We start from the raw sequence: 55,506 nt of genomic DNA on the forward strand, positions 1-55,506 counted from the left end.
ACGAGGGGTGACGGGTCGAACAGGACGCGGACGGACGAGGGCACCGTACCGAGCCAGCCGGCGATGGCCGCGCCGTTGACCGCGTGCGCCAGGCCGTAGCCGGAGACGAAGACGACGTCGTCAGCGCGGAGTGCGACGCGGTCGAGGTCGTCGCGCGTGAGCTGCCCTTCCGCGCCGACGCTCGTGACGAAGGTGCGCTCGGTGGTGGCGTCGACGAGGGCCACGCAGTAGCCGCTGTCGACGTCGAGGAGCCCGGGCTGCACGACGGTGACACCGGAGTCGGTCAGGGCACGGCGGACGACGTCACCGAAGGGCCCGGTGCCGTACTGCCCGGCGAAGACGACGTCCATGCCGTCGCGGCGGGCGGCGACCATCGTGTTGAGGCCACCGCCGGCCGTGATCTCGGAGCCGTCGGCGATCACGTCACCACCGGGCTCGGGCAGTTCGCCGATGCGCATCACGATGTCGACGATGACGTTGCCGACCGAGACGAGGCGGCTCATCGGACGGTGTGCTCGGTGCGTGGGAGCGGCGCGGACTGGTCGGGCTGCTCGTGCAGGGTCCCGCGCGGGCCGCCGGTGAGCAGGTAGACCGCCGCGGCGACGATGAAGGTGACGACCCAGCCGAGACCGTTCGCACCGATCCACGTGTCCGAGAACGCGCCGACGAAGACCGGGTCGGCGTCGCCCACCTGGACGCTGGTGAACAGGAAGCCGACGACGATCGCGACGCCCCAGGCGGTCACGGCGCGCCAGGCGATGCCGCCCGCGTACCAGTAGCGGCCACCGCGGCGCAGGTCGAGCAGCGCCGCCGGGTCGTACCAGGTGCGGCGGACCATGTCGGCGATGAAGACACCGAGCCAGGCGGTGATCGGGACGGCGAGCACCGAGATGAACGTGATGAAGGGGGCGTAGAAGCCGTCAGCGACCAGCATGAAGTACATGGCACCGAGCGTGGTGATGACGACGTCGACCGCGACGGCCCACACCCGCGGGACCTTGACGCCGAGGGTCAGCGTGGTGAGGCTCGCCGAGTACACCGACAGGTGGTTCGACAGCAGCAGCCCACCGAACGCGGCGATCAGGTAGGGCACGGCCATCCAGCTGGGCAGCATGTCGCGGATCGCGGCGACCGGGTCACCGGCCTGGGCGAGCGTCGGGTCGCCGGCGGACACCAGGGAGCCGAGCCCGACCAGGACGACGAGGGGGATGCCGGCACCCGCGGCGCTGGCGGCGACGAGCTTGCCGGCGCGGACGCTGGTACGCGTGTAGCGGGCGATGTCGGCGCCGGCGGTGGCCCAGCCGATGCCCGTCCCGGCGGCGATGGTGCCGACGCCGATCACCATGGCGGCGATGGGTCCGGCGGGCTGCGCACCGACGACGTCCCAGTCGATGCGCGCGACCAGGAACACCGCGACGAAGACGTTGAGGGCGCCGAAGACCCACGTCGCCCACTTCTGCACGGCGACGATGAACGCGTGGCCGAGGCCGGAGATGAGCACCGTCGCGGCGACGAACAGCAGGATCGCGACGACGGTGACGACCGGGTGGGCCTTCGAGCCGCCGTCGGTCCCGAACAGGATCGTGAACAACGAGAGCAGGACGAACGCAGCCGTGGTGGTGTTCACGGTCTCCCATCCCAGGCGACTGAGGAGCGAGACCGCGGTCGGTCCGACGTTGCCGCGGACGCCGAAGACGGCGCGGCTCAGGGTCAGGCCGGGTGCCCCGCCCCGACGGCCGGCGATCGAGATGACCCCGACGACCGCGAACGACCCGGCGGCTCCGATGACGGCGACGAGCAGCGCCTGCCAGACGGTCAGGCCCTGGAACGCGACGAGGGTGGCGCCGAGGGGCAGCCCGAGGATCGAGATGTTCGCGGCGAACCAGACCCAGAACAGCGCACCGGGTGTGCCGGTGCGTTCGGCGACCGGGACGGGCTCGATGCCGCGCTGCTCGATCGTGGTCAGCGTGCCGGACTTGGTGCCGGAGTCCGTGGGGGTCGTGGTCATCAGGTCCTCTTACGTCGTCGGAAGGGTGCGAGGGGTGGGGCCGGGCGGCGGTGAAGGGGGGGAACACCACCGCCCGGCGGTCTGGAGGGCGCTACCGGGGGGCGGCGGCGCGGAGGGCGAGGAGCTGCTCGGTGAGCTCGTCGAGGTGCAGGTCGTTGACGGTCTCGACACGGTGCACGGCGTCGTCGGACCACGACGCTGCTCCGTGCACGGCGCCGAGGACGGCTCCGGCCATGGCGGCGATGGTGTCCGTGTCGCCGCCGATGCTCGCCGCCGTGCAGACGGTCTGCCAGGGGTCGAGGTTGAGGGCGACGAGGGCGAGCGCTGCGACGACGGACTCCTGCGACGCCACACTCGTGCCGATGAGCCCGGAGACGACGTCGATCCGCTGGTCTGCCGGCACGGTGGCGAGGTGCCCGCGGGCCCACTCGGTGCGCTCGGCGATCGATGCTCCGGCGACCCAGTGTCCCCGCATCGCACCGATCCGGGCCGCGGCGATCGCCACGTCGAGTGCCTCGGACCGAGTGGCACCGTCGATGCCGGCGGAGACCGCCGCGGCGATCGCGCTGGCACCGGCGATGCCGAGTCCGGTGTCGTGGGTGACCCGCGAGGCGTCCTGGACAGCGTCGACGAGAGCCGTGACACCGTCCGTGCCGGTTTCCCCACGGCCGGAGAGCGGTGTGGCGATGCCGACCGGGGTGATCCGCATGGCCGCCCCGTTCGTGGTGCCGGTCGAGCCGGCTTCGGAAGCGGGGACCCCGTCGAGGATCCGCTGCACGGCCGTCTTGGTGCTCGGTCCGAGGAGGTCGAGCGAGCCCTTCGCCGCCATCGTCCGCTCCCAGGCGATGAGGGCCTCGGCGAAGTCGACCGGGTCGAGTCGTCCGCCCCCCTGCACGAGCAGCTGCGCCACGAGGACGGCCTGCTCGGTGTCGTCGGTGATGCTCGCCGCGGGCATGCCGTGTGCGATCCGCTGGTGGGGACCGGCGTCGACGAACCCGTCGATCACCCCGTGGTCGGCGCGGATCTGGTCGAGGGACATCGACTGCGTGGGCATGCCGAGGGCGTCCCCGATCGCCAGCCCACGGAAGGCCGCGAGCGCGTGCTCGTACTCGGCGGTGGTGGTGGTCGTCATGACGCGCTCCCGAACTTCATGTGCAGGCGGAACCGGCTCGGGTCGAGCAGGCTGTCGACAGCCTCCACGAACCTGCCGTCGGCCGTGCGGGAGACCCGTCGGCTGTGGAGGAACGGCTCCCCGACCGCCCTGTGGAGGGAAGCCGCTTCCTCCGCGGTGAGCGGCTGCACGTCGACCCACTGCTCGGCGAGCGCGGGCACCAGCCCGGCGCTCGCGATGGTGGCGGTGAGCGAGTCGTCGACGAGACCGTCGTCGACGGCGCTGGCGAGCCTCCCGAACGGCGGGACCAGGCTGCGCTCGAGCGACACATCCGGTCCACCGACCACGTGGCGGACGCGGTCGACCGCGATGAAGTCGGGTTCGTCGAGCCCGAGCTCGGCGGCCTGCCCGGGGCGGCTGACGCGCTCGATGCGCAGGACGCGGACGGCGATCTCGGTGCCGGTGGCAGCGAGCGAACGGGCCCAGCCGCTGCGGGGGTCGAGCGCGGCGCCGTCGAAGGTGACGATCGAGCCGATGCCGCCGTGGATGGCGATGTACTCCTCGTCGGCCAGGTCGGCGAGCGCTGCCCGCACGGTCCCGCGGCTGACGGCGAAGCGTTCGGCCAGGTCGTGTTCGCCCGGCAGGCGTTGGCCCGGCGCGTACCGGCCCGTCGCGATCGCGTCGCGGAGAGCGTCGGCGACGAGGCGTCGCTTCGGTGAGACGGGCATGAACAGCAGACTACATGTACAAGACCTGTTCAGTTCGACGCAGGGTCCCACGCTCCGTTCAAGCGGAGCGTGAACAGCAGCGGATCGTCGTTCGGCCGGAACGACGTGCTGGGGCCGAAGTCCAGCCCGCCCGTCTTCGGCACGCCGGCTTCGACGCCGACCCGCTGCGACGCATCCACCGGGTCGACCGAGTCGGCCGATGCGATCTCCTCCTCGAGCTCGGCGACGGAGGTGTCCGGCAGGTCGAGCTGCCGGAGGACGTCACGGTACCCGTCGACACCGGCCTTCGCGCCCGCCACCGGCACGGTGTTGACACGGAGGTGGAACAGCCGTCCCTTCGGCAGGATCACCTCGCCCGACGCGTCCTGCATCTCCTGCGCGTTGTCGAGGGCGTCGAAGACCACCTGGGTCGCCTGTACCCGGACCTGCTTGCCGCCGGGGAGCAGGAACCGGACCGGACGTCCCCCGGCTGCCTCCGAGCCGTACGCACCGACCCCGGTCCGCGCCCCCTCCGGCACGTCCGTGTCGATCCCGAACGCCTCGACCGAGGGCGGCACAGTCAGGTCCCAGGTCTCGACGCCGTCCTCGTAGGAACGGGCAGTGGGTTCGGGGCCTCGGTGGCTCACGCCGTGCTCGCTTCCCCCGGAGGAGGGCGAGCCGTCGGCACATCCGGTGAGCAGCACGACCACGGCGGCGGCCAGCGCAGTTCCGAGAACCTGACGGCGACGCGGTCCGCCGCGGCTGACCCGGACTGCGCCGGCGATCCCGCGGTCGGCCGCGATCACAGCACGACCACCGTCGTACCCGCCGACGTCGCCGGCCGGTCCATCGCGGCGAGCGCCGCCGGCGCCTCGTCGAGGGAGATGGTCCGGCCGACCAACCCTGACGGGTCGAGCCGCCCGTCGGCGATCTCGGCGAGCATCGCCGGGTACTCGTGGGCGGACATGCCGTGACTGCCGAGCAGTTCGAGCTCGAGCGCGATGACCCGGCCGAGGTCGACCTGCGGGGTGGCGTCCTGGCCCGCGAGGAGACCGACCTGCACGTGCCGACCGCCGGGGCGGAGCGCGGCGATGCCCTGGCGGACGAGGGACGCGCGGCCGAGGGCCTCGACGACGACGTGCGCACCGCCGTCCGTGGCGACGCGGATCTGTTCGTCGACGTCGTCGGTCCGCGCGTCGACCGTGGTGGCGGCACCGAGGGAACGAGCGAGGGCGAGCGCCTCGGCGGAGACGTCGACCGCGACGACCCGGGCACGTCGCGAGACCGCCACGACGATCGCCGAGAGTCCGACTCCCCCGCAGCCGAACACGACCACGTGTTCGCCGGGTGCCGTGCGGCCGCGAGTCACCACGGCTCGGTAGGCGGTGGCGAACCGGCAGCCGAGTCCCGCGGCCGTGGGGTCGTCGATGACGTCCGGCACGGCGACCAGGTTCGTGTCTGCGTGGTGCACGACGACCTGTTCCGCGAATGAGCCGGGTCGGTCGAAGCCGGGCTGGCTCTGGTTCGGGCAGATGCTGTGACGACCGGCGACGCAGGTGGGGCAGGTGCCGCACGCGTTGACGAACGGTGCGGTCACACGCGTGCCGGGCTGCCACTGCCGGACCTGGTGGCCGACGCGGTCGACGACGCCGACGAACTCGTGGCCGGGGACGTGCGGCAGCGCGACGGTGGCGTCGTGGCCGTGCCAGGCGTGCCAGTCGCTGCGGCAGACGCCGGTGGCGACGACGCGGACGACGACAGCGTGCGGTGGGCACGCGGGTTCCGGGACGTCGGTGACGACGGGCGTCGCGGAGAAGGAGTCGAAGGTGACGGCGCGCATGAGCCCGATCCTGCCACCCGGGCAGTCAGCGCCGGGCGATCAGGGCCGGCCGGCGAGGGGCAGTGCGGCGAGGACCTCGTCGATCACGGCGGACATCGGTCGGGCAGCAGCAGCGTCGTCCTCGGCCCAGGTCTCGAGCGCGACCTGGAACACGAGCACGCCGACCTCGGCCAGGACGGTGGCCTGCAGCGGGGTCTCCCCCCGTTCGACGAATGCGCCCCGGGCAGCGCGGACCAGGTCGGATCGCTTGCGGGCGTCCCGGTCGCGGAGTTCGTCGTTCCCCTCGACGATCCGGCGCCAGGCGGCGGTCTGCTCGTGGTTGCCGTCGAACCGTGCGGCGGCGACCTGGTGCAGCACACTGCGGATGACCTGCATGGGCTCGAGGTCGGTGGGGGCGTCGGCGATGAGTCGTGCGGCGTTCGTGGGGATCTCGTCGCCGGCGAAGACGACCTCCCGCTTGTCGGCGAAGTGTCGGAAGAACGTCCGGGTGGTCAGGCCGGCGCGTGCCGTGATCTGCGGCACGGTCGTCGCAGCGAAGCCCTGCTCGGCGAAGAGCTCGAAGGCGGCGCGCTCGAGTCGACCTCGTGCATCCGGAGCCCATCGCATCGGTCGATCGTACCTGATGACACGTCGTGCCATGAAGGGATACCATGACATTACGTGTCATCACCGCTGGCGCCCGAGAGCGAGGAGCTCGCATGTCCACCCCCGACCCCACCAACACCCCGACGAACGAAGCCCTCTGGCTCCTCAGCCCGCGCGGACTCTTCGAGGTGCGCCCGACCCCGATGCCCACCCCCGGTACCGGTGAGGTCGTCATCCGGGTCCGTGCGATCGCGGTGAACCCCGTCGACGCCATCACCGGGCCGCTCCGCCGACTCGTCTCGCCGTGGGTCCGGTTCCCGACCGTCCTGGGCAGCGACGTCGCCGGCGAGGTCGTCGCGGTCGGCCCGGACGTCACGGACCTCCAGCGCGGGGACCGGGTGACCGCCTTCGCCGCCGGGCAGGAGAAAGCGCGGAACCGCGCGTCCGAAGGCGGGTTCCAGCGGTACGTGACAGTCCTCGAGCGCGTCACCACGCGCCTCCCGGCCGACGTGGCCTTCGAACGTGCCGCGGTCCTGCCGCTGGCGCTCGCGACGGCCGCCGCCGGCCTGTACGAGACGGACCAGCTCGGCCTGCCGCTCCCCACGGTCGGGGCGTCCCGTGCCGACGGGGTCGTCCTGGTCTGGGGCGCGTCGACCAGTGTCGGGATGAACGCCGTCCAACTCGCCCGGGCGAGCGGCTACACGGTGGTCGCGACGGCCGGACGGGCGAACCACGACCTGGTCCGCTCCCTGGGTGCCGAGACCGTCGTCGACTACCGCGACGCCGACGTAGACCGGCAGGTCGTCGCAGCCCTCGGCGGGCGGCGCCTCGTCGGCACCGTCGCGATCGGGAAGGGCTCGCTCGGACACGCCCTGCGCATCGCTCGCCCCGTCCCGGGCACGAAGCGGATCGCGTCCGCCTACCCCGACCCGGCGACCGCGGTGCGCTCGCGCATCGAGCGGATCCGCGGCATGCACGTCACCGCGATCTGGGGTGGCACCCCCGTCGTCTCGCCGGTCGGGCCGGCGGTGTTCCGCGACTTCCTGCCTGCGGCTCTCGCCGACGGACGGTTCCGTCCGGCACCCGAGCCGACGGTCGTCGGCCGCGGACTGGAGGCCCTCCCCACCGCTCTGCAGACCCTCCGGGACGGCGTCTCGGCGACCAAGATCGTCGTCGGGATGGACGCCTGATGGAGTCGCAGCGCACGATCCTGGTGTTCGGCGGGACCGGACAGACCGGCCGCCACCTCACCGACCTCGCCCTCGCGGCCGGACACCGCGTCCGCGTCCTCGCCCGAACGCCCGCCAAGGCCGGTCCACCGCGTGCCGGACTCGACGTGCGGCAGGGGTCGGTGACCGACGACCTGGACCTCGACGGACTGCTCGACGGTGTCGACGCGGTGGTCTCGCTGCTCGGTGACGTGCAGGCGCAGCGGACCGCGATGGTGAACACGGCGTTCGTCCGACGCCTGGTGCCCGCGATGCGCCGGACCGGGGTCCGCCGGTTCCTGTACCAGGCGGGTGCGCTCAGTGCGCCGCCGCACGGCCGGTTGACGCCCGCGCTCTGGGCGATCCGGAACACCGTCGCCCGCAGCTACGACGGCCAGCACCGGGACAACGAGGCGGTGATGCGGTACCTGGCCGACGAGGCGACGGACCTCGAGTGGATGGTGCACCGCGCCGGCATCGGGTCGGACGGCCCCTCGAAGGGCGTGCTCGAACGAACCGAGGGGACGCCGGGCATCGGGACGTTCGGGGACTGCGCGGCCTACGACCTGCGGCTGCTCGACGACCCGACGGCGGTGCACACGACGAGCCTCAGCGCGTACCGGAAGACGGCGGGTCGGAAGACGGCGGGTCGGGAGCGCGCAGACCGGTGGACCGCCGGCCGGTAGGACGCCGTCGCAGCAGGGCGACCCCCACCCAGCCGATGACCGCCGCGAGGACGACCGCCACCAGTCCGCGTCCGAGCACATCGCCGAAGAGGCCCGACCCGAACGCGACGAGCTCGAGGGGGTACGGGGCCAACACCCGCATCCCCGCCGCACCGTCGACGGCGGTGAGCAGTGCCGGCCCGACGAGCAGCACGACGAGCGCGACGAGCACCCCGACCACCTGGCCGGCGGAACGGACACCGGTCACCGCGATGCCGAGCCCGACCACGACCGGCGCGACCCACCACGCCCACCCGGCGATCGTGCTCTGCAGTCCGGTCGAGAGGGTCGCCGGCGGCAGCACGAATCCCCGCAGCCACTCGGCGAGCGCCACCGCAACGACGGCGAGCGCGACCACCGCGACGCCGTCCGGTGCGAGCGCGAGGAGCAGCACGAGCCCGGCCCCGAGCAGGACGGTGAGGGCGGAGCCGACCACGAGGGCGACGACGTAGATCTCGGAGGCGCTGATCGCGCCTCCCGTCCCGACGGTGCGGTCCATGCCGAGGCCGGCCGTCGTGACGACCGTGGTCTGCACCACCGCGACCACCTGCACGAGCAGCAGTCCACCGAAGGCCGCGAACACCCCGGGGCGTCCCAGACGCCCGTGGAGCCGACGGGCCGTGACGCCGACGATGCCGGCCCCGGTCAGCAGCAGAGCGGCCAGGAAGGTCAGGAAGTACTGGTTGAAGGGCAGGAACGCGATCGGCATGTCCCGTTCGTCGGCGACCGACGTCTCCCACAGGTTCTGCAACGGCAGGTGCATGCCGGTGACGATCCACGGCAGCAGGCCGAGGACCGCCCCGACGATGCCGACGGCGGCGCCGAGGCCGAGCGTGGCTCCGGCCCCCGAGCCCGTGTGTGGCGTGTACCCGGCTCGCGTCGACGCGGACGTGTGGTCGTGCTGTTCCCCCGTGGACATGCGGACCACGGTACCGGCCGCGGTTCCCAGGACCGGCTCAGTGCCACCGGCGTCCGCGGTGCTGACAGGTCTCCTCGCGCGGGAACCGGCGGCACCGCTAGGGTCGCGCCATGGACGCAGCGTCGCCTTCCGTGGCCGCCTTCTGGGCCGCCCGCCGCCAGGAGTCCCCGGACCTGCCCGAGGAAGTGCCCCTGGCATGGGCGTTCGGCGCGACGCCCGAGCACGCCGACGACCTGCTCGCGCTGGTCCTCGCCGGCGTCAAGGACGGCACGGCGTCATCACTCTGGGACTACGAAGCGACCGCGGAACCACTGCCCGAGGCCGGCGAACACAGCGTCATCCTCGACGGCGCCGACCAGCCGAGCGCGGTCATCGTGACGACGGACGTCCGGACCGTCCCGTTCGACGAGGTCGACGCCGAGCACGCCCGAGCCGAGGGTGAGGGCGACCGGACCCTGGCGTACTGGCGGGCGTCACACGAACGGTACTGGCGCCAGCACTCCGAGGACCCGCGGGGCTGGGCGCCGGACATGCCCGTCGTGTGCGAACGCTTCCGGCTGCTCTGGCCGACCCGGGCCGAGTCGTGACGAGGGTCCGGCTCGGCACCCTCGTCGCAGCGGCGTTGCTCGCCGCCGGCCTCGTGACGGTCACCGGCTGCTCGTCCGGGTCCAGCGGCTCCCGAGCGCGGATGTACGACTCCGTCAGCAGCATGGCCGACCACAGTTCCCTCGTCGTGACCGGCACCGTCCGACAGCAACGCGTCGCGAACGACGTCGCGAACGCCAGCCCCACCACACTGTCCACGGTCCGGATCGTGGCGACCGCCAAGACCGACCCCGACCATCCGGCCGGGTCCACGGTCGTCGTCCGCCAGCACGGCACCACCCGCTCGCCGGGTCCGGGGATGCTCCTCGAAGACGGGGGCACCTACCTGCTCTACCTCACGCCGTCGGCGCTCGACGGCGACCTGGCCGACCAGTACTTCATCACGGGCGGTGCAGCCGGTGTGTACGTCGGCGAGGACGGTCGCACCGACTTCCGCCGGGGCATGGACGAGGGCGACGAACTCCCCACTCACCTCACCCTCGCCGACGCCCTGCACGGCTGACCCGGCCGGTAGCGTCGAGCCATGCCGTACCCGAGGACCGAACCCAGTGCCTCCGGCCTGCTCGACGTCGGTGACGGAACGTCCCTCTACTGGGAGGAGTCCGGCTCCCCCGACGGCGTCCCCGCCCTCTGGCTGCACGGCGGCCCCGGCGGCTCGCTCGGCAGCGGCTGGTACGGAACGCACTTCGACCCCGCCCGCTACCGCCTGATCGGCGTCGACCAGCGTGGCAGCGGCCGGAGCCGCCCCCTCGTCACGGAGTCCCGCGACCGGCTCGCCGCCCACACCACCCAGCGGCTGATCGCCGACATCGAGGCTCTCCGGCAGCACCTGGGCGTCGAGGACTGGGTCGTCGCCGGGATCTCGTGGGGCACCACCCTCGCCCTCGCGTACGCGCAGCAGCACCCGTCACGTGTCCGCGCGCTGGCCCTGATGGCCGTCACGACGACCAGCCGCGACGAGGTCGACTGGATCACGGAGGGTGTGGGACGCGTGTTCCCGGTGGAGTGGGAGGCGTTCGAGCGAGCCAGCCAGCGCCTCCCGGGCGAGCGCGTCGTCGACGCATACGCACGTCGCCTGGCCGGTGCCGACCGGGAGGCCCGTGCGGACGCCGCGCAGGCTTGGGACCGGTGGGAGAACGTCCACGTCTCCCTCGACGACCCCGGGCTTCGTGAGCGCGGTCACCTGGGTCCGGAGCTGCGCGAGGGCTTTGCCGCTCTCGTCACGCACTACTGGGCGAACGACGGGTTCCTGCCGGGCGATCAGGCCGTGCTGGCGCGTCTGCACCGGATCGCGCACGTCCCGACGGCGCTCATCCACGGGCGGCGGGACATCAGCGGGCCGGCCGTCACGGCCTGGCGTGTGCACCGGGAACTCCCGCAGAGCACGCTCACCATCGTCGAGGACGAGGGGCACGGCGGGCCGGGTGGGAGCGCGGCGCTGACGGCGGCGCTCGACGGGTTCTGCTGAGCAGCCGGCACGCGCGGGGTCCCGCGTCACCGATCGGGACGTCCGACCGGCAGATCACACTGCAGCATCTCGCCAGCCGCGTTGCGCACGCCACCCACCCGCTCCGCGCCGGTCGAGCCGTATCCTGACTCCCTGGTCGCCGCCGCCGCTGAGGACCCCGAGTCCGGGCAACCGCCACCGCAGCAGGGCCGGCCGGCCACGGAGGGAACTGTCATGAGCATGGAAGGCGTGGCCTGGAGCTCGCTCTACAAGATCTCGACCGCCCGGGACGGCAAGCACGGCATCTCCCGCGAGTCCGTGCGGCGGATCATGACGTTCGCCGTGCCGTACCGGTCCAAGCTGGTGGTCTTCATCGTCCTCTCCGTCGTGGGGGCGTTCCTGGCGGTCGCGACGCCGGTGCTCGCCGGCCAGGTGGTCGACGTCATCGCGGCCCGGGGCGCGGTCGGCACCATCGTCTGGCTCGCCGTCGTCATCGCCCTGGTGGCCGTCGCCGACGCCGCCGCGTCCCTGGTGACCCGCTGGTACTCGGCGCGGATCGGCGAGGGCGTGATCCTGGACCTCCGCACCGCCGTGTTCAACCACGTGCAGAAGATGCCGATCGCCTTCTTCACCCGCACCCGGACGGGCGCGCTCGTGAGCCGTCTGAACAACGACGTGATCGGCGCGCAGCAGGCCTTCAGCGGCACGCTGTCCGGCGTCGTCACGAACGTCGTGGCGCTGGTCCTCACCCTGGCCGTGATGCTCAGCACGTCCTGGCTCGTGACGGTGCTCGCGGTGGTCATGCTCCCGGTCTTCCTCATCCCCGCACGCCGGATGGGCAGCCGCCTCGCTGCACTGCGCCGCGAGGCCGCCGACCACAACTCCGCGATGAGCACGCAGATGACCGAGCGGTTCTCGGCGCCCGGTGCCACCCTCGTCAAGCTGTTCGGCCGTCCCGACGAGGAAGCCGAGGAGTTCCGCGTCCGCGCCGCCCGCGTCCGCGACATCGGGGTCCGGAGTGCGCTGCTGCAGTTCGTCTTCGTCACCGCGCTCACCCTGGTCTCCGCCCTCGCACTCGCGCTCGTCTACGGGGTCGGTGGTTCCCTCGCACTCGGCGGGCAGCTGAACACCGGCGACGTGGTGACCCTGGCCCTCCTGCTCACCCGCCTCTACGCGCCGCTGACCAGCCTGGCGAACGCACGGGTCGAGATCATGAGCGCCGTGGTCAGCTTCGAGCGTGTCTTCGAGGTCCTCGACCTGAAGCCGCTCATCCAGGAGAAGCCCGATGCCGTCACGATCCCCGACGGCCCGGTCGCGGTCGAGTTCGACGACGTCCGCTTCGCCTACCCGTCTGCGGACAAGGTGTCCCTGGCCTCGCTCGAGGAAGTGTCCACGCTGGACACCCGCGGCGGGGACGAGGTCCTGCACGGGGTCTCGTTCCGGATCGAGCCGGGGCAGACCGTCGCCCTCGTCGGCACGTCCGGCGCGGGCAAGTCGACGGTCGCGCAGCTGCTCTCGCGCCTGTACGACGTGGACAGCGGTGCCGTCCGCCTCGGCGGGACCGACGTCCGCGACGTCACGTTCAGCTCCATGCGGCACACGATGGGCATGGTGACGCAGGACGGCCACCTGTTCCACGAGACCATCCGCTCGAACCTGCGGCTGGCCCGGCCCGAGGCCACCGACGACGAGGTGTGGAACGCGGTCCGCCGCGCCCGGCTCGAGCCGCTCATCCGGTCCCTGCCGGACCAGCTCGACACCATGGTCGGCGAGCGTGGCTACCGGCTGTCCGGTGGTGAGCGTCAGCGGATGACCATCGCGCGCCTCCTGCTCGCGCAGCCGCGCGTCGTCATCCTCGACGAGGCGACGGCCGCTCTGGACTCGACGTCCGAGGCCGCCGTGCAGGCCGCGCTGAGCGAGGCACTCGAGGGCCGGACGGCGATGGTGATCGCCCACCGCCTCTCCACCATCCGCAGCGCGGACCTGATCCTCGTCGTCGAGGACGGCTCGATCGTGGAGCGCGGGACGCACGAGGAACTGCTGGCCGCTGGCGGACGGTACGAGGAGCTGCACCGGACCCAGTTCGCGGTGCAGAAGGAGGTCGCGGCGGACGAAGCAGCGGTCAGCGCGACCTAGTCCTCGCGATCCGGCCGCCGGTCGCACACGCTGTTCCTCGCCGACACGGTCGGGCCCGCCCTCAGCACCACGGCGGGGCGGGGCGGGGCGGTCAATCATGGAGCGGGCTCGAACGTCGGCGGAGATCCCGCCGTCCGACGAAGAACCAGACGAGCGACCCCAGCACCGGGAGCACGATCACCCCGAAGACCCACACGACCGTCGCGAGCAGAGTCATCCGCGCGGTGTTCCGGACGACGGAAACGACGGCCGCGACCATCAGTGCCAGGACCGCGACGAGCACGATCGTCCATGACGTGTCGTACTGCTGCGGGATGACGGCGTTGTGCATGGCAGGACCTCCGGCTCCCGTGCGACCCTTCCGCAGGAACACGAGCCGATCAAGCCCTGAGACACAACGGTGACGTTCTCGATCGGCATGGTCGAGCCATGGAGTTGGTCTTCTGTCCGTCGGGACATCGTTGAGCCGTCCGACCGTGACGAACTCATCGGTCTCCTGACGCGGGACCGAACCGGTCGGGCTGCGCGGTGACGAAATGCATCACGCAGGTCGCCCCCTGGGAGAACTGGGCCAGACCCCAGTCGTGCCGGTCGGTGGTGACAGGCAGGTGCATCCCGAGCCACCGCGGCACACTGAGCACACCATGCGTTGAGTAGCGCGACCAGAACGCCCCGCTCGTCAGTACAAGAAATCGTCGGGAGGGCCGACGGACGCGTCAGCACCGTCCGACAAGCGAGCTTCGGAGGGACACACGATCAGCCCCACGCGGATGGAACGTCCTGACGCTGCCTAAAGGACCGGACGAGGCCGGCACGAGTTCGGCCTAGGCAGGTACGCTGCCGACGAGAACAGAGGACACATCTGGGGGATGAGTCATGGACAAGATCGATTTCAACGACGGTACCGCGGATCGTCTGGTCAAGGCGGCGACTTCTGCCGCCGAAGTACTACGGTCTCAGGGGGCCGTCCGAAGGTCCGCGGCCGAGGACGCCGCCGAGGACTTCGATGGGGCGTACGCGAACCGCTTCACCGAGTCCGCGCAGGTCGGGTCAGAGGACCGCTTGAAACTCGCCTCGGTCCTGGATGAACTCGCCGACCAAGTCACGAAGGTGAAGGCAGAAGCGGCGAAGGAACGGAAGCGCCTGAGCGAAGTCGCGGCATGGGAGGCCCGCCAGGAGGAACGCCGGCGAGCGGTAGCTGCCTCCCCCGTGGGTGGAATCGACCTAACAGCGCAGAATCCGTTCGACTTCAAGCCGTCCGAGCCGGAGGTGCGACCAACTCCCATCGCTGGCGTCTTCGCCCCTCGCGGACGAACGCGGACGGGGCAAGGTACCGGAAGTGGGAGGAGTTCGGCTGACCCGGCGAAACTGCGCTCCTTTTCGTCCGTGGCTCGCGCCAATGACACCGCCGCCTCGTCTCAAGCGACTGCACTGAAGAACGCCTGGTCGGCATTCACTGGTGCATGTAGTTGGGCAACGGTGAATACGTCATCGTTTGTTCTGGGATTCGACCGTTGGCTTCAGGAAAACGGCTCCGACTCAGCGTGGATAGAACGCATCGCCGATGCTTTCGACCGCGCTGGCGGGCACGGATCGTTGTCCAACGTATCGCTCGATGCCGCTGACGCGTCCGGAGTACCGAAGGACCTCGAGAAATTGTTCGCGCCAGGTCTCACGGCTGCTCAGGTGGCGGCACTCTGGGGGGGAACTCGGCTACAGCAATGCCGACTCCCGAGACCTTGCTGCACTGCCCCCTGAAGCGTTGAGTGAACTCGGCAACCTCGAAGGAGTGCCGTATTGGGCCCGGAGCACCGTCAACATCGCCGCACTGGATCAACGGATCGCGGACGCCAAGGACTTCCTTCACAATCTCAACCAACCATCCTACCAGAATCAGGCCGAGCGCGCGAAGAACGCCCGAGGTCTCCTCGGTCTCGAGAACATCAAGATCGCGCTGCAGCAGGGCTCCCGGGCTGGCACCCGCTCCTTGATCTCGTTGAGCGACGACGCTCCCCCTCTGGCCGCGATCTCGATCGGCGATCTCGACACCGCAACGAATGTCACCTGGGCGGTGCCGGGGATGGGGTCGAGCAGCCGGGACATGGTCGGCTGGACTAACGCCTCGCAGAACGTCTACGACGTGCAAGCAGCGGTTCAAGGTCCTGAGGACCGAGCTGTGATCTCGTGGATGGGGTACGACGCACCGGCGATCCCTGGAACAGCACCAGACGTTGGGGTTCTGTTCGGTGAACGAGCTGCGGACGGCGGGCAAGAGCTCGCCGACTCGATCAGGGGACTCGGCGCAACGCGATCGTCGGACATGCCGATGACCAACATCGTGGGTCACTCTTACGGAACGACAGCAGGTGCGTACGGGATCACCGAACGTGGGGTGCACGTCAACACGTTCACGGCTGTTGCGTCTGCGGGAATTCCCGATTCGATTCCTGATGCAGACGCGCTCCACGCTGATCACGTCTACGCAGGGCAGGCCCGCAACGTGATCCCACTCATCGAATCCGGAGACGGTTGGGCAGCCACCGGTCGCGAACATAGCTGGGACCATCACCAGGATCCGACTGCGGACGACTTCGGAGCGACTACGTTCGGAGCTGATGGCTCCGGAACCCTCGAAGGCGTCACGAACCACGGGGTGCACACGTCGGACGGTACTGGCTACCTCGATAAGAACACAGAATCACTGTGGAACGTCGGTTTGGCCACCACGGGGCAGGGAGAGAAGATGACCGCTTACCATCCGAAGGGGCAGACCCCGCTCGAGGCGGGCCTGGGGATCATCGTCGGGTCTGGGTTCTGAATCATGTTCCCGACGAGGAAACAAATTGGCTCGATGATCGCCACCGTCAGTGCAATGACGGCGATCATCACCTTGACAGGTTGTAGTGGAGGAAACCCGATGGGGTCAGAAGTCAGCAAGACCATCAGCACTACTGAGGCTCGACAGTCCGTCCAGGAAATCGTCGACCAGTCGACGATTTCACTCGACGGTGAATGGCAGGTTTACAGCGGACCATCTGTAGAACAGTGCACCAAGGGGAACGGAGGCGACGGTGCGGCCTACAGCTACATCAAGTCGCTGGATGGACCGAGCGGAGACCCCGCCCAGGACATTGCCACCGTCAAGAGGCTCTGGGAAGGCGCGGGGATCACGACGGCGCCGTACAAGAGCGGGGGCTCGGACCCGATTCTCGGTTTGCGGGGTGTCGGGGGTCCGACCACCTCGATCAGCTTCCTTGCGGGCGCCCAGCGTTACACGATCACCGCGGTGTCGGAGTGCGCCGACGGAGACGCGGTGGAAATGCAGGGCAACGGCGAGTGACGGTGGGGTCCAGGGCGTGACGCGCTGAAAGAGCCCTTCACGACTCCTTCGGAGCAGCCCGTAACCCGGTCCCGCAGCACGCTCGCCTCGTCCGGTCGCGAGCCCCAGCGTGGCGTCTCGGTCTGTTGCTCCCGGGGGACGGATTACCGGACGATGCTCGGCCGTCAGGACGTGACTCGCTGAGTCGTGGGAGATCCCCGCTCATCCGAGCGGGGTCATCTCCAGGCGATCGCGGTAGCGGATCATCCCATCGTGCGGATCACGAACGCATCCCCCGACCCAGGGCATGTCCTCGTTCAGGAACATGCTGCCGTCAGCACGGTCGTGGACTGCGTCGCGAGTCCGCGGCCAATCACTTCCGGCTCATGGGCGCCTCACCGGAAACCCGCCGTCAGGACGCCACTGGCGTCATCGGCGCATAGAAGTCCTTCGCCGTGATCTGCGTGCCGCCGTTCGACGCGGCGGCGTTGCGCTGGTACTCCAGGTCGAGCACGTCGGACGGGTCGGCCACCGAGTAGGCGCACCAGCCCTCCCCGGACTGCCCCTGGTCCACCTTCGTCAGCGCCGGGTAGCCGGCGGCCTTCATCGCGTCCTCGACGACCGACGTCGTGCCCTGGGACGTGTACGACTCCGTGCTGCCGTGGGCCTGCACGCGGATCGCCAGGCAGTCCACCGTCGAGTAGTACTTCTCCCCCGCGGTCACGGCGACGTGGACCAGGACCTGCTCGTTGTCGTCACGGTCCGCGAGCCCCGACTGCGCCGACGTCCACGGGAAGTTCCGCACGACCTTGTCGGCCTGCACGGTGTGGCCCATCTGGTCGTCGGTGATCTTGTCCGACGTGACGTCGACCTCACCGGACGCAGCGGGCTTGCTGCTCGGCGTCGGGCTCGGCGTCTGCTGTTCCGCAGCCTGGCTCTGCGACGGCTCCGCCGATGCCGTGATCGGAGCGGACTTCCCCGACTGCGACGAGCATCCGGCGAGCGCGACGGTCACGACCGTGATCCCGACGACGGTGGTGATGACGTGCTTGAACGACATGGTGTCCCCTCAGGTACTGCGCCGAGAGAACAGCTCCGCTCCCCCAGCGGTCGCCCCGGCTTCTGGTGAAGGCAGCCGGGACCACTCCTGACCGCACGCCCCACCGTGCACCCCGGTCGCCGTCGCGGGTCGGTCACGAACCGGGGTGGATCGAGCGTATCCGACCGCCGTCAGGCTCGACGCGGCTCCCGTGGCGCGCGAGCCACCGGCCGCCGTCGCCTCACCAGGCGACCGGCCCGTTCACGTCGGTGAAGGTCCCGGTCGGTCCGTCGGAGGGGATGGTCGCCATGGTCACGGCGGACCGGGCTCCTTCCGCCACCGTGAGCAGACCGCGATGACCGTTCAGGTCCGTCGCCACGAAGCCCGGGCAGACGGCGTTGACGAGGATGTTCTCCGACGCCAGGTCGCGTGCGTACATCATCGTCACGGCCGTGAGCGCGGTCTTCGACGGCACGTACCCGAGGGCGATCGGATCGGTGTTGGAGAAGTCCGAGATGGCGGCGAGCGACCCCGCGCTGCTCGAGACGTTGACGATCCGAGGTGACGCCGAGCGACGCAACAGCGGCAGGAACGCGCTCGTGACGGTGATGACGCCGAAGACGTTCGTCTCGAACACGGCCCGGACGTGGTCGACGTCGGCCGACCGCGGCAGCTGCCCGGCGGGGTCGGCGCCGGGCTGGTGGCTGATCCCCGCGTTGTTGACCAGCGCGTCGAGCCGGCCGTACGCATCGGCGACGTGCTCTGCGGCCGCGGCGACCGAGGCAGCGTCGGTCACGTCGAGCGCGACAGCGGTGACGGTGCCACCGTCTGCCCGGAGTTCCGCCGCAGTCTCCTCCCCGCGCTCCAGGCTCCGAGCGCCGATGACGACGGTGTGGCCGAGGCGTGCGAGCTGAGCGGCGATCTCGCGGCCGATGCCCTTGTTGCCTCCGGTGACCAGGGCGATCAGGGGTGCAGTCATGATGTGGTCCTTCCGTGCCGCCCAGTGGCGGTGTGACGACGTGACCAGGGGAACCTGGTCCGGAGACCAGCCTGGGGGCCTTGCGGTCGTATCCGGAATCATGCTCCGTCGCCTTTTCATGTCCTAGAGTCCAGGTATGCCTGTCGATCGGTTGTCCGAGGTGCTCGACCTCATCGAGGTCCGCGGGGTCGTGTCCGGCAGCTCGGCCCTCCGTGGCCGATGGCACACCCGGAGCGTCATCGACGACGACCTCAAGTTCATCGCCGTCGTCCGCGGGTGGGCGACGCTGGAGACCGAGGGGGCCTCGGCGCCGGTCCGCCTTGACGCCGGCGACGTTGCCGTCCTGAACGGGAGGTCGTGGCTGACACTCGACGGCGGTGACGGCCCGGAAGACCCCGTGGTCGTCGAGCCGCCGACGGCGGGATCGCGGATCTCGGACGCCGACGCTGCGGCGAGCGACGTGGACATCGTCATCGGTGGCCGCATCGACCTGAACGCCACCGGCCGAGAGCTGCTCCTCCGCGTCCTGCCACCCCTGATGCACGTCGGCGCGGACAGCACGGTCGGGGCGCAGGCCCGAGGCCACGTGCAACGACTGTTCAGCGAGATCACCGGAGGCCGGATGGGATCGGACTTCGCGATGCGGCAGTACGCGCAGCTGCTGGTCCTCGATGTCGTCCGCGGGTTCGCCGACGACGCCGAACTGCCGGCCGGGTGGCTCAAGGTCCTGGCCGACGAGCAGCTCCGCCCAGCGCTGGACCTGATCCACGACGGGCCCGCCAGGAACTGGAGCCTGGAGGACCTGGCCCGTGCCTCGTCCATGTCCCGCAGCACGTTCGCGGCACGCTTCCGCGCGGCTGCCGGGACTCCCCCGCTGGCCTACCTGATCGCCTGGCGGATGGTGCTGGCCCAGCGTGCGCTGCGCTCGAGCGACACCCGCGTCGGGGCGTTGGCCTTCACGCTCGGGTACAGCTCGGAGAGTGCGTTCAGTACGGCGTTCAAGCGGCACGTCGGGGAGTCGCCGGCGGCGTTCCGAGGGCGGGTCGCAGGCACTTCGTGATCGCCCCCCACCCACGATGACGAGCGAGCAGTCGCGCGGTCAGCGCAGTTCCCACACGCCAGCGGTGAGACCGATCGGCACCTGAGCTGCGCCGAGCGTCGTCGGAACAGGTGCTGGGAATGGCACCCTCCCCTGGGTGGGGATCGTCCGAACCACACCCTGGGGCGGTGTCGGCAGGTTTGCCCGACCACGATTCTCGGAGCATGACAACCACCCTCTGGATCATCGACATCACCCTCATCGCGCTCGTACTGCTGCAGGTCCGCCGGAGGCGCCTCACCATGGTGCAGATCCTTCTTCCGATCGCGCTCGTGCTCTGGGCTGGCATCGCGTTCGTGCACTCCGTCCCGCTCGGCGGTCACAACGCATCGGTGATCGGTGTTCTCATCCTGGCTGGCGCGCTCCTCGGGACAGCGATCGGTTTCACGACGCAGATGTCGACAACGGACGGGAGGGTCACAACTCGGGCCGGAGTCGTTGCAGCAGCGCTCTGGATCGCCGGCATGGGAGCGCGGCTGGTGTTCCAGCTGTGGGCCACCGGAGATGGCCGCCTGGACCTCGGGCGCTTCGACTTCGAGCATGCGATCAACAACGACGTCTGGCCGGCGGCCCTGGTGCTGATGGCTGGGGCGACGGTGTTGCTCCGTGTCAGCGTCATCTTGGCGCGGGCGCGTCGACTTCGTGCAGACCGTCAGCCGTCGGTTGTGACGGATGACGTCAGAGCGTGAGGGGAAGCTCCGTGCGACGTCGTACCGAGCACGAGCGCGATGGTCTGCGCACGATCCCTGGCTGCCAGCTTCGCGAACAACGAATTGACGTATCCCTTCACCGTCGCGACCGTGATGGACAAGGTGACCGCGATTTCGTCGTTCGATCGGCCTCTGCAGATCAGAGCGAGCACTTCCGCTTCCCGCGGGGTGAGCCCCAGGAACCGCGTGCGCAGCGCCGTCGGCAGCAACAACCGATCGACGGACACCTGCATGCGCGCCAAGTCCGCGGCGTACTGACGGTCGAGGCCAGCGAACCTGCTCTCGACTTCGAGTGCGTTCCTGCGTCTGGCGCGACCAGCAAGCGTCGCGATCGCGATGGTCAATGCAGTGATCCCCACAGACACCGGCTCGTGGGCACCCACGACGAAACCGATGACGGCGGACGATGCAGCCAGGACGGGCCACGCCCAGGCCCGCCAGCGCCCGTGTGCGGTCTTGCCGAGGACGATGACGAGGCCACCCGCCACCGGGTACAAGCTGATGCCGTACGTGGGTCCGGCAGCAAGTGCCGAACCGATGACCATCACCATCAGAAGACCGACATCGCCTACCGAACGATCCCTCGCGCGGACCAACACGCGAACCATCCAGGCCACGGCTGCCGAACCCGCGCAGACCACTGCCCAAAGGGGAGCACCCAGTGTGTACCCACCGACCGTCATGGAGACAGCGAGGCTGGCAACCGCAAGCGCGAGTTGCATCGAGACCCCGGGTTGCTTCATGGGTACCAGTGTGCCGCGTTGACGACGATCCGCCCGCTCGGGCGGAGACAACCACCTCGTCGAGCGTGTCCCGCCGCGCTCTTCGAGGTCAGTCACCGGAATTGCTCGACGACGGCCTCGCCCTGGATGATCGCTGCGACGGGACCGGTGGCTGGTCATGGTCCTCTGGACGAGAATCCGCACGTCGTGGTTGCGACTCCGCGCCGCTTCAGGTCACGAGAGGGAAGACGAGATGTTCGGAGCGGTACCGGTGCTGCCGGTGGTCATCCCGCTGAGCACCGCGCTCTTCGTGGTGCTGATCGCGGTCCTGCGGGCACGACGTTGGTTGACGCTGCCGCGCGCGGCGGTCGCGGCAGCGCTGTCGGTCTACGCCGGCGGCATCTTGGCCAACACCGTGTTCCCGATCTATCTCGACAGGCCCCCGAGTGAAGGGCCGTGGATCCCACCGGTCAACTTCATACCGGTCGTCGGTTACGAGTGGCAGGACGCGGTGGTGAACATGCTGGTGTTCCTGCCGCTCGGGATACTGGTGCCGTTGCTGGTCTCCCGGCCGACGTGGTGGCGGGTCGTGGCGGTGATCGCGGGCATCAGCGTCGCGGTCGAGCTGGCCCAGTTCATCACCGCAGGTCTCGCCGCGGGCGGCCACATCGCAGACGTCAATGACTGGTTGTGCAACACCGCGGGCGGCGCGGTCGGATTCGGACTGCTCACCGTGCTCACCAGGCTCACCGTCGCCACGTCGCTCATCGACCGTTTCCGCTGGCACGAGCCGTACCGCTCAGAACCGCACCCCGACGACTGAGGCAGCACATCGTCGCCGCCTCAGCATCTCCCGCGCCAGCTCCAGCCGGAACGCCTCGGGCGCGTCAGTGGGGCCAAGGAGCCGTTCCTCCGTCGACGCCGAGCGTCATCCCGCTGACGTAGCTGGACCGATCGCTCAAGAGCCACGCAGCAGCCTCCGCGATCTCTGTGGGTTGCCCGACACGACCGAGTGCGGCGAGTGAACCGAGATGTTCGATGATTCCCGGGACACGCTGTTCCCAGGTCGTCATCATGTCGGTCATCGTCGCGCCGGGTGCGATGGCGTTCACGCGGACGCCCTCGCGCCCGTACTCAGCGGCAGCCGCCCGGCTCATTGCGATGACCGCTGCTTTCGTGGCGCCGTACACACTCTGTTCCGGGGCACCGAATGTGCCGCCGATGCTGCTGACGTTCACGATCGATCCCCCGTTCGCGCCCGGAGCGGTCATCGCTCGGAGTTCCGCACGCATCGCGGCCCAGACTCCCTTGAAGTTCACGTCGACGACGGCATCGAACACGTCCTCGTGAACCTCTGCCAGCCGGGCGCCGCCCTGGCTCCGGCCCGCGTTGTTGAGAGCACCGTCGATCCCGCCCCATCGGGAGACTGCGGCATCGATCGCGCGCTGCACATCGTCAGGAACAGTGGTGTCAGCCTGCGCGACGATCACGTCGCCGCCGTCCTCCCTGATGGTGTTCGCGACCCGTTCCAGTTCGGGGAGACGTCGAGCGGTGAGGAGCAGGCGGGCTCCTTCCCGTGCGAAGAGCCGCGCGGAGTGTTCCCCGATGCCAGCAGAAGCACCTGTGATGAGGATCGTCTTGTCGACGAGGAGATCAGTCATGAGTCGTGCCTTCCTTCGGGCCGTTGTCGATGAGTCGAGCGATCACGGCGTCGCGGACCGTCGCGGACACCTTCTGGTTGTCGGGGTCTTCTGGCACAGCCGCAACCATGTGCGCCACGCCGCGGAGAGCCGCCCGCAGGGCCGCGTCGGCAAGGCGGGCTGAGATGCCATCCGCGAGTACCCCGTCGCGTTGGAGCCGGTCGAAGCTGCCACGGAGCAGCGCTGCGCTCCGTTCGAGGTTCGGGGACTGCGGTCCCACGACGGGGTACATCGCCGGATACAACCCCGGATGACTCCGTGCGAACTCGACGTGTGCGTCCCACCCCGCAGCGATCGCCGCGGCCGGCTCCGACTCGTCCAGAGCGCCCGCGTCCTTCTGCGCGAAGTACTCGTCGAACGCACGGTCGACGACTGCGCTGATGAGCCCGGCACGGTCGCCGTAGTGGTGGTACAGGGTCGGAGCCTGCACGCCGACGGCAGCGCACACGGCCCTCGTCGACACCGCCTCGACCCCGTCGGCGACCGCGATCGCGAGTGCTGCCTGGAGCAGTTGTTCGCGGATGGTTCCCTTGTTCTGTAGCATCGCTACATAGCGTAGCACTGGTACACGCCGATCGTTCTTCGGCTTTGCTGTCTCCTACGAGGTCATCCGGTCGTCCGAGACGGTGGACCGCTGGCGGGCGGTGGCCGTCAGCATCGGAACGGCGATGGCGATGCTGACGATGACCGGGACGAGCGAGGCTTCGAGGCCGAAGGTGCCGCCGGTGAGAACTCCACTGCCGTGGACGGTGGTGATGAAGAGTCCAGGGTTGCGATGCCCGGAGACGGGGATGCCGAGCAGCCCCTCGATGACGTTCCAGGCGAAGTGGATGCCGATGACGAACCAGAGGCTCCGTCGCCAGAGGAACGCGGCACCGAGGAGCACGCCAGCTTCGACTGCGATGGCGAATGAGGTCCACAGCGTCGCACCGGGGTTCATGATGTGCAACGCACCGAAGAGCGTCGCCGTCACGGTGAGGGCGATCCATCGACCATGCTTCGGACCGCCGAGTCGTTCAATCCCCTGGAACAGCAGCCCGCGGAAGGTGAGTTCTTCGATGACGGCAGCGCTGGCGTTCACGGCGATGGCGAGCATGAGGGTCTTGCCGACGTCGCGGGGGGCCCAGTCGATGCTGTACCCGCCGGCGACGAGGACGATGCCGTAGGAGGCCATGACGAAGGCGGCGCCGATCCCGAGGCCGGCGAGCGCCTCGCGCGGAGCCGCCCGGCGGGCGAGCTCGGGGATGCGTCGCCGGGCGATCACGCGCATCGTCAGCACGTAGAACGCGGAACCGGCTGCCATGCCGGTCAGCGCCATGAGCGCCATGCCACTCGGGCCCGACTCAGCACCGATTGCCGTGGAGACGGCGGAGGTGAGGAACACGAGGACGGTCCCGACGACCATCCACGTGACCGGGAACGTCCGGAGTCGGTTGATCACTCCCCGACGATGCGGAGCAGCCGGCGCGGAGGTGTTCGTCATGGTCGTCCTCTTTCTCGGGGTGCAGCGAAAACTGCCTGGACACGACGCTAGGAACCGGCGAGGTGTCCCCGAGTCCCCCGAAGGTCGACAGTGTTCACTGCACGAGACCGGGCGACGCTAGCGTCGCTCTCATGCGCTTCGGCAGCACGACCTCGCGATGGAGTGAACAACCAGTCATGGTGCGCGACGCCATCGGCGCGATCGCACTCCTCGCGGCTGCGCTGCTGCCACTCGGCATCCCCGGAGTGGAGCTCGGGGAATTGCACCGCAGCCCGCCAGAGTGGGCCGGACCGGTGCTCGCCGTGGCGCAGACGCTGCCCTTGACCTTCCGACGTGTCCGTCCGGCGTTCGTACTGCTCGTGGTCGGCGCCGCGTTCACGACCGCGCAACTGTCCGGTGTCGACTCCGGTCCAGCCGGGCTCGGCGTGCTCGTCGCCCTGTACTCGACGGGCGCGTACCAGGAGCTCCGTCGTGCGATCGTCGCCGTGGCCACCGTCGCTGCGTACGTCCTCCTCGCGCTCGCTCTCGAGGGATCGGGTTCGCCAGAACGCCTGGTGGACTGGGTCACCTTCAGCCTGGTCCTCACGGTGCCGTGGACCGCTGGGCTGCTCGTCCGGCACCGGCTCACCGAGCAGGACGCCCGTGAGGCCGCGGCTTCTCGGGAAGCTGTTCGTCGGGCGAAGGACGCTCTCGCCCGTGACCTCCACGACGTCGTCACGCACCACATCACTGCCATGGTCGTGCAGTCCGAGTCGGCCGCCTACCTCGGACGGGACGACCTCGCTGGCCGTGACGGGACCCTCGAGGTCGTGGGCCGGACGGGCCGGCAGGCGCTGCAGGAACTCCGTTCACTCCTCGGTGCCCTCGAACAGACCACGACGACCACACCCGGAACCTTGCCGGTCACGCCGGTGGGCGGCGACGTGCGCACCGTCGTCGAGCAGCTGGCTGCCACGGGGTACCCCGTGCGGTTCACAGAGCTCGGCGAACCCTTCGAGCCGTCGGCCCCCGTTGCCACCACGTTGCACCGTGTCAGCCAAGAGGCCCTCACGAACGCGATGAAACACGCGCCCGGCGAGCAGGTCACGGTCGCCATGACGCACACCGCGGACGCGATCGAACTGCTCGTCGAGAACAGGATCCGCGGCGGAACGGCCGACATCCCGGGTCGGGGCCTGAGCGGGATGGCGGAACGGGTGGCGCTCGTCGGCGGCACCCTCCGGACAGGGCCGGTCGATGGACTCTTCCGAGTGGCCGCCGTGTTCCCCCGCGGAGCATCACGGTGACCTCGGCGGGCATCGTACGGGTCGCACTCGTCGACGACCAGCTCCTGGTGCGGGACGGCTTCGCCCGGATCATCCGAGCGCAGGCAGACATGGAGGTCGTCGGGCTGGGAGTGAACGGCCGTGACGCAGTGGACCTCGTGCGCTCGATCCACCCGGACGTCCTGGTGATCGACATCCGGATGCCAGTGCTGGACGGGATCTCCGCCATCCGGGAGATCATCTCCTTCGTCGAGGCCGACGCTCTCCAGCCGAGAATCCTCGTCGTCACGACCTTCAACCTCGACGAGTACGTCTTCGAGGCACTCCGTGCAGGAGCGAGCGGGTTCCTCCTCAAGGACTCGACGCCCCGCCGGTTGCTCGACGCGATCCGGACGCTCGCATCCGGCGAAGCCATCGTCGACCCGACCGTCACGCGAGACCTCATCGGAGCATTTGCGGGTCGGATCAGACCAGTACCGACCGAGCCACCCGGCCGGGAACTCCTCACTCCCCGCGAACAGGAAGTGCTGCGGTTGCTGGCGCAGGGCATGTCGAACGCCGAGATAGCGGCAGCGATGTTCGTCACACGGGAGACGGCGAAGACCTACGTGTCCCGCATGCTGCTGAAGCTCGGAGTCCGCGACCGTGTACAGGCGGTCGTGTACGCCTACCGGCACGGGCTCGCCCAGTGAGCACTTCGTGCGTGGCGTGGGGCGGCGGAACTCGTCAGATCGTTCGGACGTTCAACACGGCGTTGCCGCTGCGGCTGATCGTGAGCGCAGTCTGCCAGTCCTCAAGAGGGAACGCTGCGGCGACCGGCACTCGGAAGCGTCCCTCGGCCGCGAGTGTGGCGAACTCCGGCAACGCCTTCGCGGTGCCCTGCGACGGGGTTTCTCGTCTGGCTACTTCACCTACGGTCGTTGACCGCGCACCGCTCGAGCAGCGGGTCTGCTGATGTCGCGCTCAGCAGGGCGGTTCGGGATCCTGACCGTTCAGCTCTGGTGCGGAGCCTTTCTCGACGAACGCACGATCTGCTTCCACTGCGAGGTAGGCGGTGATGTCGATGGGCTGAGTCGGGGGGAGGTGGATGTCTTCGGGGCGGACCGGGTGCTGCATCAGCTGGTCACTTTCGTTCGACGAGCGGAGGACGAAGGGCCCCGGTGTGTTCACCGGGGCCCTTCGAGTTGTCAGCCGACGAGGACTCGTGGCTGGTCCTGCGCGGCAGGTGCCGCGGCGTCGTGCTCGTCGAGGGCGTGGCCTTCGACGTCGACGTCGGGGAGGACCTTGTCGAGCCACTTGGGGATCCACCAGGCGGAGCGTCCGAGGAGGGACAGCGCGGCTGGCATGAGGACCATGCGGACGATGAACGCGTCCGCGGCGACGCCGACGAGGAGCCCGAACGCGATGGAGGCGCCGATCGCGAACTCCCCGGTGGCGAACCCGCCGAAGACGACGATCATGATGCTCGCCGCAGCGACCAGGACCGGTCCGGATCGGGAGAAGCCCTCGCGGATGGCCTGCTTGGGATCGAGGCCCTTGCGGTACATCTCCTGGATGCGGGAGACGAGGAACACCTGGTAGTCCATCGCGAGTCCGAAGAGCACTCCGACGAGCAGCAGCGGCAGGATGCTCAGCATCGGGTCGCCCTGCGGTGCGGGCAGGAAGTCCAGCCAGCCCCACTGGAACACCGCGACGCTCGCGCCGAAGGATGCGCCGACCGAGAGCAGGTAGCCGAGCGTGGCGATCACGGGGATGAGGAGCGATCGGAACAGGACGATGAGCAGGATGATCGAGATGACGACGATGACGACGACGTACTTCACCAGCGCCTGAGCGAGCTGGTCGTCGGAGTCGATGCCGATCGCGGTCTCACCGGTGACCTCGAGGTGCGCTCCGCTGATGCTGTCAGCGTCGTCACGGATCTGGTGCACCAGGTCCTTGGTGGAGTCGTCGATCGGCCCTTCGGTGGGGATGACCGTGATCCGTGCGTAGTCGCCGTCGGAGCTGACCTGAGCCGGGACGACCTGCTGCACGCCGTCGAGAGCGGTGAGTTCCTTCTCGATCACGGCGGTCTTCGAGGTGATGTCGTCGCCCTCGGCCAGGACGATCAGGGGGCTCTGGATGCCGCCGAACTCGTCGACGATGAGGTTGTAGGCGGTGCGTTCGGTGGACTCCGGGTCGGACCCGCCAGGGACGTTCGAGGCGGTCTTCATGCTGAGCATGGGGAGCGCGACGACGACGAGGACGAGCACCCCGCCCAGGAGAGAAACGATCGGGCGCTTCACGACGAAGCTGCCCCACGAGCGGAGGACGCCGCGCTTCTGCGGGCCGTCTTCGGTGAAGAGTTCCCCGCGCTGCAGCGCCGCACGGTGCTTCTTCGACAGGGCCTTGACGCCCATGAACCGCATCAGTGCCGGCAGCAGGGTGAGCGAGAGCAGGACGGCGACGGCGACGGCGAAGGCGGCGGCGACACCCATCTCGGTGATGTAGCTGAGGTTCGCGACCAGGAGCGCGACGAGGGCGACGACGACGGTCATGCCGGCGAAGACCACGGCGGTGCCGGCGGTACCGGTGGCCCGGGCGATCGCGTCGTCGACCCTCCGTCCGGAGCGGAGTTCGGTCTTGAAGCGGGACAGGATGAACAGGCTGTAGTCGATGCCGACGGCGAGGCCGAGCATGGTGGCGAGGATGATCGCGTTGTCACCGATCGGGGTGAGCGCGCCGTAGGCGAGGACACCGATCAGGCCGACGCCGACGCCGTAGACGGCGACGAGGAGGTTGATGCCCGCAGCCAGCAGCGAGCCGAACGTGATCGCGAGGATGATGAACGCGATGATGACGCCGGCGCCTTCACCCGGGCCGGTGGCCGGGGCGCCGAGGGGAACCAGGTTCCCGCCGAGCTCGACGCCGAGCGCCGGAGGAGCGTTCTCCTGCAGGTCGAGGGCCGCGTCGTAGAACTTCGTCTGCTGGGCCTTCGTCAGGTCGCCGTAGGTCAACGTGGCGACGGCGACCGTGCGGTCCTTGGAGATGTAGGGCTGTTCCGCATTCAGCGGGTCGCTGACGGACTTGACTCCGTCGACCTTGTCGGCCTTCGCGAGGAACGACTCGATCTGCTTCGCAGTCGTCGCGTCCGTGACGTCGCCGGACTTCGGTTGGAACACCAGCTGCAGGGACGCGGTGTCCGCGCCGGTCGTGGAGGGGAACTCCTTGTTCATCCGCTCCAACGCCTGCGATGCCTTGGTGTCGGGGATGCTCGTGGTCGCGGCGTCCTTCTCGATGCCGCTGCCGACGACGAAGATGCCGATCAGCACGGCCATGATCAGGAGCCACGCTCCGATCACCAGCCATCGGAACCGGGCACTGAAGCGCCCGAGGTGGGACAGGAACGTGGACATGCGGTTTCCTTCGTCGTCGTGGTCCGCGAGGTGCGAACAACGTCAACGATCCCGTCCGGGACGCTTCGGCACGGCCTCCTTTTGCAGCGTTCGAACTACTCCATCTGCAGTAGATCCCGCCCCTCCGTGCGTACCGTCAAGACAGGCGACAACGCTCGGGCACCCACCGCTGGCTGAGCGGTGGGTGCCCGAGAAGACCAGGTGGTCGAGTCAGGCGATGAGCCCGGCTTGGTAGGCGTACGCGACCAGTTGGGCCCGGTCGCGGGCGCCGACCTTGGCCATCGCACGGCTCGCGTGGGTCTTCACGGTGAACGGTGAGACGAACAACTCCGCTGCGATGGTGTCGTTGTCATGGCCCTCAGCGATGCTGAGGACGACGTCCCGTTCGCGGGCTGTGAGGGCAGTGAACCGGTCGGCGAGGTCGGCGTCGACGACGCGGACCGGGCTGTCGGTGACGTGCCCGATGAGCGCGGCAGAGGCAGCTGCGGACAGGGCACCTCCCCCGGCGATGACTTCCTGCAGGCTCGCGATCAGCTCAGCTGGTCCGACGCCCTTGCCGAGGAACCCGTTCGCACCAGCCCGGAGTGCCGCGAGGACGGTGTCGTCGTGCTCGAAGGTGGTCAGCACGACGATGCGGGTCTGTTCGGACGGGATACCCTCCCGGATGCGTCGCGTCGTCTCGACGCCGTCGATCCCGGGCATACGGACGTCCATGAGGATGAGGTCGACATCGTGGTCCCGGAGGAAGGCGAGCGCGGCGAACCCGTCCCCTGCTTCACCGACCACGGCGAAGTCGGGGTGCACGTCGATGATGGTCCGCAGTCCGAGCCGGATCATCTCTTGGTCATCGACCAGCAGCACGCGTGTCACGGGGTTGCTCCTTCGCTCCATGGGATCCGCGCCGTGACGGTGAAGACGTCGTCGTCGGTGCCGAGCTGCAGGGTGCCGCCAGCGGACTCGACGCGTTCGCGCATGCCGACGAGTCCGTACCCGCTGCCGTGGGCGGTCGTCGGCGTGGACGCGATCGGGTTCGTGACGCTGATGATCAGGTCAGCCTCGTCCGTCAGCACCGTCAGCGCGGCCTCACCGGTGCCGTACCGGTGCGCGTTGGTCAGCGCTTCTTGCGCCACGCGGAACACCGTCACTCCGCCGGCCTCGTGCACTCGGCGAGCTTGGTCGGTGATCTGCGCGTCGATCGACAGGCCAGCGTCCTGGAACGAGGCGACCAGCTCGTCGATCGTCGACAGGCCGGGTGTCGGGCGGCCCGCGTGATCGTCGTCGGCGGCGTCGCTGCGGAGCATGGCCAGCGTCCGTTGCGTGTCGCTGAGGATCGACTGTACTGCGGTGCGCGCCGCGACCAACGACCGCTGCGTCGCGGCGTCGTCACGGCCGGCGGTGACCTCGACCGCGCCGAGGTGCATGCTCACGACGGCGACCTGGTGGCCGACGATGTCGTGCAGGTCACGGGCGATGCGGACCCGCTCCTCCGCCACTCGCCGCTCAGCTTCTGCCTCCCGCGTGGCGATCGCGTCGCGGGTGCGCTGCTCGAGCGACTCCCAGTACTGGCGCTGCAGCCGCAGCGCTGCGCCCACGGCACCACCGGCGACGACGGCGACGATGACCGCGACGGCGTCGAGACCGACCGCGCGGCCGGCAGACAGGAAACTCGCGAGGCCGAAGACGACGGCCATCGCGAGGGTCGTGACACCGATGCTGCGCGTCGGCGGCAAGCCGCGCAAGGTGAGTGCGAACAGGACGAACACCACGACGGTGCATTCGCCGATCGGCTCCCGCCCTCCGACGATCACCACGACGACGCCAGCCATCGTCGACGTGAGACCGACCTGCGGTAGACGGGCGGCGACGAGCGCGCCGGTGAGGGTCACGAGTGCGCCGATGCCGGCGAGCAGACCGTCGCCGTTGGTGGCGATGACGACCAGTTCCACGATCATCGCGGTGACGCTCACCCACAGCGGGAGGCGCTCGAGCACGGGTTGCGCGCGCAGCCACAGCGGGCGCGGCGTCGCGGGCCCGCCGGGCGTCGGAACGGTCATCCCTCGATTGTGGAGGACGCCGCTGCTCTGCGCGTACTCCATCTGCATCAGGTTCGTCGGTCCCGGAGCACGACGGGCTCGGGTGCTCCCTCGGCGATGCTGGTGATCACAGTCGCACCGATCAAGGGACACGTCATGACCACGCTCATCGCCACCTCACCTTCCATCCCGCCGATGTTCGTCTCGACGCCGGCGGAGCTCGACGACGGGTACGGCCAGCAGGTGCGCCGAACTCCTGCCGGGACGATCGCGCGCGTGCCGTTGCTGCCGCTCTGGGCAGCGGTCGCCACCACGAGCGCGGTGTTGCGGTTCGCCGGCTTCATGGTGCTGGCCACGTCGATGCTCCTCGAGAGCGCAGCGCGGGGCATCATCTCCCGCTGACGAACCCGCCCGCGCTGCAACGCCCTGGAGCGCGTGGGTCAGCGGAGGTGTTCGAGGAGGTGCGCGGTGAACGTGGCCATCAGCGTGTCGAGCGTCACCTTCGGGGTGGAGCCTGCGTAGTAGAAGTCGTGGTCGACCCCGTCGAACCGTCGGGTCTCGACCGGCGCACCGACCTCCACAGCACGCGCGGTGAACTCCTCGATCGAGGGACGCAGCGTGTCGTACTCCGCCGTGACGACCAGGGTCGGTGGCAGTGCGCGGAGCTCGGGCTCGGAGAGGAAAGCGGGCGAGACGAGCGGGTTCTTGCGGTCTGTGCTTTGCAACGGGTAGGCCGCGTCGACCATCTCGAGCATCCCGGCGTTGACGAACGGCTTCTCGATCAGCAAGGTCGCTCCGGCGGGCGGGATCGACAGGTCCACAGCGGGCACGATGAGGGCGGCAGCGCGAACAGCAGGACCGTGCTCGCGTGTCGACTGCGTGAGCGTGCCGAGGGCGAGGTTCCCACCTGCGCTGCTGCCGGTCACCGCGATCCGGGTACCGTCCCATCCCATGGTCTCCCCGGAGCGGGCGACCCACGTGAGCACGTCGAAGCACTCCTCCAACGCCTGCGGGAACCGGGCTCTCGGTGATGTGCTGTAGTCCACGTTCACGACGACGCTGCCGACTTCGCCCGCGATCCCTCGAGCGAGGTGGTTGTCCTGCAGCGGGTTCCCGATCACGAACCCACCACCGTGGGTGTTGATGACCACCGGCGGCGTGACACCGTTCCCGGCGAGCGGGGCGTCAGCGGGAGGCCGCGTGATGTAGCAGCGGATCGAACCGTGACGCGTGGGGACGTGCACGATCTCGTTGTCGGGAACGGCACGGGAAGTGAGTTCCACCTTCGGTGCCCGGATGATGCGCGTGACGAGGGTCGACATCGCCCAGGTCCGGACGCGCATGCCGAGGGGTGCGGCCATGATGTGCTCTCTCATTCGGTCGGGGCTGCTGATGGGATCTGCGGGTCGAGCGTCCTCGCTGGTGCGTGCGACGGACGCAGTGAGGGGGCGCCTCGCAGCGCCCTCCTCACTGCGTCCCGGCTACTCGTCGCGCGGCGCGCCGGATCGGACGGAGTCCGGAACGGAGGGGGCTGCCGTTGCGACTGGGTGGCCACCGGCGGCGGCGTCCTGTCGCGCCTTCTCGAGTTCGTCGGCTTCTGCGCCGCCGATGGCTTCGCCCCGAGCGACCATGCCGGCCGTGTCGGAGAGCTTGATCTGCGGCAGGAACAGGGCGAGCAGGAACGCCACGGCGATGAAGGGCAGCAGGTACCAGAACACCGGCGCGAGGGAGTCGGCGTACGCGTTGACGATGCCGTCCTGTACCGCCTCCGGCAACTTCGCCACGGTCGCCGGGTCGATGCTGCCCGCCGAGGACGCGGCATCGGTCGCGGAACCGCCGGCGCCGCGGAACACGTCGGTCAGCGACGTGGTCAACCGTGCGGTGAACAGTGCACCGAACACGGCGGTGCCGAGAGATGCACCGACCTCACGGAAGTAGTTGTTCGTCGAGGTGGCGGTCCCGACCTGCGATGCGGGCACGGCGTTCTGCGCGACGAGGACCACGACCTGCATGATCAGGCCGAGGCCAGCGCCGAAGACGAACAGGTACACGCAGATCAGCCAGATCGGGGTGTCCGCAGCGAGCTGCGTGAGGCAGAGCATCGCAGCCGCGACGAGGATCGTGCCGACGATCGGGAACACGCGGTAGCGGCCGGTCTTCGAGATCAGGTTGCCGGACGCGATGGAGGTCCCGATGAGGCCGACCATCATCGGCAACATCAGCAGGCCCGAGACCGCGGCCGAGGTGCCGGATGCCATCTGCAGGAACGTCGGGACGAAGCCGATCGCGGCGAACATGCCGATGCCGAGCACGAGACCGATGCCGGTCGCGAGCAGGAAGGTGCGGTTGCGGAAGAAGGACATCGGGAGCACCGGGTCCTCGACGCGGGTCTCGACGAGCACGAGCAACGAAGCGGCAACGACGAGGCCCGCGAACCAGGCCCACGTCTCGAGCGCGTCCCAGCCGTGGTCCTTGTTGCCGCCGAACTCCGAGAAGAACACCAGGCACGTCGTGGCAGCGGACATCAGGAGCACGCCGAGGACGTCGATCCTCTTCTCGGCCTTCTTGGTCGGCAGGGTGAGTGCGAACCAGGCGATGCAGAACGCGGCGATCCCGACGGGGATGTTGATGTAGAACGCCCAGTTCCAGGTGAGGTGGTCGACGAAGAAGCCACCGAGGAGCGGGCCACCGATGGCGGAGAGGCCGAAGATCGCACCGAGCGGGCCGAGGTACTTGCCGCGCTGCGAGGCGGGGACGATGTCCGCGATGATCGCCTGCGACAGGATCATCAGACCACCTCCACCGAGGCCCTGCACCGCACGCCACACGATCAGCTGTGTGAAGTCGCCGGCGAACGCGCAGCCGGCTGATGCGATGGTGAACAGCGCGATGGCGATGAGGAACAGGTTCCGCCGCCCGAGCACGTCACCGAACTTGCCGTAGATCGGCATCACGATGGTGGAGGCGAGCAGGTACCCGGTGGTCAGCCACGCCTGGTGCGCGACACCGCCGAGCTCGCCGACGATGGTCGGCATCGCGGTGGAGACGATCGTCTGGTCGAGGCTGGAGAGCAGCATGCCCGCGATGAGCGCCGAGAAGATGGTCCAGATGCGGCGCTGGGTGAGCAGGAGTGGCCCGTCGGACCGTCCTGCCCGTTTCGCGCTCTTGGTCGAGCTCATGGGGTGTTCTCCAGTTCGTTGATCGAGTGTGCCGCTGTGAGCGGCGTACTGCTGGCCGGGACAGCCGGGCTGTCCGAGTTCGCCATCGCTGTGACGAGGCGGAAGTTGGTGCGGAGGATGTCCTCGAAGGGCGGCCCGTCGTCCTCGGCGAAGAACCGCCACGCGGTCGCTTTGAGCAGTGCGCCGATGATCTCGGCAACGAGCCGCGCGCGGTCGTCGGCCGGGTCTGTCCATCCGAATCGGGAGCGCATGGCGTCGCCGACGAGGTTCATCTGCTGGTCAGTCGCGGTGACGAATCGCGCCACGAGGGAGGGCTCGCGTTCCAGGACGTCCCGCATGAGGGCTTCTTCGCCGCGGTCGAGACCGACGACGTGGAGGTGTTCGATCGCCAGGGCGACCGCCGCTTCGAAGGGAGCGAGGTCGGGATCGACCGCTGCTCCCGCAGCGAAGGTGGCAAGCAGGTCGTCTTCGACGCCGAGCTCGATCCCGAGCACGACGTCTTCCTTCGAGGCGAAGTGGTTGAAGAAGGTCCGACGGGACACCCCGACTTCTTCGCAGAGCTGCTCGATGGTGAACCCGTTCAGGCCGTCCGCGATCGTGCGGCGACGGGCCGTGGCGATCATGCGACGGCGAAGCAGTCGCGTCCGCTCAGTTGTGTTCACACTCTGCAGTTTTGCACTTTGCCGCAAGAAGTGCAACTACCCGAAGTCGGAGGTGCCGACTTCGTTGGCCGTGTGGCATGGATGCGACAACGCTCCGTGGTGCGGACGAAAGTGTCCGGCACCACGGAGCGTCGTGGATCCGCGGGTGGATCAGGCCGTGTGGAAGCGGCGGAAGGCTTCCTCGAGCGTCTCGGTCGGGTGACCGGTCAGCGTGGAGAGGACCGTCGAGGGTCCGTCGAGCGCGCCGTCGGCGACGGCGGCGTCGAGGCCGACGAGGAACCCGATCGTGCCTTCGTCGAGACCTGCAGCGACGAGTGCTTCCTGGTGCTCCTCCGACGAGACGCCGGCGTACGCGACGTCGCGTCCGAGGACACGGCTGGCGGTGGCGGCGAACTCGGCGCCGTCCCAGGCGGTGTCGCCGGCGAGCTCGAGTGTCTCGCCCCGGTGTGCGTCCGCCGCGGCGACGACGGCTGCGGCTTCGGCGTAGTCGGAGCGGGAGGCCGAGGCGATCCGGCCGGTGCCGCTGCTGGCGAGCCACTGGCCGGTTGCCGCGATCTGGGCGAACGCCTGCTCGTAGTTCTCGTTGTACCAGTTGTTCCGGAGCACGGTCGCCGTGACGGGCGAGGCCCCGAGGAGGTCCTCGGTGGCCTTGTGCTCAGGAGCGACGAACAGCGTCGACGTATCAGCGCGGGGAGCGCTGGTGTAGACGATGTGCTGTACGCCGGCCTGCTCCGCAGCACGGATGGCGTTGGTGTGCTGCGGCACACGCTGACCGACCTCGCTACCGGAGACGAGCACCAGGGTCTCGACGCCGTCGAACGCGGACGCGAGGGCCGCCGGATCGGTGTAATCGGCAAAGGCGGTGCGGACACCGGAGTCAGCGAACAGCGCGGAGAGGCGCTCGGCGTTCCGGCCGATGGCGACGACGTCGCTGGATGGGACGCCACGAGCGAGGAGGTGTTCGACGATCAGGCGACCGAGGTTGCCGGTCGCACCGGTGACGGCGATCGTCACTTGATGACCCCGAGACCGTCGGTCCATCCGATCTGCTCGGAGACGGCCAGGCCCATCTGGAGGAAGCCGATGCCCTCGAGCTCGTGGGCACGGGCGAGGGGGCCGGCGTCGTAGGCGTCGAGGCCACCGGCGGTGATCGCGTCGCGGAGAGCGGCCTTCGCGTCGGCGTCGTCGCCGGCGATGAGCACGGCGGTCTTCTTGCCGCCGACGCTCTTCGTGGCCAGCGCGCCGGCGAAGTTGGTGTTGAACGCCTTGACGACGTGCGACTCGGGCAGGCGGGCGGCGAGGTCCGCGGCACCGCTGCCGGCGTCGAAGACGACCGGCTGGAAGGTGGCGAAGTCGACGGTGTTCGTGATGTCCACGACGGTCTTGCCGGCGAGGGCGCTCTTGTACTTGTCGGCGATCTCGGGGAGGGCGGCGTACGGCACTGCGAGGACGACGATGTCGCCGGCGAAGGAGGTGGGCTCGTCGCTGTGCTTGATCGACTCGACGGTGGCTCCTCCATCGGAGAAGACGGAGGCGATCGCGGTGCCCATGTTGCCGGTGCCGAGGATGCTGATGCTGGTCATGATGCGTGCTCCTGTTTCAGAGGTGGTGCGGTTGGAGAGGGTGATCAGAGGGCGGCGAAGCCGAGGATCGCGCTGACGATCGAGAGGATCGCCAGGACGATCGGAGCCGCCGGGGACTCCTTGCGGCGCACGTGGACGACCACGGCGCCGAGCATGAGGACAGCGAGGAGGATCGCGGCGATCGGGGTGAGGACCGGAGCGACGCCGAGCAGCAGGGGCAGGATCAAGCCGATCGCACCGAGGACCTCCGCGAGGCCGATGAGCTTGACGTGACTGCTGGCGAAGTCGGCTGCCCAGCCCATGCCGCTACTGGCGAGGGCCTCCGCGGGACGGGCCAGCTTCATCAGGCCGGCTCCGAGGAACGCGAGTGCCAGGAGGCCGTTGATGATCCAGAGTGCGATGAGCATGATCTTCCTTGTGCTTGAAAGTTGAAGTAACAAGGTCGACAATACACAGAGTTTTGTTGAACGGTCAAGTTTTTTCTGCGACGATGTGCGCATGGACGAACCGCGCTGGCTCAACAAGACCGAGGCGGCAGCCTGGATGGATCTCCTCGCGATCATCGAGCTGCTGCCCTCGGCGCTCGACGCGCAGCTCAAGCGTGACTTCGCGATGACCCGCTTCGAGTACAACGTCCTCGCGATGCTCAGCGAGTCACCCGACGACAGCGCTCCGATGAGCAGCCTGGCCTTCCTCACCAACGGCTCACTCTCCCGTCTGTCACACGCGGTGACGAAGCTCGAGAAGCGTGGGTGGGTGCGTCGCGTGCCGTCCGAGACGGACAAGCGCTCGCTCGTGGCCACCCTGACAGCGGACGGACGAGCACTCATCGAGCGGGCGGCTCCGCATCACGTCGAGGAGGCTCGACGCGCGTTCTTCGACGCGATCCCGCCCGAGCGGGTCGGCGATCTCGCCGAGATCCTGCGGCCGATCGCCGCGAACCTCCTGACACCGGACCCCGCCTGCGGGCCGGCGGTCCGCGCCGCCGCTGCGCCGGTGGCTCACGACTGACCGACGACTCCACAGGCCACCCACTCCACAGACCCCCGACCGCTCGGACTGGCACCCGTCAGTCCGTTGCTCCGCCGTGCCCGCTCATCCGATGCGGCCGCCCCTCTCAGAACGGAAGTCCCATGAGCACGATCGACACGACAACCCGCCGCCCGAGCCGCCTCCGCGGGGTCCTCGTCGCGACTGTCCTCGCCGCCGTCATCGGCAGCATCGCCAACGCGATCATCGCCGTCAGTGCCCTCGCGGCCGGTGCTGACCCCGCAGTGCAAGGCCTGACGCCGCCGGCCTACATCACCTTCACCGTCGTCGGGGTCCTGATCGGCGCGATCGGGTGGGCGCTCATCAGCCGCACGCGTTCGGCTGGGCGCGCGCTCGCGATCCTCGTCCCGGTCGTACTGGTGCTCTCCCTCATCCCCGACGTGCTCCTCGCCGTCAGTGGTGACTCCGCTGCGATGACAGCAGGAGTGGCGCTGGGCATCATGCACCTCGTGACGACGGCGGTTGCGGTGCCGATCTACCGCACGTTCCTCCCGATCGCACGCTGACTCCTCCTCCCGCCCGCCAGCTGACGACACCTTCGTCGCCCAGCTGGCGGGCGTCCTGCATCCAGGCCCGCTCCTGCCGCGACGAGCCATCAGGAACCGGTTCCAGGAGGTTGTTGACAGTTCAACAAAACCGCGTACAGTGATGGGCATTACTTGATCGTTCAAGTATCCGGTTCCGGCAGCAGCAGCTCGCGCGGCCTGGGACCCAACGACGTCGAACTCTGCAGGAGCAGCAATGAACCCCCTCGACACTTCTTCGGACCCGCACCCCGCCCCGAACGCGGCCGCGCCTGGCACCCCGGACCGTGAGGTCGCGGAGTTCGGCGCCGTGCACCTCGAGGTCACCGACCTCGGCCGTTCCACCGCGTTCTGGACCGATGTCATCGGTCTCGTCCTGCGGTCCGAGTCCCAGGACGAGGTCGAGCTCGGTACGAAGGCGCGGACGCTCGTCACCCTGCACCCGGGCGCTCGGACCGGATTCCTGCAGGGCCACAGTGGGCTGTACCACCTCGCCGTGCACCCGCCGACAGAAGCGGACTTCGCACGGATCCTGCTCCGCCTCATCCGGGTCGGCTGGCAGATCTCGCCGACCGACCACGTCATGTCGAAGGCGATCTACCTCCTCGACCCGGACGGCATCACCGTCGAGATCACCCTCGAGACGCCGGAACGTCTCCGCGGGTTCCACTTCGACGACAACGGCCCGTACGTGCTCCGCCAGGACGGCAGCCGTTCCAACGGTCGCGAGCCGCTCGACGTTCGCACCGTCCTGAAAGCACTGCCGGACGACGACACCGCCCTCCCCGTCCCGGAGGGCACGAAGATCGGCCACGTTCACCTGTACGTCGGTGACCTCGAAGCCGCATACGGCTTCTACCGCACGTTCGGGTTCAACCAGGCCGTGTGGGCACCCCGATTCCACATGGGCGACCTCGGTGGTGGCGGCGCGTTCAACCACCGCATCGCAGTGAACACCTGGCAAGGCGTCGGCGCACCGCAATCACCCGCAGGGACCGCCCGCATGCGCGCCTTCACCCTCCGCCTCGACACCCACGAGCGCCTCGACCACGTCCTCGGAACCGTCGACGGACCCATCGAGGAATCCGACGCAGGCTTCCTCGTCCGTGACCCCAGCCTGAACACGCTGCTGCTCTCCGCCAACTGACCACCGCTCCCAGCCGAAGGACAAGACCATGAGCACCACCGACGACAACAAGACCATCGCCCGCGCCTTCTACGACGCCTACAACGGCAGCGACCTGCAGGGCGCGTTCGACACCTACATCTCGCAGGACCTCGTCAACCACACCAACGGCGGCGCGATGGACAGGGACATGTGGATGGGTTCCGACCTCGCCGCGAAGACTGCGGTCCCGGACCAGACCATGACGATCCTCGGCCAGGCCGCCGACGGCGACACCGTCTACACCCACTGGGTCCTCGAGGGCACCTTCAGCAACGGGGACCTGTTCGGCATCCCCGCCAACGGCAACGCGACCCGCCTCGAATCCGTCGCCGTCGACGTCATCCGCGACGGCCAGATCGTCGAGCACAACGCCATCGGCGACTTCACCGCCTTCATGAGCCAGCTCACCGCTCAGTGAGCACCGTCCACGAGCCGATGCAATAGCGGACGCACTCGACAACCGGCGGAACGATCGCTGGCGGGACCGCACCGGATGAGCCGGGGTCGAGCACAGCTCCCCCGGCTCAGCCGGCCACCTTCGACTCCGCCAGCTGTTTCAGTCGCCGATCGTCTACCGAACGAGGCTTCCTTGCAACGAACGCGAGCCTCGTACCACGACCGAGGTCGCAGAATCGCTGACGCCTTGCGCGAGCGGAGCGGCCCTCGCGTCGCGTCGTGGACCGGAACGTCCCAACCGGAACCGTTCGGCGACAAGTTGAACGCGGAGGAGACACGTTGCGTGCGCGGCGGCGACAACTCCCCTACTGCGGCATGTCCACGAACCGCGAGAACATCCCGTGGAACGCCACCGTGATGGTGTCGGTGGGCCCGTTGCGGTGCTTCGCCACGATCAGATCGGCTTCACCCTGACGCGGGTTGTCCTTCTCGTACGCCGACTCGCGGTGCAGCAGGATGACCATGTCGGCGTCCTGCTCGATCGACCCTGACTCACGGAGGTCGGAGATCATGGGCTTCTTGTCGGCACGCTGCTCGGGGCCACGGTTCAGCTGCGACAGGGCGATGACGGGCACCTGCAGCTCCTTCGCCATGAGCTTGAGCGCACGCGAGAACTCGGAGACCTCCTGCTGGCGGCTCTCGACCTTCTTGCCCGAGGTCATCAGCTGCAGGTAGTCGATGACAACGAGCTTCAGGTTGTGCTGCTGCTTGAGCCGACGGCACTTGGCGCGGATCTCGACCAGGGTCATGTTGGGGGAATCGTCGATGAAGAACGGAGCGTCGTTGATGCGTCCGCGGGTCTGCGCGATGGTGGTCCAGTCGCGGGCGTCGACGGTGCCCTTGCGCATGTTCTGCAGCGGCACGCTGGACTCGGCGGACAGCAGGCGCATCGCGATCTCGGCGCGCCCCATCTCGAGCGAGAAGAACGCCGCGGTCTGGTTGTGTTTGAGGGCTGCTGAGCGGCACAGGTCGAGCGCCAGGGTCGACTTGCCGAGTGCCGGTCGAGCGGCGACGATGATGAGCTGTCCGGGGTGGAAGCCGTTGGTCAGGGCGTCCATCTGGGCGAAGCCGGTGGGGACGCCGGTCATCTGCCCGTCGCGGCCCTTGGCGGCTTCGATCTCGTCGATGGCGGTGCCGATGGCTTCGGTGAGGGGGACGTAGTCCTCGGTCTGCACCCCGCCGGCGACGTTGTAGACCTCGGCCTGGGCACTGTTGACGAGGTCGGTGACCTCACCTTCGCTGGCGTAGCCCATCTGGACGATGCGGGTGCCGGCTTCGACCAGGCGGCGGAGGACCGCCTTCTCGGCGACGATGGCGGCGTAGTAGCCGGCGTTCGCCGCGGTGGGCACCATGCTCGTCAGGCTGTGCAGGTACTCGGCGCCGCCGCCACGGGACAGGAGGCCCGTCTTCGTCAGCTCGTCGGTGACGGCGATGACGTCGGTCGGCTCGCCGTGGGAGTAGAGCGACAGGATCGCGTCGAAGATGACCTCGTGCTTGGGGATGTAGAAGTCGACGCCGCGGGCGGTCTCGATGACGTCGGCGACGGCGTCCTTCGACAGCATCATGCCGCCGATCGTGGACTGCTCCGCGAGCATGTCGTGCGGGGGAGTGCGGTCGGCGTTCCGCTCGGCGTACTCCCGGGGGGCCGGCTCCAGATGCGCGATCGACACACGTGCTCCTCAGTGTTTGGCGGTGCTGGCGGACGGCTCTGTGAACCGTTCCCCACCGAGCAGTTCTACCCCGGGCGACCGACATCCCCGAGTCGCTGGCTCAAGCTACGGGTACGGAGTTATCCCCAGCAAACAGCCCTGTGGACAACTCTGTGGAGAGATCGTGGAACACGCCGGACTCCTGTGTGGAGGGTTGTGCACTCAACTGTGGACAACTCGGCCGGGGAACACACGTTCGACCGTTGATCAGGGCTTTCGTGTTCCACACCATGTGTGGAGAACTCGGCTTCAAGCGTGAGTCGAAGGTTGCCGTTGGAGCCTGTCACTGTGCAGAACCGACTTGACAAACGGCACCCGCGTCCCGTCTCACTCGGCTGGCTCCCAGGTGGCAGAGCCGAGCCGGACGTAACCGGCCAGCCGTGTTTCGGGTGCCGGACCTGCTCAACCGGCGCGCACCTCCAGGACGTTCCCGGCAGCCGCCGACACGCCCAGCACCACGAGGTACACGTCCGCCGAGCAGTCACCGTCGACCGGCCGTTCGAGGCGGAGACACCACGTGCACCCGGGCATGCGAGAAGGGCGGGCCTCCACTGGGGGAGACCCGCCCTTCCGGCGGTGCTGGTGCTGCCGGAGCAGCGATCGGGACTACTTCGCGGCGACGACCTTCAGCGAGATGGTCGCGACGATGTCCTCGCGCAGACGCACGGTGGCCTCGTGGTCACCGACGGTCTTGATGGTCGCGGGGACCTCGACCTTGCGCTTGTCGAGCGAGCCGACGCCCTGCGCCTGGACGGCGTCAGCGACGTCACCCGGGCGGACGGAGCCGAAGAGACGACCGTCCTTGCCGGCCTTGACCGACAGCTGGATGGTGGCGTTCTCGAGCTTCATCTTGAGGTCCTGTGCCTCTTCGATGGTGGCGAGCTCGCGTGCGGTACGAGCTGCACGGATCGACTCGACCTGCTTCTCGCCGCCCTTCGACCACGACACGGCGAAGCCCTGCGGGATCAGGTAGTTGCGGGCGTAGCCGTTCTTGACGTCGACGACGTCACCGGCGGAACCGAGGCCAGAGACCTCGTGGGTGAGGATGAGCTTCGACATTCGTCGACCTCCGATCAGCGGCCGGAGCCGGCGTAGGGGAGGAGCGCCATCTCACGGGCGTTCTTCACGGCACGGGCGATGAGGCGCTGCTCCTGGACGGAGACGCCGGTGATGCGACGGGCGCGGATCTTTCCACGCTCCGAGATGAACTTGCGAAGGGTCGCAACGTCCTTGTAGTCGATGACGCCGACCTTGATCGACTTCGCGGGAGCGGCGTTCTTGCCGCCCTTACCGCGAGGCTTCCGGCGATCGCCGGTGCTCTTTCCAGCCATTGTGTGTCCTTAGAGAAGAAGAAGTTGTGTCGTCAGACCGCTGAGGATCAGAACGGGGTCTCGTCGTCGTAGGTGCCGCCGGGGGTGGACCACACGTCGTTCGACGATGCGTTCCCGCCACCCTGCTGACCACCCTGCGGCGACCACGGGGCGTCGGACTGACCGCCACCGTTGCCACCGGACGCGCCACCGTTGTAGCCGCCGTTGCCGCCGGAGGAGTTGCCTCCACCGACCTGGCCACGGCCACCACCGGCGCCACCACCACTGCCACCCGGTGCACGGGTGATCTGGGCGGTCGCGTACCGGAGCGAGGGGCCGATCTCGTCGACCTCGAGCTCGATGCTCGTCCGCTGCTGTCCCTCACGGTCCTGGTAGGAACGCTGACGGAGACGACCCTGCGCGATGACGCGCGAGCCCTTCGTCAGCGACCCCGCCACGTGCTCGGCGAACTCGCGCCACACACTCGCACGGAGGAACAGCGCATCGCCGTCCTTCCACTCGTTCGCCTGACGGTCGAACGTGCGAGGAGTCGACGCGATGGTGAAGTTCGCCACGGCGAGCCCGTTCTGCGTGTAGCGCAGCTCCGGGTCCGCGGTGAGGTTGCCCACCACCGTGATGACGGTTTCGCCGGCCACGGGCTACTCGGCGCTCGCGGTCGTGGCGGCCGAGGCCGACGCGTTGGCGGCCTTGCGGGCGGCACGGGCTTCGTCGCGCTGCTTCTGCGCGGCGACCTGGGCCATGCCCTCTTCGGCGCGGAGGACCTTGGTGCGCAGGACGGCCTCGGAGAGACCGAGCTGGCGGTCCAGCTCCTTGGCGGAGTCGGCGGACGACGTGAAGTTCACGACGGCGTAGATGCCCTCGTTCTTCTTCGCGATCTCGTAAGCGAGCCGGCGACGGCCCCAGACGTCCACGTTGTCGACGGTGCCACCGTCGTTGCGGATGACCGCGAGGAACTTGTCCAGGCTGGGAGCGACGGTGCGCTCATCGATCTCGGGGTCGAGGATCGCCATCAGTTCGTACTGGTGCATGCGGAACCCACCTCCTCTGGTCTCAGCGGCCCCGGGCAGTTCCCAGGGCAGGAGGGTTGATGCATGTGCCTCGGCACGCTGAATGCGCGCGAGACAACCTGCCCATCGTAGCGGACGGCCTGGAGGCGCGCCACCGGCTGTGCAGAGCGACCGGCGTCGGTCAGGCGGACGCGTCGCGCGACGCCCACCACGTGCGGAGGCGCGCCTCGGCGTCCTCGGGCCCGAGCGGCCCCTCGTCCATCCGCGCCTCGAGCAGGAACCGGTACGCCTCGCCCACCGCGCGCCCCGGCGGGATGTCGAGGATCCGCATGATGTCGTCCCCGGAGAGGTCGGGACGCATGGAGTCGAGTTCCTCCTGCTCTGCGAGGACGGCGATCCGGGCCTCCAGGTCGTCGTACGCGAACCCGAGCCGGTCCGCCTTCCGACGGTTCCGGGTGGTGACGTCCGAGCGGGTGAGCTCGTGCAGCCGCTCGAGCTGGTCGCCGGCGTCCCGGACGTAGCGGCGGACGGCCGCGTCGGTCCAGGCGCCCTCGGTGTAGCCGAAGAACCGCAGGTGCAGTTCGATCAGGCGAGACACCGAGGCGATCGTGTCGTTGTCGAAGCGCAGGGCGCGGAGCCGTTTCTTCGCGAGCTTCGAGCCGACCAGGTCGTGGTGGTGGAAGCTCACGGCGCCGCCCGGCTCGAGCTTCCGGGTCGCCGGCTTGCCGATGTCGTGCAGCAGTGCGGCCAGACGCAGGACCGTGTCCGGGGCGTCGCCGGGGTGGCGTTCGGCCTCGTACCCGATGGCCTGCGTCAGGACGGTGAGCGAGTGCTCGTAGACGTCCTTGTGGTGGTGGTGCTCGTCGATCTCGAGCTTCATCGCGGGGAGCTCGGGCAGGATCCGCTCGGCGATGCCGGAGTCGACCAGCAGCCGGATGCCCTCGACCGGGACCGCCGTGTTCAGGAGCTTCACGAGTTCGTCCCGCACGCGCTCGGCGGAGATGTTCTCGATCGAGTCGGCGAGGTCGGACATGGCGTCGCGGACGTCGTCGGAGACGGTGAACCCGAGCTGGGCCGTGAACCGTGCCGCGCGCATCATCCGGAGCGGGTCGTCGCGGAAGGACACCCGAGCCGCCTGCGGCGTCGCCAGGCGCTGCGTGAGCAGGTCCTCGACGCCGCCATGGACGTCGACGAGTTCGCGCTGGGGGAGTCGGAGTGCCATCGCGTTGACGGTGAAGTCGCGGCGGAGCAGGTCGGCCTCGATGGTGTCACCGAAGGTGACCTCGGGCTTGCGGGTCTCGCCGTCGTAGACGTCACTGCGGTAAGTGGTGATCTCGACCTGCTCGCCGCGGACCATCGCGGCGATGGTGCCGAACTGGCGGCCGACGTCCCAGGTCGAGCTGGCGAGGGGCTCGACGATCGCCAGGACGGCGTCGGGTCGGGCGTCCGTCGTGAAGTCGAGGTCGGTCACCGGACGGCCGAGGAAGGCGTCCCGGACGGGCCCGCCGACGAGCGCGAGCTCGTGACCGGCGGCGGCGAACGCCCGTGCGAGGACGTCGACGGTGTCGGTGGCGGCGAGTGCGTCGAGTCGCTCGACGGCCTGGGCTACGGACTGCATGACGCCGTCGATCATCCCAGATAGTGGGCGGGAGCACCTGCGCGCTCGCCTGCTGTCATGGTCGCGCCTCATACACTCGTCGTGGCCCGCTGAAGACCAGGACCCTCCCACATGCAGATTCTCCGTACCGTGCTCGCCGCCGCCGCGTCCGCCCTGGTCGCCACCGGTCTGGTCATCGCGCCCGCAGCGGTGGACGTCGCCGACGCCGCCACCACCTCGAAGCCGGCGACGCCGACGACGGCCCAGGCGGGCACCACGTCGGTCCAGGTGACCCCCTCCGGACGCGGGGTGCTCGACCTCGGCGACGACCTCTCGCTCTCCGTCACGGTGACGAACGACACCGACACCGCTCTGCCCGCGGGCCGTGCGGACCTGGACATCATCCGGCCGGTGGTGGGGACGCGCGACATCCTCGCCGACTGGCTCAACGACACCTCGTCAGACGGTTACCCCGGCGAGCCCATGGACCGGGTGACGATCCCGGAGGTCCCGGCACATCGATCAGTCACGGTCGACTCGATCTCGGTGCCGTTCGCCGACGTCCGTCTGGGCACGCTCAACCCCTTCGGCGCCCGACGCATCGCGGCCTCGTACGTCGCCGGATCGACCCTCGCGGTCGGGCGCTCCGCCTTCACCTGGAACCCCGGGCCCGACGCCGCACCGGTCGACGTCGCGGTCGCGATGCCCGTCACCGTCCCGGCGACCGAGGACGGCCTGCTCAGCGCGAACACCCTGGCCGCCGACACCGCGCTCGACGGCACCCTCACCCAGCAGCTCGACGCGGCGGCCGGCCACAGCGTCGCCCTCGCCGTCGACCCCCGCATCATCGCGTCGATCCGCATCCTCGGCGACGACGCCCCGAGTTCCGCGACGGCGTGGCTCGAGCGGCTCGAGGGCCTCCGGAACGAGAAGTTCCCGCTGTCCTACGCCGACGCGGACGTGACGGGGCTGCGCCAGGCCGGGCTGTCGGGCATCGCCGCGCCGATCTCCTTCGACCAGGCCATCGCCGCCGCCGTGGACGCCGACCGGTTCCCGGGGGCGACCCCGAGCCCGACCGCCACCGCGACCCCGGCGGACCCGGCCACGGACCCCGCGCAGGACCCGGCCGACCAGGACAGCGGCACCACCACGCAGACCCCCGACGACACCGCCGCCGGACCGACCGACACCGCCACCGCGGACGCGGCAGACGGCAACGCCGACGGCAACGGCAACGGCAACGGCGCCGACGAGACCGACCCCGCCACCATCCCCACCTCGGCCTCGCTGGTGTCCTTCCCCTGGACCGTCGACACCGTCGCCTGGCCCGTCGAGGGCACCGTCGCCGCCGACGACCTCCCCGCCCTGCGCACCGCCGGCTCCACCTCGACGATCATCTCCAGCGGGAACACCTCCGCCGGCCGGGACACCACGGTCGCCGCCGCCGAGCAGGTCGGCTCGACCAAGGCCCTCGTGTCCGACCAGGGCATGTCCGACCTGCTGCGCCAGGCCGCCGACGCCCGCTCCGCACGGGCCACCGACCGCGCCATGGCGACGCTCCGCGCCACCCTCGCCACCGTCGCCGTCCAGGGCAGCGCCACGGGTCCGGTCCTGCTGACCCTCGGCCGGTCCTGGCCGACCGACTCCGCGCGCCTGGAGCAGGCCCTGGACGCCCTCGAGGACACCGCCTGGATCTCGCCGACGGACTTCTCCACGGTCGTCGACGCGAAGCCGGGCTCGCTCACCCTGCAGAGCAGTGACGACGGTGCCGACCGGCTCACCGTCCTCCGGCGCCTGGTGCGGTCCGAGCAGGCGCTCGTCGACTTCGCCAGCGCGGTCACCGACCCGGTCCAGGTCACGGCTCCGGCCCGCCTGCGGACCCTCGCCGCCGCGTCGAACGCCTGGCGTGCGGACACCGACGGACTGACGACCGTCGTGGACGGCATCGCCGCGGACCACCGGGAGACCATCGGCAGCGTCGGGATCGTCAACTCGAGTGACATCACGCTGCTCGGTGACCGGTCCTCGCTGCCGATCTCGGTCCGGAACCGTTCCGACTGGCCGGTCACGGTGTTCCTGACCGTCACGCCGTCGAACTCGTTCCTGCGCATCGAACGGAACGCCGTCGAGGTCACGATCCAACCCCGCTCCTCGACCCGCACCACCTTCCCGGTGCAGTCGGTCGCGAACGGCAAGGTCGCGCTGTCGATGGCGCTGACCAGCGCGAGTGGTGCTCGCATCGCCACCCCCGCCACGGTCGAGATCAACGTGCAGGCGCAGTGGGAGACCGTGATCACGGCCCTCGCCGCGATCGCCGTCGTGGCGGTCTTCGGCCTCGGGATCCTCCGCAACGTCCGCCGCCGCCTCCGTCGCCGCAACGGCGAGCCGGAACCCGAGGACGACGACCCCAACCGTCCCCTCGAGATCCAGCCCCCCGGCCCGGGCGAGCGTCCGCTGCCCGCCGAGACGGTCCGGCCTGGAGGCCCCACCACCGTCCCCGGGGCCGCCACCGCCATCGCCGTGGCCAGCTCCGGCACCGACACCGTCGCTGGCGACGGCGACCGTCTCGAGGACGCGATCGCGCGGGCCGGGATGGAGTCGAGCCTCCCGTCCGACCGAGACGACCAGGGCGACCGACACGACCAGGGCGACCGCCCGCACCCCGAGGAGCCGACCATCAGCACCACCCAGCCCAGCGCCGAGGTCGACGCCGAACAGGGCGAGGGCCGCGGGCTCGGCCGGGCCAGCGCGATGCTGGCGGCGGGGACGATGATCTCCCGCCTGCTCGGGTTCGCGAAGACCTTCGTGCTCGCCTACGCCATCGGCCAGGCGAACTCCCGGTCCGCCGACGCGTTCGCGGTCTCGAACCAGCTGCCGAACAACATCTACGCGCTCATCGCCGGCGGACTGCTGTCGGCCGTGCTCATCCCGCAGATCGTGCGCTCGATGTCGCAGAACAGCGACGGCGGGCGGGCCTACGTCAACAAGATCGTGACCCTCGGTGGCTCGGCCTTCGTCGTCATCACGATCATCGCGACCCTGCTCGCGCCGCTCCTGGTCCGTCTCTACTCGGCGCAGACTCAGGACGGCAAGGGCTTCTCGCCGGCGACCACCGACCTGGCCGTGGCGTTCGCCTTCTGGTGCCTGCCGCAGATCCTCTTCTACGCGATCTACTCGCTGCTCGGTGAGGTCCTCAACGCCAAGCAGGTGTTCGGGCCGTTCACCTGGGCGCCGCTCATCAACAACGTCATCGCGATCTCCGGCCTCGTCGTCTTCATCGCGATGTTCGGGAACCGCGCGGTCAACTCCGGCACCGACGACTGGACGCCGCTGAAGATCGCGGTGCTCGCCGGCAGCGCCTCGCTCGGCGTGCTGGCACAGGCCGCGTTCCTGCCGTTCTTCTGGAAGCGCGCGGGCCTGACCTTCCGCCCCGACTTCCGGTGGCGCGGCGTCGGGCTCAAGGCGACCGGGACCGCCGCCGGCTGGCTCTTCGCGATGATCCTCGTCACGCAGCTCGCCGGCATCGTGCAGTCCCGCGTGGCCTCGCTCGGCTCGGGCAACGCCGGCAACGCGGTCCTGCAGAACGCCTGGCTGCTGTTCATGCTGCCGCACTCGATCATCGCCGTGTCGATCGCCACCGCGTACTTCACCCGGATGAGCCACGACGCCGAACGCGGCGACCTGGCAGCCGTCCGGCGCAACCTGTCGCTGTCGCTGCGGATCGTCGGGCTGTTCACGGTGTTCTCGTCGGTGGCGCTGATGGTGGTCGCCGCACCGTTCGGCCGGATGTTCGCCGCGGACTTCGACGGTGCGTTCTCGATCAGCGCCGTCCTGCTCGCCTACATGCCCGGACTGGTGCTGTTCAGCATGCTCTTCATCATCCAGCGGGTGTTCTGGGCGATGCACGACCACCGGACGCCGTTCTTCATGCAGCTCGTGCAGTCGGTCCTGTTCGTGATCGGCGCGCTCGCGGTCACCCTGCTGCCGGGGAACATCATCGGGCTCTCGCTCGCCGCGTGCACGACGCTCGCCGGCTCGGCCCAGACGATCGTGGCCCTCGTCGTGGTCCGCCGTCGACTCGACGGCATCGAGGGTCGCATCGTCACGCGTTCGCACCTGCAGTTCGTCACGGCCGCAGTCGTCGCCGGCGTGGTCGGGTTCCTCGTCACGACGTTCTTCGGTGGGTACTCCCGCACCGGGTTCGCCATGTCCGACTTCACGAGCGCGTTCATCACCGTGGTGCTCGCCGGCGCCGTGATGGTGGCCGTCTACTTCGCGGTGCTGGTCGTCGTCAAGAACGCCGAGGTCCGCAGCGCCGTCGACCTGGTGCGTGCCCGGCTCGGACGCTGACCGGGGAGCCAGTCCCGGGAATGGTGCGCAGCTACCATGGGTTGACCCGGTCAGCAAGCAACGGAAGGGCAATCACGCATGCGCGAGCTCATCATCATCGGTTCCGGTCCTGCCGGGTTCACGGCCGGCATCTACGCCGCGCGCGCTGAGCTGAAGCCGCTCATCGTCGCCTCCAGCGTCGAGACCGGCGGTGAACTCACCAAGACGACCGAGGTCGAGAACTTCCCGGGCTTCCCCGAGGGCGTCCAGGGCCCCGACCTCATGATCAAGATGCAGGAACAGGCCGAGAAGTTCGGCGCCGAGGTCCTGTACGACGACGCCGTCTCGGTCGACCTCACCGGCCAGGTCAAGAAGATCACGGTCGGCTCCGGCGAGACGTACGAGGCCCTCACGGTCATCTACGCGACCGGTTCCGCCTACCGCCACCTGGGTCTCGCCGACGAGGAGCGCCTCTCCGGCCACGGCGTCTCCTGGTGCGCCACGTGCGACGGCTTCTTCTTCCGCCAGAAGAACATCGCCGTCGTCGGCGGTGGCGACTCCGCGATGGAAGAGGCCACCTTCCTCACCCGCTTCGCCGACAAGGTGACGGTCATCCACCGCGGGGACTCCCTGCGCGCGTCGAAGATCATGCAGGACCGTGCGATGAACGACCCGAAGATCGAGTTCGCGTGGAACAAGGAGGTCACCGGCATCACGGGTGGCTCCGCTGTCGAAGGCGTCACGCTCAGGGACACCGTGACCGGGGACGAGTCCTCGCTCGCCCTGGACGGTCTGTTCATCGCGATCGGCAACGACCCGCGCACGCACCTGGTGCACGGTCAGCTCGAGATCGCCCCCGAGGGCACGCTCGCCGTCGAGGGCCGCTCGTCCCGCGCCGTCGGCGTCCCCGGTGTCTTCATCGCCGGTGACGTGCTCGACCCGACCTACCGCCAGGCGATCACCGCCGCGGGCTCGGGTGCGGTCGCAGCCCTCGACGCCGAGAAGTACCTCGCCGACCTCGACCGCGAACTCACCGACCAGGCCGAGGGCGTCACCCCGACCGAAGCGACCATCGACGTCACCGCCCGCGTCTGACCTGCGGCCCTGCACGCCACGGGAATGCGCGCAGCCGCGTCCCCGTTCACCACACCGAACCGACTTCCCGTCGAAGGAGCAAACATGTCCAGCGCAAAGGCAGTGACCGACGCCACGTTCGAGGCCGAAGTCCTCAAGTCCGACAAGACGATCCTCGTCGACTTCTGGGCCGAATGGTGCGGCCCGTGTCGCGCGGTCTCGCCGATCCTCGACCAGATCGCCGCGGAGCACGCCGACAAGATCGAGATCGTCAAGCTCAACGTCGACGACAACCCCCAGTCGGCCATGAACTACCAGATCACCTCGATCCCCGCGATGAAGGTGTTCAAGGGTGGCGAGGTCGTCAAGACCGTCATCGGCGCCAAGCCGAAGCCGGCCCTCGAGGCCGACCTCGCGGACTTCCTCGCGTAGGACCCGCACCCACAGACCCGGACGCCCCGTCCTCCATTCCATCGGAGGGCGGGGCGTTCGCCTGTCCGGAGGCCCGTCCAGCGTCTGCTGACCGGCGGAGGCTGAGGGGGCCTCCCGACCGGAGCCAGGCCACGGATCGCCGATCGGCCTGTGTCGTGGGACGACGGATGCCCGGCTGCATGTCGTACTGTGGCGAGAACGACCGAGTGGAGGAAACTCGATGACGAACGGCAACAGTCTCGATCCCTGGTACGACTCCTACGCCCAGCGCACCGCCGGGCTGAGCGCCTCCGAGGTCCGAGCTCTGTTCGCCGTCGCGTCGAGGCCCGAGGTGGTCTCGCTCGCCGGCGGCATGCCCTTCGTCTCCGCGCTGCCCCGTGAGCTGGTCACCGGCTCGCTCGACCGCGTGATGGCCGAGGACTCCGCGATGGCGCTGCAGTACGGCGGCGGACAGGGCCTGCGGTCCCTCCGCGAGCACATCGTCAACGTGATGTCGCTCGAGGGCATCCGTGCCAGCGCGGAGGACGTCGTGGTCACCACGGGGTCCCAGCACGCGCTCGACCTCGTCACGCGGCTCTTCATCGACCCGGGCGACGTCGTCCTGGCCGAGTCCCCCTCGTACGTCGGCGCCATCGGTGTGTTCCGCTCGTACCAGGCCGAGACGGTCCACGTGGCGACCGACGAGCTCGGACTGGTCCCGGAGGCCCTGCGCGAGACGATCGCCCGTCTCCGGGCCGCTGGCAAGCGGATGAAGTTCCTGTACACGATCCCGAACTTCCACAACCCAGCCGGTGTCACGATGAGTCGGGAGCGCCGCATCGAGGTGCTCGACATCTGCCGGTCGAACAACATCCTGGTGCTCGAGGACAACCCGTACGGGCTGCTCTGGTTCGACGAGCCGGCACCCCAGGCGATCCGCTCGATCGACGACGAGGGTGTGGTCTACCTCGGCTCGTTCTCGAAGACGCTGGCTCCCGGGTTCCGCGTCGGCTGGGCGCTCGCCCCACACGCGATCCGCGAGAAGCTCGTGCTCGCGAACGAGTCGGCCGTGCTCGCCCCGAACTCGTTCGGCCAGTACGTCGTCAACGCCTACCTCGACGCCGCGGACTGGAAGGGTCAGGTCGACACCTTCCGCGGGATCTACGCCGAGCGCCGTGACGCCATGCTCTCCGCCCTGGGGGAGTTCCTGCCCGACCTCAGCTGGACCGTGCCGAACGGTGGCTTCTTCGTCTGGCTCACGCTGCCGGAGTCCCTCGACTCGAAGGGCATGTTGCCCCGGGCAGTGAAGGAGCTCGTCGCCTACACACCGGGCACCGCCTTCTTCGCCGACGGGCGCGGAGCCGGCAACATCCGGCTCTCGTTCTGCTACCCGACGCCGGAGCAGATCCGGGTCGGGGTGAAGCGGTTGGCGTCCGTCGTCAACGACGAGCTCGAGCTGGTCGAAACCTTCGGTTCCGCCAGTCGCTCGAGCGCTTCGGTGAGCACCTCCACGGTCAGCTCACCGCAGCCGAACCTGCCCTGAACAGGGCTTTCCGTTCCAATCAACGACATCCGCAGAGGATCGCCCCCATGGCCGAGTTCGCCAGCCGTCACGTCGTCGTCGTCGCCGGGGGGATCTCCCACGAGCGGGACATCTCCCTGCGGTCCGGTCGGCGGGTCGCGGACTCGTTGACCGGCTACGGGTGGCAGGTCGACCTGCGGGACGCGGACGCCTCCCTGTTGCCCGCGTTGGCCGCGGACCGGCCGGACGTCGTCTGGCCCGCGCTGCACGGCGCGTCCGGCGAAGACGGAGCGCTCCGCGGCATCCTGGAGGCTCTCGACATCCCGTACGTCGGCTCACGCTCGACCTCCGCTCGCCTGGCCTGGGACAAGCCAACCGCGTCGGCACTCGTGTCCCGGGCAGGAGTCCGGACGCCGCGCTCGATCACCCTGTCGCACGACGTCTTCCGCGAGCTCGGTGCCGTCGGCGTTCTCCAGGCCATCGCTGCCGAGCACCCCGTCCCGCTCGCGGTGAAGCCTGCACGCGGCGGCAGCGCCCAGGGCGTCACCCTGGTCGAGAACGCCGACGACCTGCCGCGTGCCATGGTCGCTGCGTACACGTACTGCGAGGACGCCGTCGTCGAACAACTCATCCGGGGGACCGAGATCGCCGTCGGCATCATCGACACCGGTGACGGTCCGACTGCGCTCTCGCCCGTCGAGATCGTGCCCCGTAACGGGTTCTACGGGTACGAGGCCCGGTACAACGCGGGTGAGACGACCTTCTTCACGCCCGCGCGACTCAGTGAGGAGCAGTCGCAAGCTGCTTCCGCTGCCGCCGTCCTGGCACACCGAGCACTCGGGCTGCGCCACGTGTCCCGCGTCGACCTCATCATCGACGGTGCCGGCACGCCGTGGTTCCTCGAGGCCAACGTCCTGCCAGGGCTGACCGAGACGTCGCTCGTCCCGCAGGCGCTTTCCGCGTCGGGATTCGACCTCGGGTGGACCTACGCCGAGTTGGCGGAGCAGGCCATCCGGGACCACTCGGCCTGACGCGTCGACCCGGCGGGCCAGCATTCGGCACCCGGGACTCCCGCTGAACTTCGGCATCGCGGCCCGCCCGGGTAGCGGTGTGGTCGGAGCTCCGTCCTGGGACTGAGTCGGACCGTCGCCTCTTGGGGTTTCATTCCGGCGCTGGGGAAGTCGCGACGACGACGCTCCGATGTTCCACGTGGAACATCGATCGGAGTTCCAGCAGCCAGCATCAGCGCCCCCGGGTACTCGGGCGCTGCTCTCCGCCATCGCTGATGGCACGGACAGGGCGCCAGCCCGCGGCAAGAGATTCACTTCGCTCGAGCCGCTCGTACAGGATCGTGACGACCTCCATGTCCGGAGGAATGTCCGCTGACACTGCCGGGCTCGTCAGGGCGGCGCAAGGGAGCGCGTGACGAGGGCGTCTCACCGGTGGCGCCGTCGACCCGACTTCGCACCTACACCATCCCGACGACGACCCCGCAGAGCGGCCCCGCGGCTCGAGCCTCACACCCGAGCACTGGGGCGCGATCAAGAGCGGCGTCAACGTCAGTCGGAAGCAGTTCGATTCGCTCCACGGTTCCACAACCGTGGCTGCAAGCCGGGACAGCCGCACCTGTAGTTCGGAACCACCGGCGCGGGCAGGACGCCACTGCTCAGCCTGCAGACTCTCAAGCGCTCGGGGCGCGCCGTCGTACGAGCGGCCGGATCGCGGGGCGTCGGGCTGGCGAGCCAGGGTCTATGCCAGTAAGGCGTTCCACGTGGAACATTCGCCGTCGCACCCACTCCAGTGTGGGTTGGTCCAAGTACGACGCTTCAGTCCTGGACCGATGGGCCGCCCCGGTCAGGAGGCGGCCCAAAACGGCGTCGTCCCATTATCGAGCACGAGGTGGCGCTCGTGGCGAGCGGGCCGCGGTGGTTCAGTCGGCCTGGTCCTGGCGCAGATGTTCCACGTGGAACATCATCTGGAGCACGCAAGGGCAGCGTCGGCGCCGTGCTGTGCGATCCCTCTCCGGCGAGGGGTCACCTCAGGTAGCCGCCCACCCTGCAGGAAGCAGTGCTCAACGACGGATAGCCGAGGGCTCCCGCTCGACCGCCCTCACGACGCTCCGCGTGCAGCAATGCGCCACACCCTACGACCGGCACGACGCGGAGCACGTGGTCGCGTCCTCAACGCAACACAGTGCCCGCACAGCACCGTTCGTGGCCCAGACCGTGCCCGACCGCACGCAAGCACTCCCGACGCCGCAGACGGGCACGCAGCCGCTCACCGCAGCCGCTGTGCCCTCAACCTGCCAGGTCCTGTACTCCGAGCTCCTTGAGGATCCGAGCCAGATCGTCCGGGTTCGCGAAGTCGATCGTCACCGAGCCCTTGCGGGCGCCCACGGCGATCTTCACGCGCGTGTTGAGCCGGTCACCGAGACGCTCCGCCATGTCGTTGAAGTGCACCTGCCGCTTCGACGGCTGTGCAGAAGTCTTCGGAGGTGTCTTCGTGGAGAGCTGCTGAGCGATCGCCTCGGCAGCGCGTACCGACAGATCCTCGTTGACGATCTTCTCGGCCAGGTACTCCATCGCCTCGGCGTCGGGCGCCGCCAGGATGGCTCGGGCGTGCCCGGCTGACAGAACACCCGCGGCCACACGGCGCTGCACGGGAGAGGGCAGGCGGAGCAGACGGATCGTGTTCGTGATCTGCGGACGGGAGCGACCGATCCGCTGCCCGAGCTGCTCCTGCGTGATGCCGAAGTCCGCCAAGAGCTGCTGGTAGGCCGATGCCTCCTCGAGCGGGTTCAACTGTGCCCGGTGGAGGTTCTCGAGCAGTGCGTCCCGGAGCATGGCGTCGTCAGGGGTCTCCTTGACG

At 69.2% G+C, this 55,506-nt stretch carries 55 protein-coding genes (2 of these 55 running past the window's edge); 24 read left to right on the top strand and 31 right to left on the bottom strand.

The genetic code is table 11. The annotated features are described in order from the left end of the window. From DEJ25_RS01895 to DEJ25_RS01925, 7 genes are all read right to left on the bottom strand, one after another. On the bottom strand, positions 1-503 hold the 5' portion of the coding sequence (locus DEJ25_RS01895; RefSeq protein ID WP_111043588.1) for a PfkB family carbohydrate kinase. The gene continues 418 nt to the left of window position 1, outside the view; the window shows 503 of its 921 coding nt (coding positions 1-503); it begins with the start codon at positions 501-503; its stop codon lies beyond the left edge, outside the window. After that, a complete protein-coding gene (locus tag DEJ25_RS01900; RefSeq protein ID WP_111043589.1) occupies positions 500-2,008 on the bottom strand; it encodes a cytosine permease in 1,509 nt (502 codons plus the stop codon). The genes DEJ25_RS01895 and DEJ25_RS01900 overlap by 4 nt, the downstream gene beginning before the upstream one ends. A 91-nt stretch (positions 2,009-2,099) precedes the next feature. After that, positions 2,100-3,140, bottom strand: coding sequence for an ADP-ribosylglycohydrolase family protein (locus DEJ25_RS01905; RefSeq protein ID WP_111043590.1), 1,041 nt, complete (start codon positions 3,138-3,140; stop codon positions 2,100-2,102). Beyond that, the gene (locus DEJ25_RS01910) at positions 3,137-3,847 is read right to left on the bottom strand and encodes a GntR family transcriptional regulator (protein ID WP_111043591.1); all 711 of its coding nucleotides are present in this window, start codon (positions 3,845-3,847) and stop codon (positions 3,137-3,139) included. Before DEJ25_RS01910 ends, DEJ25_RS01905 begins: the two co-directional genes overlap by 4 nt. Positions 3,848-3,876: 29 nt before the next feature. Continuing rightward, positions 3,877-4,632 carry a hypothetical protein gene (locus tag DEJ25_RS01915; RefSeq protein ID WP_111043592.1) on the bottom strand — a complete coding sequence of 252 codons (756 nt, stop codon included), beginning with the start codon at positions 4,630-4,632 and terminating at the stop codon, positions 3,877-3,879. After that, positions 4,629-5,666: an alcohol dehydrogenase catalytic domain-containing protein gene (locus DEJ25_RS01920; protein WP_111043593.1), complete on the bottom strand. Its 1,038-nt coding sequence runs from the start codon at positions 5,664-5,666 to the stop codon at positions 4,629-4,631. Before DEJ25_RS01920 ends, DEJ25_RS01915 begins: the two co-directional genes overlap by 4 nt. A 39-nt stretch (positions 5,667-5,705) precedes the next feature. Then, on the bottom strand, positions 5,706-6,272 hold the full coding sequence (locus tag DEJ25_RS01925; RefSeq protein ID WP_111043594.1) for a TetR/AcrR family transcriptional regulator: 567 nt from the start codon (positions 6,270-6,272) through the stop codon (positions 5,706-5,708). A gap of 92 nt (positions 6,273-6,364) precedes the next feature. Here DEJ25_RS01925 and DEJ25_RS01930 point away from each other — a divergent pair, with 92 nt between their 5' ends. Together DEJ25_RS01930 and DEJ25_RS01935 are read left to right on the top strand one after the other, a co-directional pair. After that, positions 6,365-7,441 (top strand): zinc-binding alcohol dehydrogenase family protein, encoded by a 1,077-nt coding sequence (locus tag DEJ25_RS01930; protein ID WP_111043595.1) that lies wholly within the window; start codon positions 6,365-6,367, stop codon positions 7,439-7,441. Beyond that, complete coding sequence (locus DEJ25_RS01935) at positions 7,441-8,145, top strand: NAD(P)-dependent oxidoreductase (RefSeq protein ID WP_111043596.1); 705 nt, start codon at positions 7,441-7,443, stop codon at positions 8,143-8,145. Before DEJ25_RS01930 ends, DEJ25_RS01935 begins: the two co-directional genes overlap by 1 nt. On the opposite strand, the gene DEJ25_RS01940 is transcribed toward DEJ25_RS01935, so the two are convergent. After that, positions 8,069-9,103 (bottom strand): hypothetical protein, encoded by a 1,035-nt coding sequence (locus DEJ25_RS01940; protein ID WP_111043597.1) that lies wholly within the window; start codon positions 9,101-9,103, stop codon positions 8,069-8,071. The genes DEJ25_RS01935 and DEJ25_RS01940 overlap by 77 nt on opposite strands. 110 nt (positions 9,104-9,213) lie before the next feature. On the opposite strand from DEJ25_RS01940, the gene DEJ25_RS01945 reads away from it, so the two are divergent. The 4 genes from DEJ25_RS01945 to DEJ25_RS01960 all read left to right on the top strand — a co-directional run bounded on the left by DEJ25_RS01945 (position 9,214) and on the right by DEJ25_RS01960 (position 13,292). Then, on the top strand, positions 9,214-9,690 hold the full coding sequence (locus tag DEJ25_RS01945) for an ASCH domain-containing protein (protein ID WP_111043598.1): 477 nt from the start codon (positions 9,214-9,216) through the stop codon (positions 9,688-9,690). Further along, positions 9,687-10,211: a hypothetical protein gene (locus DEJ25_RS01950; RefSeq protein ID WP_111043599.1), complete on the top strand. Its 525-nt coding sequence runs from the start codon at positions 9,687-9,689 to the stop codon at positions 10,209-10,211. The genes DEJ25_RS01945 and DEJ25_RS01950 overlap by 4 nt, the downstream gene beginning before the upstream one ends. Positions 10,212-10,232: 21 nt before the next feature. Further along, positions 10,233-11,177 (top strand): alpha/beta fold hydrolase, encoded by a 945-nt coding sequence (locus tag DEJ25_RS01955; RefSeq protein WP_111043600.1) that lies wholly within the window; start codon positions 10,233-10,235, stop codon positions 11,175-11,177. A gap of 213 nt (positions 11,178-11,390) precedes the next feature. After that, positions 11,391-13,292: an ABC transporter ATP-binding protein gene (locus DEJ25_RS01960; protein WP_111043601.1), complete on the top strand. Its 1,902-nt coding sequence runs from the start codon at positions 11,391-11,393 to the stop codon at positions 13,290-13,292. A gap of 91 nt (positions 13,293-13,383) precedes the next feature. Here the strand turns inward: DEJ25_RS01960 and DEJ25_RS01965 are convergent, their stop codons facing one another. Further along, the gene (locus tag DEJ25_RS01965; protein WP_111043602.1) at positions 13,384-13,623 is read right to left on the bottom strand and encodes a PLDc N-terminal domain-containing protein; all 240 of its coding nucleotides are present in this window, start codon (positions 13,621-13,623) and stop codon (positions 13,384-13,386) included. A 545-nt stretch (positions 13,624-14,168) separates the two neighbouring features. Here DEJ25_RS01965 and DEJ25_RS16540 point away from each other — a divergent pair. From DEJ25_RS16540 to DEJ25_RS01975, 3 genes are read left to right on the top strand one after another with little or no spacing between them, the layout of a single operon-like run. Then, complete coding sequence (locus tag DEJ25_RS16540) at positions 14,169-15,050, top strand: hypothetical protein (RefSeq protein WP_181427319.1); 882 nt, start codon at positions 14,169-14,171, stop codon at positions 15,048-15,050. A gap of 4 nt (positions 15,051-15,054) precedes the next feature. Further along, positions 15,055-16,110: an alpha/beta hydrolase gene (locus DEJ25_RS01970; RefSeq protein ID WP_181427320.1), complete on the top strand. Its 1,056-nt coding sequence runs from the start codon at positions 15,055-15,057 to the stop codon at positions 16,108-16,110. Between the two features lie 33 nt (positions 16,111-16,143). After that, positions 16,144-16,632: a hypothetical protein gene (locus tag DEJ25_RS01975; protein WP_146240596.1), complete on the top strand. Its 489-nt coding sequence runs from the start codon at positions 16,144-16,146 to the stop codon at positions 16,630-16,632. Between the two features lie 391 nt (positions 16,633-17,023). Here the strand turns inward: DEJ25_RS01975 and DEJ25_RS01980 are convergent, their stop codons facing one another. Next, positions 17,024-17,671 (bottom strand): hypothetical protein, encoded by a 648-nt coding sequence (locus DEJ25_RS01980; RefSeq protein WP_111043605.1) that lies wholly within the window; start codon positions 17,669-17,671, stop codon positions 17,024-17,026. 220 nt (positions 17,672-17,891) lie between these two features. Further along, positions 17,892-18,629, bottom strand: a complete 738-nt coding sequence (locus DEJ25_RS01985) for an SDR family NAD(P)-dependent oxidoreductase (protein ID WP_111043606.1) — start codon at positions 18,627-18,629, stop codon at positions 17,892-17,894. A gap of 136 nt (positions 18,630-18,765) precedes the next feature. On the opposite strand from DEJ25_RS01985, the gene DEJ25_RS01990 reads away from it, so the two are divergent. Beyond that, a complete protein-coding gene (locus tag DEJ25_RS01990; RefSeq protein ID WP_111043607.1) occupies positions 18,766-19,689 on the top strand; it encodes an AraC family transcriptional regulator in 924 nt (307 codons plus the stop codon). A 203-nt stretch (positions 19,690-19,892) separates the two neighbouring features. Then, the gene (locus tag DEJ25_RS01995; RefSeq protein WP_111043608.1) at positions 19,893-20,417 is read left to right on the top strand and encodes a hypothetical protein; all 525 of its coding nucleotides are present in this window, start codon (positions 19,893-19,895) and stop codon (positions 20,415-20,417) included. Here the strand turns inward: DEJ25_RS01995 and DEJ25_RS02000 are convergent. Continuing rightward, on the bottom strand, positions 20,381-21,181 hold the full coding sequence (locus DEJ25_RS02000) for a LuxR C-terminal-related transcriptional regulator (protein ID WP_258366388.1): 801 nt from the start codon (positions 21,179-21,181) through the stop codon (positions 20,381-20,383). The two genes, DEJ25_RS01995 and DEJ25_RS02000, sit on opposite strands and share 37 nt — an antisense overlap. A gap of 259 nt (positions 21,182-21,440) precedes the next feature. On the opposite strand from DEJ25_RS02000, the gene DEJ25_RS02005 reads away from it, so the two are divergent. Then, complete coding sequence (locus DEJ25_RS02005) at positions 21,441-21,983, top strand: VanZ family protein (RefSeq protein ID WP_258366389.1); 543 nt, start codon at positions 21,441-21,443, stop codon at positions 21,981-21,983. A gap of 64 nt (positions 21,984-22,047) precedes the next feature. Here the strand turns inward: DEJ25_RS02005 and DEJ25_RS02010 are convergent, their stop codons facing one another. From DEJ25_RS02010 to DEJ25_RS02020, 3 genes are read right to left on the bottom strand one after another with little or no spacing between them, the layout of a single operon-like run. Further along, positions 22,048-22,821 carry an SDR family NAD(P)-dependent oxidoreductase gene (locus DEJ25_RS02010; RefSeq protein ID WP_111043610.1) on the bottom strand — a complete coding sequence of 258 codons (774 nt, stop codon included), beginning with the start codon at positions 22,819-22,821 and terminating at the stop codon, positions 22,048-22,050. After that, positions 22,814-23,404 carry a TetR/AcrR family transcriptional regulator gene (locus DEJ25_RS02015; RefSeq protein WP_111043611.1) on the bottom strand — a complete coding sequence of 197 codons (591 nt, stop codon included), beginning with the start codon at positions 23,402-23,404 and terminating at the stop codon, positions 22,814-22,816. Before DEJ25_RS02015 ends, DEJ25_RS02010 begins: the two co-directional genes overlap by 8 nt. A gap of 54 nt (positions 23,405-23,458) precedes the next feature. Then, positions 23,459-24,343 carry a CPBP family intramembrane glutamic endopeptidase gene (locus DEJ25_RS02020; protein WP_111043612.1) on the bottom strand — a complete coding sequence of 295 codons (885 nt, stop codon included), beginning with the start codon at positions 24,341-24,343 and terminating at the stop codon, positions 23,459-23,461. A 176-nt stretch (positions 24,344-24,519) separates the two neighbouring features. Here DEJ25_RS02020 and DEJ25_RS02025 point away from each other — a divergent pair, with 176 nt between their 5' ends. Both DEJ25_RS02025 and DEJ25_RS02030 read left to right on the top strand, forming a co-directional pair. Next, on the top strand, positions 24,520-25,629 hold the full coding sequence (locus DEJ25_RS02025) for a sensor histidine kinase (protein ID WP_181427321.1): 1,110 nt from the start codon (positions 24,520-24,522) through the stop codon (positions 25,627-25,629). Beyond that, positions 25,626-26,300: a response regulator transcription factor gene (locus tag DEJ25_RS02030; protein WP_258366230.1), complete on the top strand. Its 675-nt coding sequence runs from the start codon at positions 25,626-25,628 to the stop codon at positions 26,298-26,300. Before DEJ25_RS02025 ends, DEJ25_RS02030 begins: the two co-directional genes overlap by 4 nt. Before the next feature lie 495 nt (positions 26,301-26,795). On the opposite strand, the gene DEJ25_RS02045 is transcribed toward DEJ25_RS02030, so the two are convergent. The 3 genes from DEJ25_RS02045 to DEJ25_RS02055 all read right to left on the bottom strand — a co-directional run bounded on the left by DEJ25_RS02045 (position 26,796) and on the right by DEJ25_RS02055 (position 31,057). After that, positions 26,796-29,003, bottom strand: a complete 2,208-nt coding sequence (locus DEJ25_RS02045) for an MMPL family transporter (protein ID WP_110902858.1) — start codon at positions 29,001-29,003, stop codon at positions 26,796-26,798. A gap of 210 nt (positions 29,004-29,213) precedes the next feature. Then, positions 29,214-29,873, bottom strand: coding sequence for a response regulator transcription factor (locus DEJ25_RS02050; RefSeq protein WP_110902859.1), 660 nt, complete (start codon positions 29,871-29,873; stop codon positions 29,214-29,216). Continuing rightward, a complete protein-coding gene (locus DEJ25_RS02055) occupies positions 29,870-31,057 on the bottom strand; it encodes a sensor histidine kinase (protein ID WP_181427322.1) in 1,188 nt (395 codons plus the stop codon). Before DEJ25_RS02055 ends, DEJ25_RS02050 begins: the two co-directional genes overlap by 4 nt. Before the next feature lie 135 nt (positions 31,058-31,192). Between DEJ25_RS02055 and DEJ25_RS02060 the strand changes: the two genes are divergently transcribed. Next, the gene (locus DEJ25_RS02060; protein WP_146240597.1) at positions 31,193-31,438 is read left to right on the top strand and encodes a hypothetical protein; all 246 of its coding nucleotides are present in this window, start codon (positions 31,193-31,195) and stop codon (positions 31,436-31,438) included. A gap of 38 nt (positions 31,439-31,476) precedes the next feature. On the opposite strand, the gene DEJ25_RS02065 is transcribed toward DEJ25_RS02060, so the two are convergent. The 6 genes from DEJ25_RS02065 to DEJ25_RS02090 form a co-directional block, all read right to left on the bottom strand. Next, on the bottom strand, positions 31,477-32,397 hold the full coding sequence (locus DEJ25_RS02065) for an alpha/beta hydrolase (protein ID WP_181427323.1): 921 nt from the start codon (positions 32,395-32,397) through the stop codon (positions 31,477-31,479). Positions 32,398-32,517: 120 nt separating this feature from the next. After that, positions 32,518-34,215, bottom strand: coding sequence for an MDR family MFS transporter (locus tag DEJ25_RS02070; protein ID WP_111043618.1), 1,698 nt, complete (start codon positions 34,213-34,215; stop codon positions 32,518-32,520). Continuing rightward, positions 34,212-34,838, bottom strand: coding sequence for a TetR/AcrR family transcriptional regulator (locus DEJ25_RS02075; protein ID WP_110902864.1), 627 nt, complete (start codon positions 34,836-34,838; stop codon positions 34,212-34,214). The genes DEJ25_RS02070 and DEJ25_RS02075 overlap by 4 nt, the downstream gene beginning before the upstream one ends. Positions 34,839-35,027: 189 nt before the next feature. Beyond that, positions 35,028-35,891, bottom strand: coding sequence for an SDR family oxidoreductase (locus DEJ25_RS02080; RefSeq protein ID WP_111043619.1), 864 nt, complete (start codon positions 35,889-35,891; stop codon positions 35,028-35,030). Beyond that, positions 35,888-36,460 (bottom strand): NADPH-dependent F420 reductase, encoded by a 573-nt coding sequence (locus tag DEJ25_RS02085; RefSeq protein WP_110902866.1) that lies wholly within the window; start codon positions 36,458-36,460, stop codon positions 35,888-35,890. Before DEJ25_RS02085 ends, DEJ25_RS02080 begins: the two co-directional genes overlap by 4 nt. Before the next feature lie 44 nt (positions 36,461-36,504). After that, positions 36,505-36,867, bottom strand: coding sequence for a DoxX family protein (locus DEJ25_RS02090; RefSeq protein ID WP_110902867.1), 363 nt, complete (start codon positions 36,865-36,867; stop codon positions 36,505-36,507). A 91-nt stretch (positions 36,868-36,958) separates the two neighbouring features. Between DEJ25_RS02090 and DEJ25_RS02095 the strand changes: the two genes are divergently transcribed. From DEJ25_RS02095 to DEJ25_RS02110, 4 genes are all read left to right on the top strand, one after another. Further along, positions 36,959-37,471 (top strand): MarR family winged helix-turn-helix transcriptional regulator, encoded by a 513-nt coding sequence (locus DEJ25_RS02095; RefSeq protein WP_110902868.1) that lies wholly within the window; start codon positions 36,959-36,961, stop codon positions 37,469-37,471. Between the two features lie 122 nt (positions 37,472-37,593). After that, positions 37,594-38,016 (top strand): DUF6069 family protein, encoded by a 423-nt coding sequence (locus DEJ25_RS02100; RefSeq protein WP_220033149.1) that lies wholly within the window; start codon positions 37,594-37,596, stop codon positions 38,014-38,016. A 235-nt stretch (positions 38,017-38,251) separates the two neighbouring features. Further along, a complete protein-coding gene (locus tag DEJ25_RS02105) occupies positions 38,252-39,181 on the top strand; it encodes a VOC family protein (RefSeq protein ID WP_111043620.1) in 930 nt (309 codons plus the stop codon). A gap of 28 nt (positions 39,182-39,209) precedes the next feature. Further along, positions 39,210-39,620, top strand: coding sequence for an ester cyclase (locus tag DEJ25_RS02110; protein WP_111043621.1), 411 nt, complete (start codon positions 39,210-39,212; stop codon positions 39,618-39,620). Positions 39,621-39,963: 343 nt separating this feature from the next. Here DEJ25_RS02110 and dnaB read toward each other — a convergent pair whose 3' ends face one another. The 6 genes from dnaB to DEJ25_RS02140 form a co-directional block, all read right to left on the bottom strand. After that, positions 39,964-41,328, bottom strand: coding sequence for a replicative DNA helicase (gene dnaB / locus DEJ25_RS02115; protein WP_111043622.1), 1,365 nt, complete (start codon positions 41,326-41,328; stop codon positions 39,964-39,966). 645 nt (positions 41,329-41,973) lie between these two features. Then, positions 41,974-42,426 carry a 50S ribosomal protein L9 gene (gene rplI, locus DEJ25_RS02120; RefSeq protein ID WP_110902890.1) on the bottom strand — a complete coding sequence of 151 codons (453 nt, stop codon included), beginning with the start codon at positions 42,424-42,426 and terminating at the stop codon, positions 41,974-41,976. A gap of 14 nt (positions 42,427-42,440) precedes the next feature. Then, complete coding sequence (gene rpsR, locus DEJ25_RS02125; RefSeq protein WP_017887834.1) at positions 42,441-42,698, bottom strand: 30S ribosomal protein S18; 258 nt, start codon at positions 42,696-42,698, stop codon at positions 42,441-42,443. Positions 42,699-42,745: 47 nt separating this feature from the next. Then, a complete protein-coding gene (locus DEJ25_RS02130) occupies positions 42,746-43,333 on the bottom strand; it encodes a single-stranded DNA-binding protein (protein WP_110902891.1) in 588 nt (195 codons plus the stop codon). 3 nt (positions 43,334-43,336) lie between these two features. Next, positions 43,337-43,726 carry a 30S ribosomal protein S6 gene (gene rpsF / locus DEJ25_RS02135; RefSeq protein WP_110902892.1) on the bottom strand — a complete coding sequence of 130 codons (390 nt, stop codon included), beginning with the start codon at positions 43,724-43,726 and terminating at the stop codon, positions 43,337-43,339. A 160-nt stretch (positions 43,727-43,886) separates the two neighbouring features. Continuing rightward, the gene (locus DEJ25_RS02140; RefSeq protein ID WP_111043719.1) at positions 43,887-45,323 is read right to left on the bottom strand and encodes a CCA tRNA nucleotidyltransferase; all 1,437 of its coding nucleotides are present in this window, start codon (positions 45,321-45,323) and stop codon (positions 43,887-43,889) included. A gap of 111 nt (positions 45,324-45,434) precedes the next feature. Between DEJ25_RS02140 and DEJ25_RS16835 the strand changes: the two genes are divergently transcribed. The 5 genes from DEJ25_RS16835 (at position 45,435) to DEJ25_RS02165 (ending at position 53,669) form a co-directional block, all read left to right on the top strand. Further along, on the top strand, positions 45,435-49,652 hold the full coding sequence (locus DEJ25_RS16835) for a DUF6049 family protein (protein ID WP_220033150.1): 4,218 nt from the start codon (positions 45,435-45,437) through the stop codon (positions 49,650-49,652). Between the two features lie 78 nt (positions 49,653-49,730). Further along, positions 49,731-50,726 carry a thioredoxin-disulfide reductase gene (trxB, locus tag DEJ25_RS02150; protein ID WP_111043623.1) on the top strand — a complete coding sequence of 332 codons (996 nt, stop codon included), beginning with the start codon at positions 49,731-49,733 and terminating at the stop codon, positions 50,724-50,726. Between the two features lie 84 nt (positions 50,727-50,810). Further along, complete coding sequence (gene trxA / locus DEJ25_RS02155; protein ID WP_110902894.1) at positions 50,811-51,137, top strand: thioredoxin; 327 nt, start codon at positions 50,811-50,813, stop codon at positions 51,135-51,137. Positions 51,138-51,357: 220 nt separating this feature from the next. Then, a complete protein-coding gene (locus tag DEJ25_RS02160; protein WP_111043624.1) occupies positions 51,358-52,659 on the top strand; it encodes a PLP-dependent aminotransferase family protein in 1,302 nt (433 codons plus the stop codon). A 47-nt stretch (positions 52,660-52,706) separates the two neighbouring features. Then, positions 52,707-53,669 carry a D-alanine--D-alanine ligase gene (locus DEJ25_RS02165; RefSeq protein ID WP_111043625.1) on the top strand — a complete coding sequence of 321 codons (963 nt, stop codon included), beginning with the start codon at positions 52,707-52,709 and terminating at the stop codon, positions 53,667-53,669. Between the two features lie 1,266 nt (positions 53,670-54,935). Here the strand turns inward: DEJ25_RS02165 and DEJ25_RS02170 are convergent. Next, positions 54,936-55,506, bottom strand: the 3' portion of a protein-coding gene (locus DEJ25_RS02170; RefSeq protein ID WP_111043626.1) for a ParB/RepB/Spo0J family partition protein. 419 nt of this gene lie beyond the right edge of the window; 571 of the gene's 990 nt are visible here — the last part of the coding sequence; the start codon falls outside the window, past its right edge; the stop codon is at positions 54,936-54,938.

The sequence above is a fragment of the Curtobacterium sp. MCPF17_011 genome (assembly GCF_003234145.1).
GTDB lineage: Bacteria > Actinomycetota > Actinomycetes > Actinomycetales > Microbacteriaceae > Curtobacterium.

Coding starts and splice junctions, on each gene's coding strand:
- DEJ25_RS02165 (WP_111043625.1), top strand. CDS start 52,707: ATGGCCGAGTTCGCCAGCCGTCACGTCGTCGTCGTCGCCGGGGGGATC.
- DEJ25_RS01975 (WP_146240596.1), top strand. CDS start 16,144: ATGATCGCCACCGTCAGTGCAATGACGGCGATCATCACCTTGACAGGT.
- DEJ25_RS02060 (WP_146240597.1), top strand. CDS start 31,193: ATGACCACGCTCATCGCCACCTCACCTTCCATCCCGCCGATGTTCGTC.
- DEJ25_RS02025 (WP_181427321.1), top strand. CDS start 24,520: ATGGTGCGCGACGCCATCGGCGCGATCGCACTCCTCGCGGCTGCGCTG.
- DEJ25_RS02160 (WP_111043624.1), top strand. CDS start 51,358: ATGACGAACGGCAACAGTCTCGATCCCTGGTACGACTCCTACGCCCAG.
- DEJ25_RS02000 (WP_258366388.1), bottom strand. CDS start 21,181: ATGAAGCAACCCGGGGTCTCGATGCAACTCGCGCTTGCGGTTGCCAGC.
- DEJ25_RS01980 (WP_111043605.1), bottom strand. CDS start 17,671: ATGTCGTTCAAGCACGTCATCACCACCGTCGTCGGGATCACGGTCGTG.
- DEJ25_RS02140 (WP_111043719.1), bottom strand. CDS start 45,323: ATGCAGTCCGTAGCCCAGGCCGTCGAGCGACTCGACGCACTCGCCGCC.
- DEJ25_RS01905 (WP_111043590.1), bottom strand. CDS start 3,140: ATGACGACCACCACCACCGCCGAGTACGAGCACGCGCTCGCGGCCTTC.
- DEJ25_RS16835 (WP_220033150.1), top strand. CDS start 45,435: ATGCAGATTCTCCGTACCGTGCTCGCCGCCGCCGCGTCCGCCCTGGTC.
- DEJ25_RS01985 (WP_111043606.1), bottom strand. CDS start 18,629: ATGACTGCACCCCTGATCGCCCTGGTCACCGGAGGCAACAAGGGCATC.
- DEJ25_RS16540 (WP_181427319.1), top strand. CDS start 14,169: ATGGACAAGATCGATTTCAACGACGGTACCGCGGATCGTCTGGTCAAG.
- DEJ25_RS01960 (WP_111043601.1), top strand. CDS start 11,391: ATGAGCATGGAAGGCGTGGCCTGGAGCTCGCTCTACAAGATCTCGACC.
- DEJ25_RS02075 (WP_110902864.1), bottom strand. CDS start 34,838: ATGATCGCCACGGCCCGTCGCCGCACGATCGCGGACGGCCTGAACGGG.
- DEJ25_RS02065 (WP_181427323.1), bottom strand. CDS start 32,397: ATGGCCGCACCCCTCGGCATGCGCGTCCGGACCTGGGCGATGTCGACC.
- DEJ25_RS01900 (WP_111043589.1), bottom strand. CDS start 2,008: ATGACCACGACCCCCACGGACTCCGGCACCAAGTCCGGCACGCTGACC.
- DEJ25_RS02015 (WP_111043611.1), bottom strand. CDS start 23,404: ATGCTACAGAACAAGGGAACCATCCGCGAACAACTGCTCCAGGCAGCA.
- DEJ25_RS02055 (WP_181427322.1), bottom strand. CDS start 31,057: ATGACCGTTCCGACGCCCGGCGGGCCCGCGACGCCGCGCCCGCTGTGG.
- DEJ25_RS01935 (WP_111043596.1), top strand. CDS start 7,441: ATGGAGTCGCAGCGCACGATCCTGGTGTTCGGCGGGACCGGACAGACC.
- DEJ25_RS01930 (WP_111043595.1), top strand. CDS start 6,365: ATGTCCACCCCCGACCCCACCAACACCCCGACGAACGAAGCCCTCTGG.
- DEJ25_RS01990 (WP_111043607.1), top strand. CDS start 18,766: ATGCCTGTCGATCGGTTGTCCGAGGTGCTCGACCTCATCGAGGTCCGC.
- DEJ25_RS01955 (WP_111043600.1), top strand. CDS start 10,233: ATGCCGTACCCGAGGACCGAACCCAGTGCCTCCGGCCTGCTCGACGTC.
- DEJ25_RS01920 (WP_111043593.1), bottom strand. CDS start 5,666: ATGCGCGCCGTCACCTTCGACTCCTTCTCCGCGACGCCCGTCGTCACC.
- DEJ25_RS02085 (WP_110902866.1), bottom strand. CDS start 36,460: ATGACCAGCATCAGCATCCTCGGCACCGGCAACATGGGCACCGCGATC.
- DEJ25_RS01925 (WP_111043594.1), bottom strand. CDS start 6,272: ATGCGATGGGCTCCGGATGCACGAGGTCGACTCGAGCGCGCCGCCTTC.
- DEJ25_RS02110 (WP_111043621.1), top strand. CDS start 39,210: ATGAGCACCACCGACGACAACAAGACCATCGCCCGCGCCTTCTACGAC.
- trxB (WP_111043623.1), top strand. CDS start 49,731: ATGCGCGAGCTCATCATCATCGGTTCCGGTCCTGCCGGGTTCACGGCC.
- DEJ25_RS02020 (WP_111043612.1), bottom strand. CDS start 24,343: ATGACGAACACCTCCGCGCCGGCTGCTCCGCATCGTCGGGGAGTGATC.
- DEJ25_RS02100 (WP_220033149.1), top strand. CDS start 37,594: ATGAGCACGATCGACACGACAACCCGCCGCCCGAGCCGCCTCCGCGGG.
- DEJ25_RS02105 (WP_111043620.1), top strand. CDS start 38,252: ATGAACCCCCTCGACACTTCTTCGGACCCGCACCCCGCCCCGAACGCG.
- DEJ25_RS02010 (WP_111043610.1), bottom strand. CDS start 22,821: ATGACTGATCTCCTCGTCGACAAGACGATCCTCATCACAGGTGCTTCT.
- DEJ25_RS01910 (WP_111043591.1), bottom strand. CDS start 3,847: ATGCCCGTCTCACCGAAGCGACGCCTCGTCGCCGACGCTCTCCGCGAC.
- DEJ25_RS02045 (WP_110902858.1), bottom strand. CDS start 29,003: ATGTCCACGTTCCTGTCCCACCTCGGGCGCTTCAGTGCCCGGTTCCGA.
- DEJ25_RS01945 (WP_111043598.1), top strand. CDS start 9,214: ATGGACGCAGCGTCGCCTTCCGTGGCCGCCTTCTGGGCCGCCCGCCGC.
- DEJ25_RS01965 (WP_111043602.1), bottom strand. CDS start 13,623: ATGCACAACGCCGTCATCCCGCAGCAGTACGACACGTCATGGACGATC.
- DEJ25_RS02090 (WP_110902867.1), bottom strand. CDS start 36,867: ATGCTCATCGCACTCTGGATCATCAACGGCCTCCTGGCACTCGCGTTC.
- DEJ25_RS01995 (WP_111043608.1), top strand. CDS start 19,893: ATGACAACCACCCTCTGGATCATCGACATCACCCTCATCGCGCTCGTA.
- rplI (WP_110902890.1), bottom strand. CDS start 42,426: ATGTCGAAGCTCATCCTCACCCACGAGGTCTCTGGCCTCGGTTCCGCC.
- DEJ25_RS01940 (WP_111043597.1), bottom strand. CDS start 9,103: ATGTCCACGGGGGAACAGCACGACCACACGTCCGCGTCGACGCGAGCC.
- DEJ25_RS02095 (WP_110902868.1), top strand. CDS start 36,959: ATGGACGAACCGCGCTGGCTCAACAAGACCGAGGCGGCAGCCTGGATG.
- DEJ25_RS02070 (WP_111043618.1), bottom strand. CDS start 34,215: ATGAGCTCGACCAAGAGCGCGAAACGGGCAGGACGGTCCGACGGGCCA.
- rpsR (WP_017887834.1), bottom strand. CDS start 42,698: ATGGCTGGAAAGAGCACCGGCGATCGCCGGAAGCCTCGCGGTAAGGGC.
- rpsF (WP_110902892.1), bottom strand. CDS start 43,726: ATGCACCAGTACGAACTGATGGCGATCCTCGACCCCGAGATCGATGAG.
- trxA (WP_110902894.1), top strand. CDS start 50,811: ATGTCCAGCGCAAAGGCAGTGACCGACGCCACGTTCGAGGCCGAAGTC.